This window comes from Chryseobacterium sp. GW823-FHT05E08 (assembly GCF_058795655.1).
Window position 1 is genome coordinate 115,344 of sequence record NZ_JBXAHY010000005.1, and the last position, 57,671, is coordinate 173,014.

Sequence of the window (57,671 nt, forward strand, 5' to 3'; positions counted from 1 at the left end):
TTGCAGGTTCTGTCGATGTAAGATTGTATGGATAAGAAACGATGTAATCGATTTGAGACCGGATAGACAGATCGTGAGCTAATTTTGTATTTTGAGGGCTATCTTTTCTGTCGTAATAACAAACAAAAGGCAGCAAATCTTCATTCGCGTCTCCTCCGTGAATGTCTAAAAATATAGTGGAATTTGAAATAATTTCTTTCGTAATAATATTCGCGATCTGATCGGTTGGAGTTCCATTTGGCGAGCCTGGAAAAGCATTATTTAAATTTTTATTGTCTAACGGATTAATAAAAAGCGTTCTTTTCTGAAAAGCCTCAACATTGGCAATTGGAATAATGATTAAAGTTCCTTTTACTTGTTCAGGTTTGATCTCATTTATTAATTCCTGAACGGCAATAATCGGTGGATATTCGTAACCGTGAATCCCGGCAACAATACTGAAAACAGGGCCTTTTTCTTTTCCTTTAATGATGGTTACAGGTAAATAGGTTTCTTTTGAGTCATTTTTAATTGTAAATACGGTATCTTTTCTAAACTCTTCATTTCGCCCTATTATCTGCTTGACTTTCTGCGCATTGATTAACGTATTCATTAAAATCAATAATAATAAAACTACTTTCCTCATTTTTTTCATAGAATTAAAGATAATTAAATAAATTATAAATATCTGAAGTTCTTCGTACAATTTTATTTGTTAAAAAATATTAGTCATCAACATCATTAGAAAAAACTGTTTCTAAAATAAAAAATCCTTAAAAGCAATAAAGCTTCAAGGATTATAAGTTAAGAATATATATTAACGGATATTATTACTTCTTTTCAATGTATTCTTCGTTATATAATTTGTTTGGTTTTATATACACTACATTATTTTGAAAGTCTAAGAAAACATTAAATCTTTTCAGGATTTCATTACCTAAAATATTCATTCTAGAACCACCAACCAGTCGGCTTTCTGGCAGAACCTGAGCCGGAATATTTTTAAGAGTATATTTTCCGAGCTGCAGCGATTCAAGATTAGAAGTTGTGACAGCTATTTCATTGCCTTCTGCGCCTTTTACTATTACTTTCTTTATTTCTTTAAGTTCTTGAATCGGGAAATTCTGTTCTTTGAGCATCGGGCCGTCCAACATTGCAGTTCTTTGATATCCAGTGTCAAAAAGATACCAGTCTGTGTTTTTTGTTTTTCCCTGCTGTATTGTCGTTTCAACAAGAAAAACGTTATTAAAATATTTTAAGTTCAGTTTTGAATAACCTTTGTCTTTCAACACATATTCCGGTAATTTTGAGTGTATTACCATAATATTTTGGTCATAATTAATCTCTGTAATTGTCCCATCAAAAAAACTCCATCCGAAAATTCCATCTGAGCCGTGGCCAACCAATTCGGTTGCATAAATTTTGAATCCCTGATAGTCTTTCTTTCCAAGAGATAGAATATTAACACCCGTTTTAAGTGATTGTTTTATTTTATCTTTCAGGGTTTCATTTGTCAGCAATAATTCACTTGAGCCTGTATCAAAATTAAGAATCAGAGAGTCTTTTTTGTTTAAAGCGGCCTTTGTAGACATCGTATTATGTTCATTAATGTTGATTTTTATAGTGTCATGAAAAGCAGGAACATTTTTACTAAAATCTTTCAGTGGAAGACTTTCAATTCTGGTTAAACAAGAATCTTTACCCTTCAGAAGAATGATAAAATCTTTCTTTTCTCCTTTTTTGACTTTTATTTTTATGGAATCAATGTCTGTTTTTATTTTAACTATCTTAAAATCTGTAGTGATTTTTGAAACAACATATACATCCGGCTTGAGAGAAGGATCGATATTCCAGTCGGTCTTTAATCCATTATCTTCTTCAACAAACAAGGCCTTGGATGAATTTGCTTTTAAAATGGGTAATTTTTTTTGCGCCTCTATCTTTGCTAATGAAGATATTGAAAGAATTGTGGCAAAAATATATTTAATGTGATTTTGTGTCATGATTAACTGATAAATTTTCCTAAATATGTGATAACAATATCCAATGAACTGCTGCCCAAAGTGGATCCATCGTGAAAACAATTATCGGTAGGTGCAATATAATAATGATAAGGTTTCTGTTCTATTTTCAGCATCGGATAATCCGGAAAAAGATCCATAAAATAGGCCGTAATATTCTTATTATTTACTTCATTTTCTTTGATATCAATTTTCTTCTTAATCATATGATAAGCCTGAAGAATAGAGAGGTTAGTGATCAACAAATAACGAGATTCTTTCCCCAAATTAATTGCAATACGATTCCCCTGTTTATGTGAAGTATGTAACGTCATATTTCGTGAACTGTCTTTATGAATTCCGATAAATTCTATATCATTTACCGTGTAGTTCTCAGGAAGTTTTCTTTTGTCGTGTGAGACAATTTCACTGTTTGGATAATTGGTTGTAAGGCTTAAAAAATTATATGGCGCGAGCGATTTATCAATAAGAAAATCATTGAGTTTTGAATTTAATTCTGATACCAAATGATTATTATCTCTGAATTTTCGCATCACCTCTTCCTCAGAATAGGTAGAATGCAAATCAAGTTGAAGGATAATATTTTTTATTTCCTGTGGAATTTCTCCTATAAAAACAGAATTATAATCCTCTTTATTTATATGTTTTCCTTCAATTATTTTAATTTCAGAAGCTTCTAATTTTCGCCAGTCTCTTTTAGGCAAATAAGCATCTGGTTCATATTTTTGTACAAACTTAATGTCTCTGTAATTGATCTCATTAGGACTCAGATTTGAATGATGCGTTATTCCTGAATTGATTTCCAGAATACCATCGAGATTATCTGAGTATACTTTAATTCCTGATTTTAATTGCATAGTGATTTAATATATATCAAACATTCCTACATAGACCATCGTAACGTCAAAATTCTTATTTCCCAATGTTGTTCCGTCATGGATAAAATTATCCGTGGGAGCTATATAATATTGATAAGGCTTAATTTCAATTTTTAAAACCGGATAATCCGGATACAGGATAAAGAATTTTTCAACAATATTATCTATGTTGATTTTTTCTTTGTTATCTTTTTTCTGAACATAATTGTACACCTGTCTCAAGGTCAGATTAACAAAGTAAAGATATCTGGATTCCATACTTATATTGATGGATATCCTGTTGTCTGATTTGTGTGCCGTGTGAGGTGTAAAAGATGTACTTTTATCAATATGTAGCCCTGTATAAAGAATTTTTTCAGCACTTTGAAAATGAAATGTCGTGCTCAGCATATCCGGCAAACATCGTGTAATCCTGTGAAACTTGTATTTTTTATTTTGTGATTTTTGATTTAAAAACTGATTGAGCTCTTCATTGATTTGATGTGTCAGAATTTCATTTTCTTTAAACTTTGGCTGAACATCAAATAATGTTTCGCATTCTTCCAGTTTTAAGTTTTCAAATAACGATTTCAGTGTTTCCGGAATAACTCCTATTGATAGTGTATCGAATATTTTCGCATCAGATTCATCATTAATGAAGATCTTTTTATATTCTTCATCGTTAATATCGCGCCAGTCGCCATTGGGTAAATAGGCATCTTTATAATATTCTATATCGGTCTTTAATTCACTAACCGGAATAACTCCTGTATTTATTTTGATCTGCTTCTGTATACCCTTAACATGTTGATGAAAGATCTTGATTCCTTGTTTTATACTCATGCCAAACTGTATGCTAATAGTTTATCCTTAATATTTTCATCTATTAGAACTTCTGAATTCCGGTCAAGCTCATCAACGATTTCTTCATAAGAAACTTTGGAAAATTCCATTTCATCACATACCTCATCGGGCAAACTGCTGATAAGATCATTTTGAAGATGGGTAACCAATTTTATCATATCGTGACAGAAAATAGTTGGATTATCAAAACCATTTTCATTAGCATATCGGTTTCCTAAAAATCCACCACCACAGATGTCATAAACAGGACAATTCAGACATTTTTCGCACACCATATCATGAGAATTGATATAAATATCAAAGAGAAGATCAGCAAATACATCACTTATTTCATGGGTGTGAATATTAATATCATTTCTTGTAATCCCCTCATAACAAGCTCTTATGGAGTCTGCTACTTCAAGATTTCCATTGGTTTCCAAAACAGCAACGCCGTTTTGTTTTTTACCAACCATTTGATCTCCGCCGTCTTCACCTGCAATAAGTTCTATTAGTGTCCTAAAAAACCTGATGACAGGACGTTTATCACTATCATTTTTCCAAATGGTAAATAATTCAATAAACCAATTTGCGTAAGGAGTGTAATTTAGCGTATTAACTTTTTCCCTGATCATTCCGTCGGGTAATCTGTCGAAGTGTCCATCCGGCAAGAGAACGTTATAGCTGTAGACGTTATGGCTTTTCATTTCCTCATAAAACTCTTTTGGTTTTATGTTTAGATTTACTACAGAAAGCAAGCCGTGCAGGCCATTATCAAGACCTTTGTGAATTGCATCCTTAACCTCATCGTATGAACCTTTTCCATTGTGGAATATACGATACTCATCATGATACTTCTTGGGGCCGTCTATACTGATACCAATCCGAACATTCAGTTCATTTAACAGATCGTACCATTCATCATCAAGACCAACACCATTTGTCTGCACCACAAAATCAAAATGTACATCTTTTATTGTATCTGTAAATATTTTTACACTTTGCTTATAAGAATCTTTTGGCCATAGCAGAGGTTCTCCTCCATGAAAAATAATTTGTACAAATTTTACATTATTTTCAATACAGTATCTGGATAATTTTTCAGCAAAAACAGTTATGGTGTCAATTGACATGAATTTAGGTTGTTTAAGATAGGTCTTATCTCCTAAATTATACATGTAGCAATAAGAACAATTAAGGTTGCATCTACTGGCAACCTTCAGAACAAAAGAGCTTATCATATCTATATCATTAAAATTAAAGTTCTCCGTTATTTGCTAACGAAGAACTATAAATTTTTAAAACAATTATTGTTAGATCTTTAAGAATTGTCCAACTTTATTATAAGCAGCCGAAGCACCTGATATAGCTACTACATCGCAATTACTAGGATTTATACCAGTATCTGGATTTAAAACCCCCGGATTGATATTTCCTGAAGTCAAACCTCCAAAAATTGCTTTGTAAAGATCTACATTTTCATTTTCAGAAGATTGGATTGCTTTTTTCAGAATACTTTTTTGTTCAAGATTGCTTGTAATTTTTAATTTGTTTTTCATAAAACTGTTATTTGGTTATTAATTTTCTTAACTCACCAAATATAGATAAATATTTTATTATCTAAAACACAATTTTAAATTATTTATTAACTTTTTTGATAGAAATTGCGAATCCACCACTTCTTACCATTTTAAAAGTGATTTTTGATTTATTTGTGATCTCTTTCTTGTAGATATTATAACTTTGAGGATTGTCGATATAATCAGCATCTTTTCCATCTTCATAGATTGTTGCTTCATACTTCTGGCCTTTATCTAAAAAAGAAAAATCTACCGTATATTCACGCTTGTTTTCATCGGTAATACCTCCAATAAACCAATTATCTGTTCCTTTAGCTTTTCTAGCCGTGATCACATAATCTCCCGGTTCTGCCGATAAGATTTTTGTATCATCCCAATCTGCTGCTACATCCTTAATAAACTGGAAAGCATCCATATGCTTTTTGTAGTTTTCAGGTAAATCTGCTGCCATTTGAAGAGGCATGTACATTGTAACATATAAAGCTAACTGTTTTGCCAATGTAGTTTTCACAAAACGTTTATCTCCAGGAAAATAATAATCTAATTTTGTCTGGAAAATTCCCGGCGTATAGTCCATAGAACCTCCCATCCATCTTGTGAATGGCAAAATCGTCTGGTGATCAGGATTATTTCCTCCAAATGCTTCATATTCTGTTCCACGAGCGGCTTCTGCGGAAATATAGTTCGGATATGTACGGCTTTCTCCCGTCGGACGAACCGATTCGTGAGAATTTACCATGATTTTATACTCATTAGCCTTCTCAGCAATTCTGTAGAAATGGTTGATCGTCCATTGAGAATAATGATGCTCTCCTCTTGGAATGATGTCTCCAACATAACCAGTTTTAACCGCATCATAACCGTATTTGTTCATCAGTTGGAAAGCTTTATCTGCCCATCTTTCGTAGTTCGTTGCAGAACCGGAAGTTTCGTGGTGCATGATTAGCTTAATTCCTTTTGAATGAGCATATTCATTCAACATTTTAATATCAAAATCCGGGTAAGGTGTGGTAAAATCGAAAACAAATTCTTTTGAGTGACCGAACCAGTCTTCCCAACCGATATTCCAGCCTTCAATTAATAGACCTTGGAAGCCGTTTTCAGCCGCGAAATCGATATATTCTTTAACTTTTGTATTGTTGGCAGCGTGTTTTCCGGTTGGCGTTAATTTTGAAAAATCGGTTTGTCCGATATGAACATTTGATTCTGGTTGCGCGTATGCCCACTGAGATTTCCCGATAATCATTTCCCACCAAACGCCCATATATTTTGTTGGATGAATGTAAGAGGTGTCGGTATATTTTGTAGGCTCATTAAGATTAAAAATCATTTTCGAAGCCATCACTTCTTCTGCTTTTGGTGAAACAATAATCGTTCTCCAAGGCGTAACAGAAGGTGTCTGAATATATCCTTTCGCCCCTTGTCTGTCTGCTGTCAAATGAGTTTTAAATTTGAAATTCTGAGCATCAACTTCTAAATGTGAAGCCGGATAATCCAAAACTGCAGCTTCCGCAACATTGATATATAAAGGATCTTTACCTTCTTTTTTCAGCATTAATGGAGACTGAACGGCATTTTTAACTAAAGACTGAGAAGCATTGGCATCAAAAGCCTTGTCCCATCTTGCAGGGATTTCAGAAATCTTTGTTTCCTGATATTGATATTCTTGAGAATCGTAATCTGCAACCATCCACCAAGCTTTCATATCTGTTGGGAAATCGATTTCAGAATCTTCCTCACGAATTGTGAAATAGTTTAAGTTTTTCTGCTGTGGAAACTCATATCTGAATCCCAACCCGTCATTAAACAATCTGAATTTTACAACAATACTTCTGTCTGCCGACGCCTGATTAAGCGTAACTGCCAATTCGTTGTAATTATTAATATAACTTTTCTTTTCACCAAGAACAGGCTGCCAAGTTTCATTTTTAGAATCTCTTTTTTCGTCTGTTTTTGTAAAACCATTGTTAAGATCAAATTTTGCATCTTCAGGTTTTGCAATCTCCGAGGCAAATTTTATCGAAGTATCTTTAAATAACCTCAACCCTAATTTGGAATCTTCAACAACTGTTGCCCCATTGTATTTTAGGTTATAATAAGGTACTCCTCCTTTTAACTGGAAACTCATTTCAAACTTTCCGTCCGGTGATTTTAAAGATTGTGCATTGGCAACTCCAAACATCATTGAGAGCAAGAATGCTCCGATTGTCATTTTCTTCATAATAACTAATTATAAGTTTTAAAAATAAAGAAAGTGCTGCTAAAAAGCAACACTTTCTTAACTAAATTTGGTCTGTTTTATAATTTTGTAACAGTTAATTTATAATTTGCTGAATTATGTAAATCTAATTCAATTTTATAGTTTCCTGCAACATCTACTTTGTAGTTTGGATCATCTGTAACTGTTCCTTCAGAATTTAAATAAGTAACAACACTTGCTCCAGAAGTCAGAGTTTGATCTCCAGCTGCCGGTTGGAATTTTATAACCCAATCGTCATTAGCTCTAAATTTAAATAACCCTGTATTATTCAAAGCAATTGAATTGATGATATAAGTTTTCGTAGCTGGATTATAGACAAAATTTGTATCTGAACTCCATCCGGTAGGTGTAGCATCACCAATGATCCCGAAGTTAGCAACTACATCAGAATACGTATTTGCATTCCAATCAACTTTTATGTAATGTGCTCCAACTGCAGTTGCAGGTATATCTGAACCGTCAACAGCTAATTTACCCATCATTGTACCATCATCACCTTTATTTCCTGGCCAGTCTTCATTAATAGTGAATTTATGTTTCCCAGCATCACCAATACTTGAAATGTAAATAAACCCTCTATATTTTCCATCTTTTTCAGGAGAAAATAGATTCGGAGAATTATTTGGAGTCCAGTCTGCATATCCTGCAGCTCCTGCATATCCTCCAGGAACATTGATTTTAGGATATACTAAATCAGGATTTGGGGTGTAAGGAGTTATTGTAAGATTTATAGCATTCGAATAAAAAAATGCTGATCCAGCTTTTGTTTTTAATCTTGCTTCAATTTGATTTGCCGTATCTGGTGTTGCTCCTAAATTAAACATGACAGCATTTAACTGAGCATGAGTAATAGCGGTTGTTGTCAAATCATTTCCCGCATCAAAACCGATACTATTCTTAAAATTTGTTCCTTTAATTCCGAATTCTATCTGCTGTGACGGAACTATAGCTAAATTAAAAGTTGGTTTTGTCCAAGTAAAATTCATTATCGGATTACCTGCCATTAATTCATTCAAAACAGCAATGGTTTTGTCTGAAGAAACTTTACCTTGGCTTGTTTCGTTAAGAATTGCTTGATCTTCATCTTTTTCACACGAAATAATCCAAAGACCTATAAAAGCTATCGTTAATATTTTAAATAAATGTTTCATTTTTAATAGTGTTTTTTATAATAATTAATACCCAGGGTTCTGAACTAAATTAGGGTTTGCGACAAGGTCTTTTGCAGGAATCGGATAAAGATTTCTATAATTTTCAACAGCTTTTCCATCTTTTATATTTCCTTTCCATGGCCAAACGTAATCTCCTGTTGTAAATTTACCGTATCTGATAAGGTCTGTTCTCCTCGTCAATTCCCAAGATAACTCTCTTGCTCTTTCATCCAAAATAAAATCCAAATTGATAGAAGTTACATTACCAGTTGTATTACTGTAGGCTCTTTGTCTTAAATCATTTACATAAGTCACAGCAGTAGCTACATTTCCATTACCCCCTCTAAGAGTAGCTTCAGCATACATCAAATAGATATCAGCTAAACGATATAATGGAATGTCTGCTTCAACCCAGTTATTATTTGCGCCAGGTGTTCCATCACTTTTAACATTTTTAAATTTAATAAAAGCATACCCATCGTTAAATGATCCTAAATCATTAATTTCAAGGTTTTGGCCGCTCATGTAGAAATTACCTCTTTTATCACTTCCATTTGTTGGAAACTTCCCAACGAAAGCTTTAGTTGTTCTAATACCACTCCATCCTCCATTAATTCCAAAATCTGTAGCAGGCATAGTTCCTCCTACCGAAGCATGAACTAAATAAGTAGTCCCTCCATTGGTCTGTGTATTAATTCCATCAAAATTAACGGTAAAAATAGCTTCAGGATTGTTAAGATTATTATCAGCTAAGAATAGAGACTGATAATTGGACTTTAATGAATATCCTGCTCCAATAATTTTATTACAGTAGGTAATACAATCATTATTTCTTTGAGTTCCTGTATAAACACCTGCATTTAAGTACAGTCTTGCTAATAATGACCATGCCGCAGCTTTATCAGCTCTACCATAAGCATTAGCTTTTGGATTTTTCAAATCATTTGCACTGGCAATTAATTCTTGTTCCACATAATTAAAAAGAGCTGCTCTTTCTATTCTTTGAGGAGGGCTAACCGATCCAGGAAGATAAGCCTCATCTACAAATGGTACATTTCCAAATAAATCCAGCGCATGATAGTATGATTGCGCTCTTAAAAATCTGGCTTCTGCACGCATGTATTTTGCTTCTGTTAAATTATCTCCTGTGATATTATTGGAAGCTAATTTTTCATCCGTTACATTTCTAAGGAACTCATTACAGAAAGCTATTTCCGTATAAATTCTGTAATATAATGCAGCAATAAATTCATTGGAAGAATCCCAAGTCATCTTATGTATCGTATGTAAATTCCCATCATTCCAACCAATTACGGCTTCGTCAGTAGAGATTACTTGCATAGTATACATTAATCGTGTATACTGTGAGAAACCACCATTAATACCATTGATATCACTATCAGGATACGTAGCTCCATCTCCACTCACCTGCCCCCCCATTGCTAAACCTCCATACAATTTAGCCAGTGCATTAGGATAATTTGCAAAATCTTTAAAAACACTTGCAGATGTAACATCCGTAATTGGCTCTCTCTCAAGATCGTTAATACATGAAGTTACAGATAACAGACCAACAACAGCTGCCGTTAATATTATATTTCTTGTTATTTTATTTGTTTTCATCTTACTTACTAATTAAAATTGAAAATTAAGACCTAATGAATATACTCTAGGCATTTGATAGTAACCGTTATCTATCCCTCCAAAAACTTCGGGATCTATTCCAGAATATTTACTTATCACAAAAACATTTTGTGCCATTCCATAAACTCTTAAATTACTTCCCTTAGAAAAGACATCTCCAAAATTATATCCAATATTAACATTGTCTAATCTTAAGAAAGATGCATTTTCAACATGCAGATCTGAAAAATATTGTGGAACTTCAAACTGATAAACAGGTGCCGTAGAATAAACATTCTGTAAATACTCATTTGTAGAAGCAGATTGTAACGAACTGTTTGAAGATGCATTATTATAAACATAGTTACCTAATATTGCTCTAGCGCTCAAGCCTATATCCCAAGCCTTATAAGAAACTTTTGTTGAAAATCCTAAAATTGCATCTGGTGTTGTAGATTTATAATAATATTTATCAGATGTATCTATTTTCCCATCCCCATTTCTGTCAACATATACACCATCTACTGGTTTTCCATTATTGTCATACACCTGTTGATAAACCCAAAAAGCATTTGGTGCATAACCAACAGCGTGTGCTTGGATTGTATTTCCAGAACCTCCTTCAATTCCCCCTACAGGAATATTAAAGTTTGCATCGGCTCTTTCTAATAGTTTAGTTATTTCAGGTTTGTAATGAGTTGCATTAAAGCTTACTTCCCATGTTGTATTTTGATTTTTTACAGGAACTACAGTAATACTACCTTCAATTCCCCTACTTACCATATTTCCAACATTTAATAAGTTTTGATTACTTAAATCCCCTGCTGCAACATTAGAAAGAACCAATAAATCTTTTGTATCTTTTCTAAACCAATCTAATGATCCGTAAATTCTATTCTTCATGAATCCATAATCTAGCCCAATATTTTTAGTAGTTGTAGTTTCCCATGTAAGGTTAGGATTGTAAATATTTGGACGGTACATAAAATAATATTGATTCCCAAATTGATATCCTGCTCCAGGTCCACTTGGGTTATAAGCTGCATAAGCCGGATAATTGAACGGCTTGTTTCCATCCAACGCTGGCAATTCTTGCTGCCCTGTCCTACCCCAACCTGCTCTTAACTTTAATGTATTAATTGCAGAAATATTCTTAATAAAACTCTCCTCGTTTAACTTCCATGCAACTGAAACTCCTGGAAAATATCCCCAAAGATTATCTCTGGTTCCATTAAAAAATCTTGAAGAACCATCTCTCCTTAATGATCCTGAAATCACATATTTATCTGCAACAGTGAAAATAGCTCTACCAAAGAATGATATTAAAGTATTTTGTGTTTCAAAACTGTTTGCAACAGTTATAAAAGGCTCAACCCCTTTGTAAGTTGTAGAACCAGGAATTGATGTTACAAAATCTTGATAGGAATATCCAGCAGTAACATCTACAGCTGTGTTGATTGCCGAAATATTTTTAACATAGTTGAAATAAGTTTCTAATAACTTACTTTTTTTCTCCATGCTATAAATGTTCGAGCTTCCTTTGTCATTAAATCCAGATTTATACATTGCATCAACTTTCTTCTGCCCCTCACTTTTAGTATAATCATAACCAGCATTCACATTAAAATGTAAATCTGGAAGGAAATGAAATTTATAGTCTAACTGAACATTTCCTAAACCTCTTAAAACAGATGAAACATCATGATTAGCCATCAAAGTAGCTAACGGATTTGCATTTGCATTTACATTTAAGCCCCCATTCAATAGCCATTCATAATATCCACCATAATTAGAATTACCCGAATAAATTGGCTGTGTAGGATCAAAATAAGTTGCAGATTTAATAACTCCTCCATCTACAAATCTATTATCAGTGAAAGTACCTTTTGCACTTACATTAACAGATAAATGGTTATCAAAAAACTTTGGATTTAAATTTAAACCTACCGAAGTTCTTCTAAATGAGTTTGTTCTTACAATACCATTTTGCTCGTTATAACCTACAGACAAACGATAAGGTAAACCTTTAATTCCTCCAGAGAATGCAACATTATTGTCTGTTCCCCAAGCGGCTTGATAAATTTGATCTTGCCAATTGGTATTAGCACTTCCCAATTTTGCTTTATATGCAGCTGATGCATATGTATTAACAAAATTCCTAAATTCATCAGCATTTAAAACATCCACATTACCCATTTTTGAGGAAACAGAAGCTACTGTAGAAAAATTAACTTTAAATCTTCCTGTACTTCCTTTTTTCGTCGTAATTAAAATTACTCCATTTGTAGCACGATTACCATAAATAGCCGTTGCTGATGCATCTTTTAAAATATCAAATGTTTCAATATCATTAGGGTTAATTAATGATAGAGGATCAGATACACCATTTACCCCAACAAAATCTTGCGGGACACCGTCAATAACAATTAATGGAGAGTTATTACCATTCAATGATGCAGTTCCTCTGATTCTTATTGTTGTACCAGATCCAGGAGCTCCACTATTATTGGTAACCTGCACGCCAGGTGTTTTCCCTTGAATCAATTGTCCTGCTGAAGTTGCACCCCCATTAAAATCTTTGGCAGAAACAGAAGTAATAGAACCTGTTAAATCAGATTTCTTCTGCTTCCCATATCCAATCAAAACAACCTCCTCTATTTTTTTCTCCTTAGTAATAGAGTCTTTTGTTTGTGCGTGTATCATTGTGCTTGCCAAGAGAAAAGCAGGCGCAATTTTTAATACCGTTGTAAAATTTTTCACAATATTGTTTTTTTATATAGTTTGTTTTTTATAATAATTTTTGACATATAGTCAGGCTTGCAATTTATAAAAAAAATAGAATTATCATAAATTTAATGAAAATTAAGATAAAATTATGTAAATTGCTTGAGTGTTTTAAACCAATTAACTGTTTTTCATTCATTTACGATAAATTATGCAAAACATAATAACCTGCCACAGTTAACAATAAGTTAAACATCGGTTTAACTAAATGTAATATTTCAAACTTCATAAACAATTTTAAAGCTTTTTAAACGGAGACTAGCAAGAGTTTTTGGGAGATAATCCGTATCTTTGCAGATAAAATTTTACTATAAATGTCAAACAGAAAGATGATTACGGCAGCTTTGCCTTATGCAAACGGACCGGTTCATATAGGACATTTGGCAGGTGTTTATATTCCTGCGGATGTTTACGCAAGATTTCAGAGAAGATCAGGAAAAGATGTAGCGTTTATCTGTGGTTCAGATGAGCACGGAATTCCTATTACCATCAGAGCAAAAAAAGAAGGAGTTACTCCACAAGATATTGTAGACAAATACCATGAGATCATCAAAAAATCGTTCTCAGATCTTGGGATTTCTTTTGATGAATATTCTAGAACAACATCTAAAAATCATCATGACACGAGTCAGGATTTCTTTAAAGTTCTTTACGAAAAAGGGAAATTTACAGAAGAAGTTTCTGAGCAGTATTTTGATGAACAAGCTAATGAATTTTTAGCTGACAGATACATCGTTGGAACTTGTCCGAATTGTGGAAACGAAAACGCGTACGGAGATCAGTGTGAGAGATGTGGTACTACCCTTTCTCCATCAGAACTGATTAATCCAAAATCAATGTTAAGTGGAAATGTTCCGATTCTTAAAGAAACTAAAAACTGGTATCTTCCATTAAACGACTATGAAGATTTCCTTAATGAATGGATCATTGAAGGCCATAAAGACGACTGGAAGCCTAATGTTTACGGACAGGTTAAATCTTGGTTAAACGATGGGTTAAAACCTCGTGCTATGACTAGAGATCTGAACTGGGGAGTTCCTGTTCCACTTCCAAACGCAGACGGAAAAGTATTGTATGTTTGGTTTGATGCGCCGGTTGGATATATTTCTTTCACGAAAGAATGGGCTGCAAAAAACGGAAAAGATTGGAAAGATTACTGGCAAAACGAAAACAGTGATTTGGTTCACTTTATCGGAAAAGATAATATTGTGTTCCACTGTATTATTTTCCCTGCGATGATGAAGGCTCACGGAGATTATATCATGCCTACCAATGTTCCAGCTTTTGAATTTTTAAATCTTGAAAATGATAAGATTTCAACGTCAAGAAACTGGGCAGTTTGGGCACACGAATATGTTCAGGATTTCCCTGGACAGCAAGATGTATTGAGATACGCTCTGCTTTCTTCTGCTCCTGAAACGAAGGATAACAATTTTACCTGGAAAGATTTTCAAACTAAAAATAACTCAGAATTAGTAAACAAATTCGGAAACTTCATTAATAGAGTAATTTCTTTCACAAATAAAAACTTTGAAGGAAAAGTACCTAATGGTATTTTAGATGATGAAAGTAAAAATGCTATAAATACAGCTGTAAATGATGTTCAAAATTATTTGGAGAAGTATGAGTTTAGAAATGCGTTAAATGCATTTATGGCTTTAGTAGATTATGGTAATTTATATCTTCAAAATGCAGAACCATGGAAAACAATAAAAGATGATATTAATATTGCAGGTCAAGCAATGTTTGTTGGAGCACAAATTGCAGCAGTAACAGCTCAATTATGTGAACCTTTTATGCCATTCACTGCTGATAAATTATTTGGATATTTTAATATTGAAAAGAAAAATTGGAGCGATATACAAAACTCTGAAATTCATATTGAAATTGGTCATGAAATTGAAGAAGCACCTCTTTTATTTAATAAAATTGAAGACAATGTAATCGAAGCTCAGATTCAAAAATTAGAAGACACAAAACAAAATAATAAAAAAACAAACCCTAACGCAAATCCTATGAAAGAGGAAATAACTTTTGATGATTTCACGAAAATCGATTTAAGAACAGCTACTATTATTGAAGCTGAAAAAGTTGAGAAAGCTGATAAATTATTAAAATTAACTGTTGACACTGGTGTTGACGTAAGAACAGTTGTTTCCGGAATTGCAGAAAGTTTCACTCCAGAAGAAGTTATTGGAAAGCAGGTTATGATTTTATTAAATCTTGCTCCAAGAAAAATCAGAGGAATTGAATCTCAGGGAATGTTGTTATTAACGACAAAACCAGACGGAAAATTATCTTTTGTAACTCCAGATGATTCTCATGTAGAAAATGGTATTGAGATTGGATAATCTTCAATATTTAAATAAAGAAAGACGCATAGATTTATGCGTCTTTTTTGTTTTTATTGGTCATTGCGAGGAGCAAAGCGACGAAGCAATCTCTTAAAAATCTTAACTACTTAAATAAATCTTAATATTTCAAATTTTTAACTATAAAGATTCTGTTAAGACTTTAAGAAAAGTTAAGTTTAAACATCGTTTTTAAGTTGAGATTGCTTCGTCGCTTTGCTCCTCGCAATGAAAAAAAAACTGTTTATTTCTTAGTTAATTTTGCTAAATAAGAATCTTCATCCTGCATTACTTTTTCAATGTTGAAACCATTATTTTCAGCGGCATTTTTTAGGGTGAAAAAATCAAGGTATAACCATTTTATCGGATTTTCAGATTCACCTTTATAGTGAACAATATAATCTAACTCACCATAATATCCTCCCGCAGGAATATAAACGCCACCATCATAATCTTTGTCGAACATGTACAGAATATCGGTGCTATCGATAAGGATTTGACCATTTTCATTTAATAAAGAATGAAGTTTTTTAAGATAACTATCAATTTTCTCAAGAGTTTCAAAGATTCCTGTTCCGTTCATTAATAATAAGATCGTATCAAAAGTTTGATCTGAAAAATCAAGAATATTTTCACATACTGCATTTTTGATTCCTCTCAGTTTACAAACCTCAATAGATTTTGGAGAAATATCTAAAGCCAAGACATCAAGATTTCTTTCATTTTGAAGATATAAAGAATGTGAGCCCGCTCCTGCTCCAATGTCCAGAACTTTTCCTTGAGATAATTCCAATGCTTTTTGCTCGATTTCATTCATTTCCTCAAAATCTCTGAAAAGATATTCTACCGGAAGTTCATCCAGCTCGGAAATTGAAGTTTCAGTCTGCAGATCTTCGGGATTTTCATTGTGAAAATAGTCCCAGATCGCTTTACCCATTAAATCTTTCATGTCTTATTTTAATGAAGCAAAGATAAGGGTTTTGGAAAAGAAAGTTGAATTAGATAATAATAAAATAAAGCAAAAAGTTCTAAAACAAATCTAATTTAATTGGCATAAATACTATTCCTATTTCTATCACCATCATTACTATTTTCTATTTTCCCAACCCTAATCTTGCAAAAATATTTCCATAACTTGTAGTGTTTTAAACAGCATCATATCTTATGACAAATAAAGATTTTAATTATCAAAAAGGATATACTTTCAGTAAACATATTCCGGAAGATATATCGCCTTTTGATCGGGTATTTGATGTTTTCAAAGATTTGCTGACGCATACTTCGGGTGATATTGAGGAAGCTTTTGACTGGCTCGATATGCTTGATAAAGAATATAACATTTTCAACGATGAATATACTCTTGAAGATTTTGAAGCAGACTTAAAAAAACGCGGATACATCAAAGAGGAAGAAGATTCTAAAGACGGTAATTCAGGATCAGGAAAAGGCAAAAATATACTGACCGCCAAACTTGAAGCCGCTTTGCGTGAGTATGCATTGGATCAAATTTTCGGAAAACTCAAAAAAAGCGGTGTAGGAAACCATCGCACTTCAAAAACAGGAGTCGGTGATGAACGGGACGGTGAAAACCGTAATTTCCAATATGGAGACGATCTTTCTTTGGTGAACATGACTGAAAGCTTAAAAAATGCCCAAATCAATAACGGAATTTCAGACTTACGACTGACAGAAGACGATCTTATTGTAGAGGAAACCAAACACAAAGCGCAAATGAGTACTGTGTTGATGATCGACATCAGCCACTCCATGATTTTATATGGTGAAGATCGTATCACGCCTGCCAAAAAAGTAGCTATGGCTTTGGTGGAATTAATCAAACGAAAATACCCAAAAGATTCCATTGATATTATTGTTTTTGGAAATGAAGCGTGGCCGATCAAAATCAAAGACCTACCTTATTTACAAGTCGGACCTTATCATACCAACACCGTTGCCGGGTTGGAATTGGCAATGGATATTCTTCGCAGAAAAAGAAATACCAATAAACAGATTTTCATGATCACCGACGGGAAACCAAGCTGTATTCAGCTTCCTACCGGAGAATTTTACATGAATAGTGTCGGTTTAGATGAAAAAATTGTCAACCAATGTCTCAACAAAGCAGCAGAAGCAAGAAAGCTTAAAATTCCGATCACCACATTTATGATTGCACAAGATCCTTATCTTCGTCAGTTTGTAAATGCATTTACTGCTCAAAATCAAGGAAAAGCCTTTTTAACAGGCCTTTCCGGTTTGGGAGAAATGATTTTTGAAGATTACGAAAAAAATAGAATAAAGAGAATTTAAATAAAGGCTGGATGTTGGAAGCTTGGAGATAGAAGTTGATACAGCACACCGAACCACGAAGTGGTTCAACAATAATAGCCTCGGGTACAACCCGGGGAAGAAAAAATCAAAAACAAATATTAAAAATCATCCTCAAAACATCAACTATCAACTATCAACTATCAACTATCAACTATCAAAATTAACCCCTTCTCCATCCAACCCTCAGAAATAATAAAATTTAAAATGAAAAACGATATTACATTCAAAGAATTAAAAAATTCAGGATACGTAGATAAAACGATTAACGAAGAAATTCAGGCTAATTTAATTGCAAAAATTAAAGCTAAAGAACCTGTATTTGAAGGACTTTGGGGTTATGAAGATTCTGTAGTTCCGCAATTGAAAAAAGCTATTTTGGCTGGACATCACATTAATTTATTAGGTTTACGTGGACAGGCAAAAACCAGAATTGCAAGAAGCATGGTAAGTCTTCTTGATGAATATATGCCAATCGTGAAAGGTTCTGAAATCAATGACAGTCCATTTCATCCGATTTCAAAATATTCAAGAGATCTTATTGCTGAACTTGGTGATGAAACTCCGATTTCGTGGGTGCACCGCTCCAACCGTTTCTTTGAAAAACTGGCTACACCAGATGTGAATGTTGCAGATTTAATTGGTGACATCGATCCCATCAAAGCAGCAACTTTGAAATTACCTTATTCCGATGAACGTGTTTTACATTACGGAATGATTCCCCGCGCCAACCGCTCTATATTTGTTTTGAATGAATTACCCGATTTACAGGCTAGAATTCAGGTTTCTTTGCTTAATATTTTACAGGAAGGTGATATTCAAATCCGTGGATTTCAATTGAGAATGCCTCTTGATATTCAGTTTGTCTTTACGGCAAATCCTGAAGATTATACCAATCGTGGAAGCATTGTTACTCCATTGAAAGACAGAATTGGGTCACAAATTTTCACCCATTATCCTAAAACAATTGCTCTTGCCCGACAAATTACGGAACAGGAAGCTGCTATTTCAACTCAAGATAAATCACAGATACAGATTCCTAGTTTAGCGAAAGATCTTTTGGAACAGGTTGCTTTTGTAGCGCGTGACAGCGAATATGTTGATGCGAAAAGTGGCGTAAGTGCAAGACTTACCATCAGTGCAATGGAAAACTTAGTCGCTGCAGCAAAATTAAGATTAATTGAATCAGATGCTGAAAAAACTACGGTTCGTTTGCTTGATTTCATGTCGATTATTCCATCAATTACAGGAAAAATTGAGCTTGTATATGAAGGCGAACAAGAAGGTGCAGATTATGTCGCTAAAATACTGATTGACAAAGCAGTCATGATACAATTTGAAAACATTTTCCCACGTATTTCTAAGCTAGAAAAAGACGGAATTAAAAATCCATACACAGATTTAATTAAATGGTTTAATAAAAACCATCTTGAACTTAATTATTCTGATACAAACGAAGAATTCTACGGCAAACTCAACAGTATCAAGCCTTTAGTGGAAGTTGTTGAAGAAAATACTTCAGAACTAAGCATTGAAGATCAAAACTTCTGTAAAGAATTAGTTTTATGGGCTTTAACCATCAGTAAAAAATTAGATAAAGCTGAAAATCAAAATACTTTTACGTTTGATTCTACAGGAATTGGTCAGTTTTTGCGTAATTAAAAATAAGTTTAACCTAATTGGAAATTAACCACAAAAGACACAAAAGTTTTTAGTGCAAAATTAAAGTTTAATTATTTTTGAAAACAAAAGGTTACAAAAGAATAAAAAATCAAAGATTTTTAAAACTTATGTGTTCTTGTTTACAGTTTATATAATTAACTTAAATAAATAATGTGCTAATCTTTTGTTTCTTTTGTGGTTAAATAAAAAGTTTAAACATTTCAGAAAAAAATAAAGAACCTCAGATATAATTTTCTGAGGTTATTTTAATATTGATTTAAAACATTCTAAATTTCTATTCAACAGCATTTTTTTCCTTCTGTCTGTCAGCCTGAGATTCGTTTTCCGCAACTCCGGCTTTCCAGTAAGAATAGGCGTATAATTCCTGTTGTGTCCAATTTTTTTCTTTTCTTAAATAAGAACGAATTTCTTTTACAATTGAAAATTCTGTTGCCACATATCCGAACTTTGAAGTTTCGGGAATTTCAACAGTTTTTACTACTTGAGCTAAATCACTTTTTCCATGAGGTTCAGAATTATAAACCCAGATAAATGTAATATCAGCATTAGTTTTCAGAACCTGTTCATCTTCTTTTCCGTGAACTTCAATAATGCAGACTCCTTTTGCAGTTTCAGGAAGAGTTTCCAAAATTGCACCCAAAACGGGAATTGCCGTGCCATCTCCGACCAACAAATACCAATCAGCCTGTGGACATAATTCTTTACTTCCCAAACGCATCATCACACCCAATTTAGAGCCCACTTCTGCTTCTCTCGCCCATCTGGAGGCCGGGCCACCATCGCCATGATCTACAAAGTCGATGAGAATTTCATTTTTTTCTAAATCAATTCCGCGGTGGGTATAAGTTCTGATACTTGGAGCCAATTCTTTTGACGGGTGAATCCATTGATGATTTTCATCTAACGTTGGAAAATGGATTTCATTCAATCCTTTTGGAGGAACCGCAATTTTATTATTATCACCAATTGTGGCATCTTTAAACAAATGAACATCAGGAGAATATAGATAAACCCTGATGTAATGTTTTGTAATATATTCTTTTCTAGTAACTTCGGCAATAATCTGCCCTGTCTGAATCTTCGTCATATGATTTATTTACTTTTACAAATTTAATTTTTATTTTGTCTAAATAAAAATAATTTAACAATAAATATAAAAAGTAAAGCTCCATTTTTATGATTAAAAACAGAGCTTTACAAGTGAAAAACAAGGTATCTTTATATTGCAGATCCGGCTGCATCTTTTATATCTTCCGCAAGTTGTTTATTTTCTCTTAATCTTCTTTTTGCTATTAATGATTTTCCTTTTAAAGCTTTAATAAATCGAACATATTGGAAACGCTCTTTTCCGAAATGATGGGTAAGAACATAAATTAAAATACCAAAACCAGCCAAAACAATGTAACCGAAAATCTTTTTATTGGAAGCAATTATCGCGTTCAGTTGAATCGTTTTCATATTGGCCGCGACATTTTGTGAAGTCACCGTCAAACCATCCATATACACTGCTAAATCTCCCAAACTTACGACCTGAAACTGATATTGAAACCACGAAAATATCGCAGAAAAAAAAGCAACTGTAAGAAAAGTTCTCCAAACTAAAGCCATTCCGATTGCGGCCAGCATTTCATTTAATTCTAATTTATCCAATGTGTAATACCAAACCGAGATGAATAACGCTGTCATTCCGAAACCTTTTAAAAACATGGGCAGATACCAGCTTTCATAATTGAATTCCAACACCATCGAAAAATACATCACAATTGAATATCCCAGCATCGCGGAAAATCCTGAAAAGACATACATTTTTAAAGGTTTGTCTTTTTTAAACCAAAATACAGCGATAATTCCAGCCAAAATGATTCCTGGAATCATCAGGATATTTAATTTTGCATTGGTTAATTGGTCATACCCCAAAACTCCGACTGCAAAAATATTCTGAAGCGAAGTCGTTCCCAAAAACATTCCCAGACACAAAAGCATGAATAATCCGTGCATCACATTGTTTTTTGAAAATGTTTTAAAAGATAAATAAGGTCTTTTCAAATGCGTCTGTCTTGTCACCAAAAGTGTAAAACTTACAAAAGCAGCGATACTTGCATTAATAATTTTCGTTGAATTAAGCCAGTCCTGTTGTTTTCCGAATGCCAAAACATATGCCGAAAACATAAACGTTGATGTAAACAGAATAATGCTCAACCAATCGATATAATGTAAAGGAACTTTTAAAGCAAAATATTGATTATGCATAAAAATCCACTGCAACAGCGCCAATACAAAACATAAAATAGAGATAATGATAAAAAACTGCTGCCAGTTATATAAAATAGAAACCTCAACTGCATAATATGCCGCAATTTGATTCATCACAAGAATAAATGAATAGAAAACACCATAAAACATTCCTCGGTTTCCTATCATTGCCATTACCGGTAAAAATATTTCTATCGCAACGATCATTTTAAAAAAACCTAAAATCAATGAGCTTCCGATAATAACTGCTGGTTCTGAGGTTGTTGCATTAATGTAATTCAATATTCCTAAAAGAACCAAAACCAATGTAATTTTATCACGGATTTTGAATCTCATTTTTAATCTTAAAACAATCGGCATCGCCGCTCCCATCCCGATCGTTGTTGCGTAATTTGCGAACATATAATATTCCGAAAGTGCACCCGTTCCGCCTACCATAAAACTGATATTTCCGGTGTAAACTCCACCAAGCGGCATCACAACTGTCATTAATAAAATAATCAATAAAAGTTGTACAGGTTTTGGCACCCAATCGTGGTATAATCCTTTGTTGTACATGATTTTTTTTAATATTTTTGTAGAGGATGGAAGTTTGAAGATGGAAGCCGGAAGTTTTCCACGCTGCATCAACTTCCTTCTTCCCACATCCAGCTTCCTACCAAAAAACTATTTATTAATTTGAATATTCATATTCATTCCTGCGCTCAGCTTTTCTACATTTTCTTTGTTGTTCGAAGCTGTAAACTCAATTCTTACAGGAATTCTTTGCTGAACTTTGATGAAATTACCCGTAGAATTATCTGTCGGTACATTTGAATATCTTGATCCTGTTGCTGCTGAAATTGCGGTCACCACACCTTCAAATTTCTGTCCGCCCAAGGCATCTGCCGTCATCATCATTTTTTCACCGATCTTAATGTTCGGCATTTGGCTTTCCAGGAAGTTGGCGGTTACCCATTTTTGTCCGTTTAAAACGATCGTTGCAACTTGCTGTCCCGGTTGTATTAATTGACCTTCGGAAATCATCCTTCTTCCCATTATACCGTCGTAAGGAGCTGTAATTACGGTATAAGAAAGATTAATTTTGGCCATATCCAAAGCTGATTTTGTTCTTTTAATTTCAGCATCAATAATTCCAAATTTGCTTTTTACTTCCGTTGTTGAGAGATTGGCAGATTGTTTTTGATTAATGAATGTTTCGTAAGCTGCTTTTTGAGCATCATATTCCGTTTTTATCTGATCATATTGCTGTCTTGTCACCGCTTCCGAAGCCAATAAATTTTTATATCTGTTTAAATTTTGTTCAGCATTCCAAAGCCTTGCTTTTGCCCCTGCAATATTAGATTCCATCACATTCACGTTATTAGAAACTGTGTTTACAGAAGAACCCGTTGCAACGCGCTGAGCCAATGCATTTTGATAGGCAGCTTCCGCCTGTCCGATTTGCGTTAAAATTTCACGATCATCCAAAATAACTAAAGTATCTCCTTTTTTAACTTTTTGATGCTCAATGAATTTAATATCTTTAATATAAGCTGAAACCCGCGTATTGATAGGATTAATAAATTCCTCAACCTGAGCTGCTTCCGTATATGTTTTATCTCCAATATGAAAATATTGAGCAATCAGCCAATACAATCCAAAACCCACAATTGCAAATACAACAATATTTGAAATGATGGCTTTTATTTTATTTTTCTTTCTTTCTTTTTTATTGGCAGTACCTCCCGTATTTGTCGGAGCTTGCTGTGTATTTTGAGTATTTTCTTCCTTGTTTTCCATTGTTTTGAGTTTTAAAAAATTAAAGCGTTCCTGTAGATTTCAAAAGATTGTAATATTGATACAATACATTGATCTCAGCATTCGCAAAATCCAGTTCAGATTGTAGTTTTTGGTTTTGAGCATCGATCATTTCGGCCTGTACAGCCAATTGATTCAGATATTTAGCTTCCGTAATTTTGTAGTTTTCTTCAGCTAATAACTTAGCATCATTCAGAATATCCGCTTGTTGGATTGATTCCTGATATTTTACATACGCAGCATTCACTCCCATATCTATATTTTGCTGAACCAAAGTCATGGCATCATTAGCCTGATTTTTTTGCAGTTCTCCAAGCTTCACTCTTTCTTTCGTTTTATACAGATTATCAATATTATAGCTCAAAGAAATACCTGTTTGCCAACCTCCGGAATACATATCCAGAACAGGGTTTCTCGTGGTAATTGGTCTTTGTAAAGTATAACCTCCGAAACCTGCTATTGTAGGCATTTTATCTGTTTTAATGATTTCAATATTTTTATCTGCAACATCAATATTGGTCTTCGCAGATTTCATTTGTGGATTGCTGTTATGTGCTAAATCAAAATAATAATCCATCCCGATTCCAGATTCTTTGTTAGTTAAACTTTCAATCGGAATAATCTCAGTATCAGAAGGTAAACCTAAAGCGATACTTAAATTATAATTAAGTATTTTCTTGTTATTTGCTAACGTTAAAATTCCCTGATCTAAGTTTTTGATGGCCAATTCTCCTCGAATTACTTCGTTTCGGGTAACCATTCCCTGTTGATAGAACTTTTGAATATTTTTCAAACGTTCCAGAGCCAGCTTTTTGTTATTTTGAAAAACCGATTCCTGATTTAAAATTTTATAGACATCTAAATAATTAGAGATTACTAAAAATTTCACATCCTGTTTGTTTTTCTCCAAATCCAATTCTGATAATTGCTCACGAAGTCCGGCCATTTCAATAGACTTATTGACCAATCCACCTTTAAAAATCAGTTGAGTCGCCTGAACCGCGTAAGAACTTCCATAATGCGGCATCGGAATGTTTGTAGAGTTTGAAAAATCCTTGTCGATTGCCAAAACGTTCCCCAAATAAAACTGACTTGTAGAAGCCGTAATTGTAGGTAGTTTCTGCAGTTTTGTAACATTCGTATTTTGTTTCGCAATGTCGATATTCTGTGCCGAAACCTTTAATTGCTGATGATTTTGTAGTGCCAGTTCGGCGACTTCATTCGCTGTCAGCTGTTTAATTTCTTGTGAAAAAAACAGCGCAGGAAATAGTGCTATCACGAGTAATAGAGCTGTTTTTATATTCTTAACCATTTTACCTTGTTTTACGAGTACAAAGTTACGGCAGTGATGAAGTCAAACAAATGTTTGAGAATTGGAAAAAGATGTTCAAATGTAGGATTTTAACTTTCGAATTGATTTCGATATTGGCTCGGACTTACCTCCAAATGCTTCTTAAAAAAGTGAGAAAACGAGTATTGATCACTAAATCCCAAGATAGACGAAATCTCTGAAACAGGCTTATTTGAAGAGTTTAGAAGAACTTTTGCTTCATTGATTACAATTAAAGCAATGATGTGGCTCGCCGACTTCCCCGTAATAGTCTTCACCACCGAGGAAAGATGTCTGGTTGTAATTGATTGACGTTCGGCGTAAAACTCTACCGTTCGCTGTGTAAGATGGTGCTCGGAAAGCTCAGTCAGGAAATTAAAAACAATCTCTTCCTGTCTCGACATCTGGCTCATCGAATTATTATCTTCTTTAGAAATAATCCCCGCCATTTGATAGCAAAACACTGAGAATAAATGTTCTACCATTTCTTTTTTGTACGTCATTTCGGTAGGAGAATCAAGAATGTATTTCAGAAAGTTGACACTTTTCCAGACAACATCCATTTCATCCTGCAGAAAAGGAACGCCAATATTCATCTGTTGTCTAAAGTAACGATAGGTAATTAATCTATTGAATTTCAATGATAAAGCTGAAATAAAATCTCTTTTATAAGAAACCATTCTCGATTGAAAATCATCGCTTACAGAAACCATTTCATACACAGTTTGCGGATCTGTAACCATAAACATATTGGCGGAAAGTTCCAAGTCACTGAAGTGCTGACGAAGCTTTATTGTCCCCGTTTTAATGAAGATAAAAGCAGGGTTATCAGGTCGAAAAGGCTTATCGGCAGAGATCCTTTCGAAAATATTATGTTGCGTAAAAATCTCTACTCCAAACTTTTCTAAGACAGACATAACACAAATGTAAGCAATATGCTCTGCGATTACAAAATTTTATTAATTTAGTATTTTCCAAATTCCTATTATGAGAAAGATTGATTTACTATTTGCAGAATATGCCGAAAGCCATAGAAACTCAACCAATAAGCTGATTCATTGGATATGTGTTCCTTTGATTTTCTGGACGATTTTGGGGTTTATTTCTATTATTCCGTCAATGTCAATTTGCTTTAGATATATCGGCTGTATCAGTTATGTAAGTCTTTTTGCCATGCTTTTAGTAACCATATTTTACATGAGACTTTCTTTTTTTATTGGCCTGATTATGCTTTTTGTAATGACTTTAATGGAGAGTTTCGCTTATGGAATCAATATCCGTTTTAAAGAAAATTCATGGATTGTTTATCTTGCCGTTTTCATCGTCACTTGGATTTTACAGTTTGTAGGCCATAAAATTGAGGGTAAAAAACCGTCTTTCCTAAAAGATCTACAGTTTCTTTTAATTGGACCAATCTGGCTTCTAAGTTTTGTACTTAAAAAACTGGGAATCAAGTATTAGGCATCTTTGTTTTTAGGTCGGAAGCTGGATGCCGGAAGATAGAAGTTTTTTCACACTGCAAAACTTCACTCTTCCATCTTCGACCCTTTTTAATCTTCCAAAGCATAAACTGCAAAACTAGAGAGCCAATGATCACCACCATAATTCCCTTGGAAAAGGAGTGGAAGTCCGTTGTTTAAAAATACAGTTGCCGTTTTTTGGAATTCCTTTTTTAATGGATGATTATTGGGAAGAGATTTTGCAATTCCTTTCATACACCATGCTTTTGTAAAAGATAAACCAACCAAATGAACGGTTTGATAATCAGACAAATCGCTTACAACAGGAATTTTTTCGATATTCTCTAAACTTCGTTTTTCGTAGAAATTATTTAACCATTTTACAAATTCTTGTTGAGGGAGAACTCTTCTCATTAAATCTGCAATTTCCAAACTTGGCGAGAAGAAATCTGAACCGTCCGGCTCCAAATAAGCAGGTGTTTTGGTATTATTTAAGTAAAAATATTTCGCTCTTTCTATTAATTGACTTTCAAAAATCTTATCACCCGTTGCTCTAGCCCAATCGAGTGCAAAAACCATTGCAAAAGCCGTATTCGGGTGAACCCCGGTTCTGTTTGGATACGTTTGTTTAGGCAAATAAGCCTTCCATGAACTTAAAATTTTATCCGTTAAAGGTTTTAAATTCTCATGCCAGATTTTAGCTTTAGGATTATCCCAAGTCGCTAATTCTTCATCAAGCTTAAGCACCCAAGCCCAACCATAAGTTCTTTCAAATGTTGTTGTTAACTGATATTTGGTGAAATAATCAGCTTCTTTTTGAAGATTTTCTTTTTGAAATGAGTTTTCAAGAATCTTTTCAATACCTTTTGCATTAGCCAAATTAGGCTTTGTTTTCAGCAATCTAACCAACATCCAATGTCCATGGACAGAGCTGTGCCAATCAAAACAGCCATAAAAACTGGGATGAAGGTCTTTTGGAGTAAGAGGAACCTCCTTCTCATTATTAATGATATGTGCTGTTTTATTCGGATATTCCTGATTGATGCAATGAATGGGCTTATCCGCCAATTTCATCGCCATTTCATCAGTAAGTTTTGGAACTTCCTGAGCGTACATCAAAAATGGAGAAAATACTAATGCTAAAAGACTCTTTTTCATTCAATAAAAATATAAAATAATTTGATTTTTTAATGATTTAAACAAATAAAAACCTTCACAACTAAAACATTTCCATTAATTAACATCAATTACTGAAAATTTCTCATAAAATTGCAATTTCAAGCATAGTTTTTGATAAGAATTCATCAAAATTTATATATGAGAAAATTATTTATCTTTTTATTTTGCCTTACTCTTATCCATTGTAATAAACAGGAACCCATTCAAGTAAAAGCTGATTTAGCAGAAGTCCTTGAGGAAAAACCTTCTGATAAATATCTTCCGCCTCCTCCTCCGCCACCAAAAGAAGAAATCCCTAAAAATTACGCACCAACCGCTACTTCAATATCGAATACAACAGAAAATAAATCTCAAAAAGACACAGATATTATTTCAAAGAAAGTAATCAAAAATGGCAATTTGATCATTCAGGTTGGAGATATTAAAAAAGCTCAGAACCAGACCACTGAAATTTTAAATAAAACCCAAGCTTACATTCAAAAAGAAGAATTCCGAAATACAGATACTGATGAAAATTTAAATTTGGTTATTCGTGTTCCACACAAGAATTTTGATGCACTGATTAATTCATTCTCCGATGAAATGGGTTCTGTTTTGTCTAAAAATATTTCATCCGATGATGTTACAGAAGAATATACAGATGTTTCTATTAAGCTAGCGAATAAGAAAATCTACCTTGAAAAGTATAGAGATATGCTTAAAAGTGCTGCAACGACAAAGGATATTCTTGAAATTCAGGAAAATATCCGCGAATTGGAAGATGAAATTGATGTTTCGGAAGGCAGACTTCGTTTCATTGATGATCGAGTGAATTACAGCACTTTGAATTTAAGTTTATATAAAGAAAAAGTGAGAAGTTCAGCTACTTCTAAAATTGGTTTTGGAAGCCGTTTTGGTGACTCAATTACGGAAGGCTGGAATAGTTTTGTGAGTTTCGTATTGGGAATTATTTCATTTTGGCCATTCTTTTTATTAATTCCATTAATTATTTTCCTTTGGAGAAAATGGAGAACGAAAAGAAAAAAATAAATAAAAATCCGGATATTGATTAATATTCGGATTTTGTATTTTTAGTTTAAAAACTTAAGCATTAAAGTGATTTTTCACCGTTTCTAAAACCTGTTCATCAGACATCTGTTGTGCAGTATCCAATGTAATATCCAGATTTTTGAACTGAGCTGTATCATGTAGATAATGTTTCAATTCTTCCTGAATCTGTCCCGGGCCTGTAATATAAACCTCCTGAGAATTGGTTAATAAATGCTCTACTTCTTTAAAGAATTTCACTTTATTCGTTCTTTCAGCGTTGTTTCCTGCGTTTTCACTTGAATTTCCGTGTTGTATTTCTGCTTTCACCGGACTGCAAAGAAAAAACTTAAATGCATTTTGAGCATCATGATTTTTTACAACTACAGCTTTCTCGCTGTCGATCCAAAGTCCTGCTAATTTTTTTTCAGACATAATTTAATTTTTTGATGTTATGCTGGTTAATACACAAGAATGATGCAAAGCTTACGTTAACGCATGTTAAAGTTATTTACCTAAAACGAAAACAGCCGGAATTTTATGAAGTTCAGGTTTTTGTTTCTGCCATTCTTTTATCGTTTTTGTTTTGATAAATTCATGTTCAGGATCATTGATATTGGCAGCGATACAAAGCTTTGTATTGGGAGAAAGAAATTTAGTCAGATCTTCAAAAAGGGCATTATTTCTATAAGGAGTTTCCATAAAGATTTGTGAATATCCAGTTCGCTGAACTAGGCCTTCCAACTGTAAAATTTGCTTTTTCTTTTCCCCTTTTTCAATCGGTAAATATCCATTAAAACTAAATTCCTGTCCATTAAAACCACTTGAAATTAAAGCCAAAATAATTGACGAAGGTCCTGAAATTGGGATAACACGAATGTTTTTTTCGTGACACCATTTCACAATCAGGTTTCCGGGATCGGCAATACATGGAAGACCGGCTTCGGAAAGAAGACCGAAATCTTGTCCTTTCAACATTAATTCCTGAGCTTCTTTGATATCTTTATTTTCGGTGTATTTATCTAATAAAAACAGTTTTAAATCTGATTGTTTTTTCTCTGGAGCAAAGAATTTAACCACCTTTCTTGCGGTCTTTTCATTCTCTACAAAGAAATAGTCCGTCTGCATGATATAGTCTTTCAAAACAGGCGAAAAGTGAGTAATAGAAGTATTTTCAGATAAATAAGCCGGTAGTAAAAAAAGCATTTTTATTAGAATTATAAGTTATTAATTATACGTTTGTTGCTAGTTGTTTGTTTTTAGTTGATTGAGAATTGCATCGCAACCCTTATCAAGCAATTGGAAAACATTTTCAAAATCATTCATATCGCCCCAATATGGATCGGGAACTTCTGAATTTTTAAGATTTCCTGTATCTTCTAAAAATAATGAAATTTTTTGACGCTGTTCATCATTTTTAGTTTTTGAAATTACATCTTCATATACCCGATGATCCATGCAATAGATCTTATCAAAAGTTTCAAAATCTGAGCTTACAATTGGTCTTGATTGCTGTTTTGAAATATCAACTCCATGGTTCTCAGCAGTTTTTACAGCTCTTTTATCAGGATGTTCACCTTCATGCATTGAAATTGTACCTGCCGAATCTACAAAGAAATTTTCAGGAAGCTTTGTTTTCATAATTCCTTCTGCCAAAGGACTTCTGCAAATATTTCCCAGACAGACCATCAGTATTTTCATGCTATTGAATTTAAAGATTGAAAAATTTAATGCTTACAATATTTTCTTCTGACAAAACTAAATAAAAAATGAAGAATAAAAATTATTCTTCATTTCCTTTATTTTAATTAAAAATATTAATGTTTGATTCTTTCAGCAAGATCCTTAACGTATTTTTTAACTTCCTTGTCGATCTTGGAAACATCTTTAATCGTGTCGCAGGCATACATTACGGTAGAGTGGTCTTTTCCGCCCATTTCTTCACCAATTTTAGTGAATGTAGCATTGGTAAGTTCTTTCGCAAAATACATCGCCAATTGTCTTGGAAGTGCGATCTCTCTTTTTCTTGTTTTAGATAAAAGCTGCTCTCTTTTGATTCCGAAATAATCACATACAACATCCTGAATATAAGGAATATTGATGATTTTTTTCTGGTTGGCAGCAATCTTATTGATTGTATCTTTTAATAACTCAAGACTTAATTCAGATTTGTAAATCGTAGAATAAGCAATTACAGAATTAATAACTCCGATAAGCTCTCTTACGTTGGTTTTAGCTTCAGCAGCAAGGAAATCCAACATATCTTCTGTAAGAACGATCCCGTCTCTGCTTAATTTATCAACGATAATTTTCTTACGCGTCTGTAAATCCGGAGATTTTATTTCTGCAGAAAGTCCCCATTTGAAACGGGAAACAATTCTGTCCTGAATATCCATAATATCAACAGGAGCCTTATCAGAAGTAAGGATAATCTGTTTTCCATTTTGATGCAAATAGTCAAAAATGTGGAAGAAACTATCCTGAGTAGCAGATTTTCCGGAAAGGAACTGAATATCATCAATAATCAGAACATCCACCATCTGGTAAAAGTTTGCAAATTCCGTCTGTTTGTGTGCTTTTGCAGCTGAAATAAACTGTTGAATGAATTTTTCAGAAGACAAATAAAGAACCACTTTATCAGGAAACTGACTTTTAACTTCCAAACCAACCGCTTGCCCTAAGTGCGTTTTTCCAACTCCATAACCTCCATATAAAAATAATGGGTTGAAAGCCGTTGCACCAGGTCTTTTTGCGATAGATCTTGCTACCGTTGCAGCAAATTTGTTGCTTTCTCCTTCAACATAATTATCGAAAGAAAAATCAGATTTTAAATTAGAATCAATGTTTATTTTCTTGATTCCAGGAACTACGAAAGGGTTTACAATATTCGAAGAAAAACCCTGAGGCATTGTTTCCTGCATTTTCGGAGTAGGAACGCTTTTCCCTTTCATGTTCATTGTAACGGGCTTTTCTAAACCATTTGGTTTATTTTCCATTACAGAGTACCACAATTTCACTCCTTTACCTATATTTTTTTTCAGGGCAGCAGAAAGTAAGGATAGGTAATTATCCTCAATATATTCCTTGTAAAAATCACTCGGAACCATCAGCGTAAGGTTGTTATCAACCAATGAAATTGGCTGAACCTTATCAAATAATAGATCGAAAGATTTCTCAAGTTTTTTTAGATCAGAACTATCTTCAGCTGCGTTAAGATTGTCACGCATAAACTGAAGGCACCTCTGCCATATCATCATTAAATTGTCATCCATTTTTATGCCCCGATTAATTTCTTGGTTAGTACTTTTTAGAAGGAAGACAAAGGTCGAATTTTTTATCTGATAAAAAAATTTTGGAGGTATTGATTATTTAAAAATATATTTGTATGTATAATTAAGCATTAAAAATGATACACACAACACACACAATACGAGTACGTTACGGAGAAACAGACCCAATGAAATACGTCTATTATGGTAACTACGCAGAATACTTTGAAATTGGCAGAGTTGAACTTTTTCGAAGCATAGGAATGTCATATGATGAGATTGAAAGTCAGGGAATTTGGCTCCCCGTTTCGGAGTATAAAATTAAGTATTTGAAGCCCGCTTTGTATGACCAAGAATTAGAAATTCATACCTTCATAAAAAAAATTCCGGGGGTGAAAATTGAATTTTTTTACGAAATTTACAATGCGGAGCATATTAAAATCACCGAGGCATCTACCACTTTATTTTTTTTAGATGCAAAATTGAATAAAATTATTAAGTGTCCCGATGCTCTTATGAAACTTATTGAAGAAAACTGGAAACCGTAGAATTTAGGGTTTAGGGTTTAGGGTTTAGGGTTTAGGGTTTAGGGTTTAGGGTTTAGGGTTTAGGGTTTAGTAAAAATCCTGAGTTTAAATTTTTATTGCCATATTTGAACTTTGATTCAAGAAAATAGAGAATTTAATTTATAAAATATGATGAAGATTGCATTTTTGGGTCCTCACGCAAGTTTTACACAGCTCGCAACTGCCCAATTATTTCCAAATGAAGAACTTTTACCACAGGCTAATATTTTAGACTGTTTCAATGCAGTGGAGAAAGGTGAAGTAGATAAAGCGGTGGTTCCGTTAGAAAATTCAATAGAGGGGACTGTTTCGATGACGTTGGATTATTTATATAAGACCTCTTTGATAAAAATTGAAGCCGAAGCTGTAATGCCGATTGCTCACCACTTAATGATTCACCCTGACAATAATGCTAATGAAATCGAGAAAATTTATTCTCATCCACAAGCGTTGGCTCAGAGTTTTCATTTTTTAGATACGGAGTATAAAGAAGTACAAAGACAGGACTTCTCTTCCACCGCAGCCGCTGCAAAATATATTTCTGAACATCCTGAACTTAAAAGAGCGGCAGTTGCCAATCAGTTTGCTGCCAATTTGTATGGATTGAAAATTATCAATCGTAATATTCAGGATTTTGAACAAAATCATACCCGCTTTATTATTATATCAAAACGTAATGATATATATAATAATGATAAACTTGAAGTAATTGGTGAAAAATCCGGACTACTAATTACCTTGCCGGAAGACCATGCAGGAGGTCTGCATCAGGTATTATCTGTTTTTGCTTGGAGAAAAATGAATTTAAGCAAAATAGAATCAAGAACGTTAAAAACAGGTCTTGGAAATTATTTCTTCTACATTAATGTTGCCGGAAAATGGGATGCCGTTTTACATGAAAATGCATTGGAAGAATTAAAATCAATTAACGCAAACGTAGATTTTCTTGGAAATTATAAAGAATTTCTTCTAGAGAGTTAAAGTCACAAATTTTCTCAATTATAAGCAATACTGTCATATTTCATGACAGTATTATTTTTTTTCAATTAAAATAATTAACCATTTGGTGATTTATTGATTGAATTTTTTCAACCCAAAAGCTTTATTCGATTTTTCAAATTCACATAAATAACCAGATTATCTGTATTTTTTTAATAAATATTAAACAAATGATTAAAAATATTTTATTAATTTTTAATTAATGTTAAAAAAAACTTAATCACGAAGGCATGATTTTTGCTTTAAAAAAAATTGAAAACTAACTGATTTGACCATAACTAATTAAATTTTTTAACATGAAAACTAAAATTTGTAGTGCAATTTTATCCTTAATTGCTATTAGCGCATTTTCGCAAGTCGGAATCGGGACTCCAACTCCTTTAGCCATGCTAGATGTAAACGGAACCATGAAAATCAGGACAACACCTGTTGCTCCAGCACTTCCAGGATATCAGATCTTGGCAGTAAACCAAAATACTGGTGGCGACTTTCAGGTTGCTCAGGTAAACCCTCAACTTATTGTTGATGCGGCTGTAAATGCTATTAACTTAAATAGCTCTAATACAAGCGTTTATTCTGCTAAGAAAACGGCAGGTATTAATTTGTTAAGCTTATCCCTTTTTCCAACCGGATTTAGAGCTGTAAATTTTGTACAGGCAGAAAGAACTTTAGGAACTGCATCGTTATTTTCCGATACGGATAATACGTATACGGTTCCTACAAATGGAGTCTATGCAATTGGATACTCTTTTCGATACGGAACAGGGCTTCAGGCTGCTATCCTAGCAGACTCTCCAGGAGTTGGAATTTTGAGAACACGTGCAGGAGTTGCAACTCTTATTGACAGCAGAACCTTCAGTGGAGCGAATCTTCTTGTATTAAGCTTAACGATTTCAGAAACAAGTATAAATTCTCTTTACACGTTACAATCTGGCGACAAAATTTCTTTTGGTCTTACAGGATCATCATTGCTTAATGTTGGGCTATTAGGCTCTAGCACAGGTTCTTTTTATATCTATAAAGTATCGAACTAGAAAACTACTTTTACTTTAATCACTCTATATAATTAATCCATCGCATGTTTTATGTGGTGGATTAATTCTTTGTAACCTCCCCGAATTTTCTATATTTGATAAATAAAACGACAAATGGAAAACTTCCTGCTCATCATATTAATCATCGCCTTTATTTTTGCCTATTATACTTTTAGTAAAAAGATAAGCCATCTTGAAGATGAAATTTCTGAGTTAAGAAAAAACGCAAATAAAAGTGTACAATTAACTGAAATCAAGGAAGAAAGAACAACTTCTGAAGTAAAATTTACTTTAGATAAAGATATTCAGGAAGTTCAGCCGATAGAACAACAGATTTCCATTTCCGAAGAAATTCCTCCACAAAAAGATTGGGTGGCTCCGATTTTTGATTTTCTAAAACAAAACATATTGACAATCATTGGAATTTTCACTCTGGTTCTCGGAATCGGATATTTTGTAAAGTATGCGATTGATAAAAACTGGATCGGAGAAACTTCAAGAGCAGGAATTGGTTTCCTAATCGGTGGTGGAATTATGCTGACTGCCCATTTTTTAAGGAAAAATTACGCTGTATTTTCATCAATTATTACAGGCGGCGGAATTGCAATTTTATATTTCACAACCACTATTGCTTTTAGGGAATATCATTTGTTTACACAGAATTTCGCCTTTATCATAACTTGTATTATTACATTGATTTCCATACTTCTATCGTATTATTATAAGAGTGAAACGTTAATTATTTTCTCGTTATTCGGTGGATTTTTAGCACCTTTAATGATCAGCACCGGACAAAGCAACTACCCTTTTCTCTTCACTTACATCATGGTTTTAAATATTGGAATGCTCATCATCGCATTTCTAAAACATTGGAAAAGTGTGGGTTGGATCGCCTTTATTTTCACTAATATTTATCTTTTTTATTGGACTGTAGAAAACCCCGAAATTTTAAGCATCTATTTTTACATTATTGCTTATATAATTTTCTACGCATTTGCTTTGCAGAGTTATATCAAGAAAAATGTACTTTCAACTTATGATATTTTAATGCTTGTATTGATTAATTTCTCAAGTATTATTGGTATCGTGTATATTTTCAATGAATTAGATTATGAACCTGTCATTATATTTCCAATTATTTTTGCTTTAATTAACAGCTTATTATTACTCAAAGAATACAATAAAAAAGTCTTCGGAGTTAGTTATTCTGTTTTTACAGGAATTACGGTAAGTCTTGTTACCATTGCGTTTGCGTTGCAGTTTAAGACACATTTAATCACAACAGTTTGGGCGATTGAGGCAACACTCCTTTTATTTATCTGGAAGAAAACCAATCTTACTATTTTTAAGCTTTGTTTTTATGTTTTGTTCCCTTTGGTTATTGTAACTCAAATGGTTACTTGGGCTGAATATTATACTGCGAAAAATCTTAATATTGTCTTCAATCCTGTATTTTTAACAAGTTCTGTAACTGTAATTACCACTCTGGCTAACTTGATTTTACTGAAAAAACTTCCTGAAACCCAAAAACAGGACAACAGTTTTTTTGAATATACCTTTAAAATTTTAAGCTTTGGAGTGATTTATGTTGCTCTATTATTGGAAATTATTTATCATATTTCAGAAAAACCTTGGTCGTTTATTTTCAGTATTGGACTGTTATTCAGTGTGTATTATCTTTTTATTATTTTATTGTTCCGTAGAAAATTAGATATTAATAAAGATTTTGAAACCGGATTAATCTATATCTTTTTGTTTCTATTAATGTTGAATGTTTCATTTTCGGCATCAGGAATTGTGACGTCTATTTTAGTGAAGAAAATCGATATTAATTTTTATGCCGTACACCTACTCTACTGGATTCCATTCATTTATACACTTTGGAAAATATTACCTGAATCAGATTTCTTCAAAAAAGAAATTTCGTATTGGTTTGCATCTATCACATTTGTTACCGTAATCAGTTGTGAATTGTACCATTTATATATTCTGGCTAACACAACTGACATTTTGACAGTCTGGAAGCTTGAAAAACACTTCAGTATTTTATATTTACCAATAATTTGGGCAATTCTTTCAAGTATTTTTATTTATTTGGGGTTAAAGAAAAACATTTCAGAACTCAACAAAGTTGGCTTTGCTCTTCTTGGTTTGATGATTTTAAAATTATACGCTTACGATGTCTGGCAAATGGATAATGTTTCAAGAATTATTGCATTTATTATTTTGGGTATCATTTTATTACTGAGTTCATTTATGTTTCAGCGATTAAAAAATATCATTAAAAATCTCGTTGATAAAAAAGATGAAAATATTGAAAATGACAATTCAGGATTGCAATAAAAAGCCTTATTGATGGTTAATTTTTAATTTAAACTAAAAATTCATTCACATTTTATAAAAATTACTTATATTTATCAAGTTTTTAACAGTTACATATTCCATAAACTATGAAAAAATTACTCTACTCTTTATTAATATTTGCTTCAGCAAGTTTATTTGCTCAGAAAAATACATCTACAAAATTCGCAATTGCCAATGACGTTGTAGGATCTGTAGATATGTTCGCCACTAAAGGCAATATGCTTCAAGGTAAAGGCATTCCAAGAACAAAGGCTGCACTACCTCAAAACCTTAAAAAATATGCTGATCTTGCAGATAACGGACTTGTAGAATATAAGTTTATCAAAGGTTACGAAGGTTTAGACAGGCTTACAATAGCTCAAGTCAATGAAATGGATAGTCTTCCAAAAGATACACCGGTTTTCATCGATGGTTATGAGTTCAAAAATCCTGAAACTAAGGTTTACGCGGAAATCCTGAACAACAAACAGATCAAAGAAGAGAACGGTAAAAAATTCTTAACTTTTACAACTAAAGCGAAATAATTTTATTATTCAAAATATAAAAGGATACTCAGTGAGTATCCTTTTTTAGTATTTAATATTTATCATTCCATTTTTTCTTGAGCTCATCGTAGATCTTCTTTTCGGTCGCATTATTTCCGGGCTCATATAATTTTAAACTTTTGATTTCCTGTGGCAGAAAATCCTGATCAACAAAATTACCCTCATAAGAATGGGCGTATTTATATTCTTTGCCATAATCCATATCTTTCATCAGCTTTGTCGGCGCATTTCTAAGATGTAGAGGAACAGGCAGATTTCCGGTTTGCTTTACCAATGCCAAAGCATCATTAATAGCCATATAAGCCGAATTACTTTTCGGAGAAACGGCCAGATAAATTGCTGTTTCACTCAAAATAATTCTCGCTTCCGGGTTTCCAATCACGTTGATGGCCTGAAAACAATTATTAGCGATCATTAAAGCTGTAGGATTCGCCAAACCAATATCTTCAGCAGCCAAAATCAACATTCTTCTGGCAATAAATTTAATATCCTCACCTCCCGCGATCATTCTTGCGAGCCAATAAACAGCTCCATTCGGATCACTTCCGCGCATCGATTTAATGAATGCCGAAATAATATCATAATGCTGCTCCCCATTTTTATCATAAAGCGCCATCGTTTCCTGCAGAACTTCAAGAACATCAGAATTAATAATTTCGTTGGTATCAGAGTTTTTATATTGATTTAAAACAAGTTCCACAGAATTGATCAATTTTCTGGCATCACCTCCCGAATATTGAATCAGAGCTTCTTTTTCTAAAATTTTAAAATAGGTATTTTCTTCTTTATTAAATCTGTCTGAAGAAATATCAACAAGTTCTTCGAGTTTTTCATAGCTCAATGCTTTCAAAACATAAACCTGACTTCTCGAAAGCAAAGCCGAAACCACCTCAAAACTTGGATTTTCTGTAGTTGCACCAATTAAAACTATCCAACCTTTTTCAACTGCGTGCAGAAGTGAATCCTGCTGAGATTTATTAAAACGGTGAATTTCATCAATAAATAAGATCGGTGATTTTCCTGAAAACAAATTCTGATTTTTGGCTTCTTCAATAATATCCCGAACATCTTTTACTCCTGAAGAAACCGCAGAAAGTTTATAAAATGTTCTTCCGGATTTTTCAGAAATAATTTCAGCCAAAGTCGTTTTTCCGGTTCCGGGAGGTCCCCAGAAAATAAGAGAATTCAAAGCATTATTCTCTATCATTTTTCTTATCGTTCCTTTTTCTCCCGTAAGATGCTCCTGCCCGAGAACTTCATCTAAGGTTTTGGGTCTTAATTTTTCAGCTAATGGAATATTTTGATTCAAGATTTTTTGATTTGATTTAAAGTGAAAATTTTAATACAAAGATGACAAAGCACCCATAAATATTTCAATTTTGAATGTGTAAATATACAAAATCGACAAACGCCGGAATTTATCCGATGAAACAACTATTTACGCCCCGAAACTTATAACAAATTTAAACTAATTTTAATTTTTTTACCCTATTTTTGCATTGCTTTGAAACTCACATTCAATAAAATCATCACTTTTCCTTTGGTAGTTTTAATAAAATTTTACCAATGGTTTATCTCGCCTTTACTTCCAAAAAACTGCCGTTACGAGCCTACATGTTCACATTACATGGTGAAATCGTTGCAGGTTCACGGTATTTTTAAAGGTTTTTGGTTAGGTTTGAAAAGAATTTCAAAATGTCATCCTTGGGGAGGAAGCGGATATGATCCCGTTCCACCAAAAAAATAAAATCAACGAACAAACTATTAAAAAAATAGAAATGAGTAATATTTTTTTCAGAATTTACCTTGTATTATTTGCCTTTATTACGCAAAGTCTTTTTGCACAGGATTATCAGGGCAGTTTATCAGACGGAACTTTAAAGGTAAATTCAACTGAACTTCCTGTAAAAATTTATGCAACAACTGAAGCTCAGGATCTGAGCGGATTTGCCGATAAAAAAATAGACAACAATGTTTTGGTTATTCTGAATGAATCCAACTTTGAGCCTAATTATTACAATTACAGTGTGCAAACTCTGGCAAGATTTAAAGAAAATCAGTATCAGTTTTTTGATAAGAACTTTAAATTAATTCAAACTGGAGCTACGCAGGACAATATCACTACATTTAAATATGCTGTAAAATCTAGCAAGCCAATTGCAGCTTCTGATAAGGTAGAACTGGAAACTCCATTTAAAATTTGGGACCCTTCAAAGGGAATTCAATTAGGCCCAATCACCCTACATTTCTATAGCTTAATGTTTATTTTCGCTTTTGGATTAGGTTATGTTTTAATGGCTAAAATTTTTAAGATCGATAATGTAAACATAAAATATCTTGAACCTCTTTTCACTTGGACGTTGATCGGAACTATTTTGGGTGCAAGATTGGGACACGTTATTTTCTATCAGCCGGAATTATTCAAAGAAGACTTTTGGAGTGTATTTTTACCGATCAGCACTAAAAACGGATTAAAATTCACGGGATTTTCAGGATTGGCAAGTCACGGAGCGACGATCGCTTTGATCTTTACAACACTTTATTATTCATTTAAAATCATCAAGAAAAATCCGTTCTGGGTATATGACAGAATAGGAATCGTAGTTGCTTTAGGAGGTGCTTTTGTAAGAATGGGTAACTTTTTCAATTCTGAAATTATAGGAAAACCAGTTGACCCTAGTTCACCATTCGCTATATTTTTCCCTCAGCAAAGCAGTGAGTACGGCGTAACAATTCCACGTTATCCTACACAGTTATTTGAAGCGATCGGATATGTTTGTTTATTCGTTTTATTATGGATCTTATATACAAGAACCAACAAAAAATACCAACAGGGATGGTTATTCGGACTGTTTTTCATCATTCTTTGGGCAATCAGATTCTTTGTAGAATTCTTGAAAGAACCTCAGGGCGACGAATTCATTCAATTTGGAGGATTAAATACCGGACAAATCCTTTCAATTCCTTTTATGATCGCAGGATTTGTGATTATGATTTATTCCAAGAAATTTAAGATCACTGAAGCAGAAAACGGGAAACCGGAATAAGCTTACTTTATCATATTTAAAAAGGCAAATTTGCATCACGCGAATTTGCCTTTTTTATTTATATTATAGTTTTATCGAAGTATTTTTATTGAGTTCTTCGAAAACATTTCCGAATTCATTAATAACATCCGTTGGAAGCATAGATTCTTTAGAATATTTTTCAGCAGCAAATTCAGCGGCTTTTCCATGAAACCACACACCGAAAATAGCGGCATTTTCTTCCGAATATCCCTGAGCAAGAAATGAAGTTATGATTCCTGTTAGAATATCTCCGCTTCCTCCTTTTGCCAAACCGGAATTTCCTGTAATATTATAAAAAACATTTCCTTCCGGAGTAATTATTTGTGTGTGATGATCTTTCAGGACAATATAAATTTGAAGTTCATTGGCTTTTTTTCGGGCTAATTCTACTCTTTCGAAAGAATTTTTTGTCGCACCAAATAATCTTTCAAACTCTTTTGGATGCGGAGTTATGATCGATTTTTTTGGAATTAATTTTAAGTTTTTCTCATCTTTTGAAATAATATTTAAAGCATCAGCATCCAATAGTAATGGTTTTGGATATTGTTTTAAAAATTTTAATAGAGATTTTTCTGTTTCCGAATCTGTTCCTAATCCCGGGCCTATTCCACAAACTGAGGTTTCATCAATATCAAACTGATCGATATAATTTTCACCACCCTGTATAAACATGGCTTCCGGGCAAGAAGTTTGAAGAATTTCATATCCACATTTTGGAGCTAATGTAAAAGTTAATCCAGCTCCTGTTTTCAAGGCAGATTTTGTAGCCAAAACAGCCGCACCGACTTTACCATAACTTCCTGCAGCAATCGTCACTTTTCCATAAGTACCTTTATGAGAAAACTCATTTCTGGGTTTGAAGATACTTTCTACAATTTTATCATCAATAACAAAATCCGGTGTTGCTGTATTTGAAATATATTCTTCACTTAAATTTATATCTAAAATAACGACTTTCCCTGTATATTTTCCTGTTTCGGGATGCAGGAAACTTTTTTTCCAAAACTGAAAGCTTAATGTATAATCTGCTTTAAAAATAGTAGAATTTTCATCAGAAATAACGTCTGTAAATAATCCTGACGGAACATCAATTGAAATTCTAACATTATTTTTAGAGTTTAAATCATTAACAAGTTGTTTATAATCACCTTCCAATTCCCTTGATAATCCGGTTCCGAAAAGAGCATCAATAATTACCGTTCTGCTGTCAAAACGATAGCTTTCAACATCCTTAAAACTCTTAATAAGTACGCCTGAAACTTCTTTTAATTCTTTAAAATTCACATTCGCGTCATTGGAATATTTTGCTTTGGGATCTACAAAAACATCAACATCAAAACCTTTTAAATACAACATTTTAGCGATGGCAAAACCATCTCCTCCGTTATTTCCACTGCCGCAAAATATGGTGAAATTTCTATGATTTTTACAGTTTTCATAGATCCAGTCTACACAACTTTGTGCTGCCCTTTCCATTAATTGAATTGACGAAACAGGTTCATCAGAAATTGTAAACTCGTCACATTTACGGATCTGCTCTGCTGTGAAAATTTTCATAATTATTATTGTTTTTATTATACATACTACTGTTAACAGCAATTTACAAAGAATTTTTTCGATTTTTTTAAAATTAAACAACAAATAAAACGAATGTGAAATTAAATCGCATAAAAAATTAATTCACTTATATTTTTAAATAAAAACTTGAAATCATAAAAATTTTTATAACATAAATTCCTATTTTTGTTTATAACAATACTTAAAAATATAAATTATGGGATTTATTAAAGAATTTAAATCATTTGCTTTTAAAGGAAATGTACTTGATCTGGCAGTCGGTGTTATCATTGGTGGAGCCTTTGGAAAAATCGTTTCGTCTTTGGTAGAAGATGTTATTACTCCTTTATTATTAAATCCTGCTCTTAAAGCTGCGGGGGCAGAAAACATCTCAAAACTATCTTGGAACGGCGTTACTTACGGTAATTTTCTTTCTGCTGTAATCAGTTTCTTATGTATCGCAATGGTACTTTTCTGGATCATTAAAGGTGCTAACAGAATTATTAAAAAAGACGAGGTTGCTCCAGCCGGACCTACTGAAGACCAAAAATTATTAATGGAAATCAGAGATTTGCTTAAAAGTAAAAACAACATATAAAACCCAGACCACTTCAAAATTGAAGTGGTTTTTATTTATTCTTAAAAAACTGATCCCTAACAAATCAAAATTTTATTATATTTGCCCGTAACACAATGTAAAAAAATTATGGGATTTTTAAAAGAATTTAAAGAATTTGCCTTTAAGGGTAATGTTATTGATCTGGCAGTCGGGGTAATAATCGGTGGTGCCTTTGGGAAAATTGTATCGTCATTAGTTGCGGACGTCATTACACCTTTATTATTAACTCCTGCTCTTAAAGCTGCGGGCGCGGACGACATTACAAAATTATCATGGAACGGAGTTACCTACGGAAACTTCTTATCATCAGTTATCAGCTTTTTATGTGTCGCAATGGTACTTTTCTGGATTATTAAAGGTGCTAATAGAATAACTAAAAAAGAAGAACCGGCTCCCGCTGGACCAACTGACGACCAAAAATTATTAACCGAAATCAGAGATTTGCTTAAAAGTAAAAACAATCTATAAAACAAAAACACCTCAATCTGAGGTGCTTTTTATTCTTTATAATAATCAGATTACTGAATCTGTAAAATACTTGAAATCTGTTCTGCCAAAGACAAACCAATTCTGTCCTGAGCTTCCAAAGTAGATGCACCTGTGTGAGGCGTCAAAGAAATTTTAGAATGATTAAGGATTTCTTTAGAAGGTGTCGGTTCGTTGATGAAAACATCAAGACCTGCAAACCTTACTTTTCCTGAATCTAAAGCTTCAATTAAAGCAGACTCGTCGATCACACCACCTCTTGAGCAGTTTACGATAGCAACACCGTCTTTCATGATGTCAAACTCATTTTTACCGATCATATAACCGTCTTTCTGAGCCGGAACGTGAAGCGTAATGAAATCTGAATGCTTTAAAACTTCCTGCAAAGGTTCTGTTTCAATATCTACATTAATGAACTGATTGTTGTAGAATTTCACTTTAATGCTTGCTCTTCCAACATTGCTGTCGGCTGCAACCACTCTCATTCCAAGTCCTAGAGCGATTCTTGCAACCTCCTGTCCGATTCTTCCCATCCCAACAATTCCGATGGTTTTTCCTCTTAATTCGATACCTGCAGCATACGCTTTTTTAAGACCTCCAAATTCTGTATCTCCTACTAAAGGCATTTTTCTGTTTGAATCCTGCAAAAATCTTGCTCCTGAAAATAAGTGAGCAAAAACCAATTCAGCAACCGATTCTGAAGAAGCAGAAGGCGTATTGATCACATGAATTCCTTTTTCTCTTGCATAATCTACATCAATATTATCCATTCCAACTCCACCTCTACCGATGATTCCAAGTGACGGACAATTATCAATAATATCTTTTCTTACCTGTGTTGCACTACGCACCAATAAAGTACGGATTTTGTGCTCGTTGATATAATCTACCAAAAACTCCTGCGGAACTTTTGCAGTGATCACTTCAAAACCTTTCTCAGTCAATGCATCAATCCCAGACTGATCCAACCCATCGTTTGCTAAAACTTTCATAAATATTCTTTATCTATTTAAAAACTAAAAGATTTAAAAATTAAAAGATCAAGCAGTATTATCCACTTTAATCGTTTAATCTTTAAATCCTCGAATTATAATTTTAATCTTTAAAAACTTCAATCGTAACTTGCTTTTCTACAAGATCCGTGAATTTTCCTTTATATCTTGTCGCTCTTACCAAATGGTTGTCTATCCAGTGATAGTTTCCTCCTCTTGGTTTTCCGCATAAAACACTGTGATATTTAAATCCGTGCTTATCCAACCAATCAATGGTAATTTGCTTTAGATTTTCTGTTCTTGAAGTGAAAAAACAGATCTGGTGACCTTCGTCGTACCATTTATTCACTGTTTCTAAAGCGTCTGGATAAGGCTCACAAGTAACCATTCTCTCCGGCTCTTCATTTGGTACATCGTCAGTAATAGTTCCGTCGATGTCTATTAAATAGTTTTTTACCCCGTCCTTAAGAATCGGACTTAAATGCTCTTTGTATTCTAATTCCATCATGAAAATTTGAATTGCAAAGTTACGATTTTTACATCTAACGGATGTACTAAACTTAGTTTAAATTAATATTACACTCTTTAAATTATTATTTCCCGAATAAAATAAAGACTTACCCTATCGTTTTTACAATTGAGATTAAAAATATTCTGTTTTGCAATGAATTAAATATTAATGATGATTTGGTTATTATTTATAAGCTTTCCATATCAAAATTTAAGGCTGATTTGGTATCTTTATTGATCATATTACAAAAAATAAATTATGAAATTTAATATTTTAACCCTCGGAGTATTATCATTATTCCTTTTTTCATGTAATAAAAACAGCAAAACCGAAGAAACGATTACAAAAAATTCAGACAGTACTCTTGTAACTCCGCCAGCAAAGGACTCTACACCAGCTGAAGAAATTAAAGAAGCCGATAAAACTGCAAACTATATTTTAATAGCAGAATCTAAGGAAACTCCGGGAACTATTAATGAAACTACAATTCAAAAATTATCTGAGCCTTTAAAAGCCATCGCTGCATTATACAGCGGACTCGGAGGATCAAATTGTCAAGGCGAAAACTGTGAATTAACTACAGCTTTAGGCTTAGGAAAACAAGGTTCGCAGGCACAAAAAGATTTAGTAAAAAAATGGTTTGGAAAAGACAAGGCTGCCGAACAATTAATCGCTCAGGATTTTTTCCAGCCACCTAATTCAGCTTCCAATTTTTCGGATTTTCAATATCTTAATTTTGAGCAAAACGCAGATACAGTTACCGTAAATTACAGCTTAATGACATATAGTCACGGAGCAACAACTTATATTAAAGGTCCGGACAAATATCTCATCAAAGGAAATACCATAGAAACGATTAACAGAAATATCTGGAAAGACGTTAAATAATAGCATATCAAAACATAAAGTCATTTTTCAATCTCGTAAAATGGCTTTTTTGTTTTATATTTATATCAACTAATTACAAACTATGAAAAAAAATATTGCTTTAATTTTCGCCCTGATTGGTTGGTTTGCTTTAATTGCCCAATACTATTTGCACATAGAAAACAGGATAAGTTCTTTATTGGAAGCTAACTTTAGATTTTTCACTTATTTTACAATATTGGTTAATTTAATTGTTACTATCTATTTTACAAGTGTAGCTTTCAAGAAACAAGGAGTTGAAGATAAAAACATAGGATATTTAACGGCAATTACAGTGTATATTACAATTGTTGGAGTCACCTATCAGATCATTCTGAGAGGAACATGGCAGCCGACCGGTTTACAAAGAATTGTTGACGAATTACTTCACAGCGTAATGCCTGTTCTCACGATAATTTTCTGGTATTTATTTGAAAATAAAGCTAAAGTAAAATACAGTCAGATCTTAAAATGGGCTATATTTCCGATTGTTTATCTTATTGTCATTCTAGTCAGAGGAAATTTTTCGGGATTTTATCCTTATCCTTTTGTGGATGTAACTGCTTTGGGAATGACAAAAGTTTTAATTAATTCCTTATTTATTACCATTCTCTTTTTCATTATATCATTTTTATACATCAGGATCGGGAAAGCATTGAAAAAATAATTGTTGCCACGCAGATTAATATGATGTTTCACCAAAAATTTCCAAAATACATTTATTAAACTTACATTTGTAGGAATGGAAGAATTCGTAGTTTTGGTAAATCCGGCGGATGAAGTTTTAGGCTTAATGGAAAAGCAGCAGGCTCACATTAACGGCTTATTACACCGCGCATTTTCCGTTTTTTTATTCAATAACAAAGGTGAGATGCTTTTACAGAAAAGAGCGTCAGAAAAATACCACTCTCCCAATCAATGGACCAATGCCGTTTGTTCGCATCCAAGAAGCGGCGAAACTTATCTTGACGGAGCAAAACGCAGAGTTAAAGAGGAACTGGGAATCGAAAGTGAACTTTCAGAAAAATTCAATTTTATTTATAAAGCAGATGTTGGCAGTGGACTTTGGGAACACGAGCTTGACCACGTTTTTGTAGGAAACTACGAATCTGATTTCAATTTAAATAAAAACGAAGTAGAAGAAGTAAGATATATTTCCATGGAAAATCTCGATAAAGAAATCGCTGAACATCCTGAAAATTTCACAGAATGGTTTAAGATCATTCTCGAAGAATATAAACACCATTTTTAAAATGATTAAAAAATCAATATTAATAATAACATTACTGTTGGGATTTTTTTCGTTTGCCCAAAAGCAGAAGGTTTATGAGAATTCAAATTACTCAATTAATCTTCCCGATGGCTGGAAAGCAATGAATGAAGGCGATATCGTCAACATCTTTCCTACCAATGAAATTGGCGCGATCACAATTTCAGAATATCATGATCTGAACCTTCCAAAAGCAGAAACAAAAAAATTCATCCTTGCTCTTTACAAATCGAGTGACGATGAGAGTAAAATAAAAAGTAAGAACGGTAAAAAAGGATATACAGAATATTTTTACGAATATCTGGATGAAAAAGGAAAAATATTCTGGATCACAAAAGTTTTTCAAAAAGATAAAGATCTATACCTTGTTTCCATCAACTGTGGTCAGCAATACTGGAACGGAAATTACATGACCCTTTTTAATGAAACTTTTAACAGCTTTAAAATAAAGAAATAGAAATAAATATGAAGAAAACAGCCTTGTACGACAAACACGCTTCTCTGGGAGCGAAAATAGTACCTTTCGCAGGTTTTGAAATGCCTGTACAATATTCCGGAGTTACAGAAGAGCATTTTGCGGTAAGAGAAAAAGCAGGATTATTCGACGTATCTCACATGGGACAATTTTTCGTTGAAGGTCCCGGAGCTAAAGATCTTCTGCAATTGGTTACAACTAACAATGTAGACGCTTTAGAAAACGGAAAAGCTCAATATTCTTGTCTTCCAAACGAAAACGGAGGAATTGTAGACGACCTTATTGTTTACAAAATGGAAGATGAAAAGTATTTCGTGGTTGTAAATGCTTCAAACATTGAAAAAGACTGGAATCACATCGTAAAATACAACAATTTTGACGCTGTTTTGACGAATGCTTCTGATGACATGTCGTTATTGGCAATTCAAGGGCCGAAAGCGACTGAAATTCTTCAAAAACTGACAGATACAAACCTTTCTGAGATTCCTTACTATAACTTTACTGTTGGGTCTGTAGCAGGTGTGAATGGCGTAATTATTTCTAACACAGGTTATACAGGAAGCGGTGGTTTTGAGATTTACTTCCAAAATGAAAACGCTGAAAAATTGTGGGACGAAATCATTAAAGCTGGAGAATCTGAAGGAATTATTCCTTGTGGATTGGCTGCCAGAGACACTTTAAGACTTGAAAAAGGATTCTGTCTTTACGGAATGGACATTGATGATACAACTTCTCCGATTGAAGCTGGATTAGGATGGATCACAAAATTCGATAAAGATTTTGTGTCTAAAGATATTTTCGCAAAACAGAAAGAAGAAGGTGTTACGAGAAAATTAGTTGGTTTTGAACTTCAGGATAAAGGTGTTCCAAGACACGACTACCCTGTTGTAGATGCTGAAGGAAACGTGATCGGGAAAGTAACTTCCGGAACTCAGTCTCCAATGAAAAAAGTAGGTTTAGGATTGGCTTATGTTGATAAGCCTCATTTCAAAATTGGTTCTGAGATCTTTATTCAGGTAAGAAATAAAAATATCCCTGCAAAAGTGGTGAAAGCTCCTTTTGTATAATTAAAAGATATATTTAATAATAAAAACCGCAGAGCTTTCTGCGGTTTTTTTGTTTTTATGTTGCAATTATCCTTCAAGTTTGTCATTCCGGAGGAATCTCAACAGTGCTGTTCTAAACTAAGTGTAGATTCCTCCGGAATGACAAAATGTATGGTAAAAATTGTGGTTGAGATTGCTTTGTCGCTTCGCTCCTCGCAATGACAAATAATTTTACACCGTCCCAAGTTGGGAAAGTTCAAACCAATTTAATTTCTTATCGTCCCAGTCCCGGAAAGTTTAAAACTAAACAATTTATCTTCGTCCGAAGTCCGGAAAGTCTAAACCTATTTAGGTTTGCTCCGTCGGAAATTCTGACAGCTCAAACCTGTTTTGATTCTCTTTGTCGGAAGCTCCGACAGCGTAAAATTATATTTTGGATAAAAATTAACCTTTTTTACAAGAAAATTGCTGTCAGCCTAAAAGACTGACATTATTTTGGGGCGTGCTGAAAACAATAATCGTTTCCTATTTTAGTATAATGTTGGCATCTCGTTCCCTTTTTTGTGGTTCCGAGACATTGATTTCCTTTATTGGTTCCGTTTACTTTTTTAGGTTTAGAGGCAATTCCATACACAGATGGTCTTGGCGGATTACACTTTTTGCAAGGTTCCAAACCCATTTTCACCGCCTGAGCCACATCAAGCTGTGAAGAAAAATTATTAACCACTTTACAGGTAGACAGATGATATTTTGCCCCTGAAGGTGTTTTATAAACCGTTTGCCCACTCAGGCTCAACGAAATAAAAATCAATATGGAAACCAAATACTTCATTGAAATTCTTATCTAATCAGAACAGCAAATGATTATTTAATGATATTAGTTTGAGTGAAAATAATCTCTCAATTCTCCAATATTTTTTTTATCATTTCCGATAAAGATCTCTTTATCAGTAAGGAATACAGGACGTCTAAGGAACGTATAATGATCAAGCAAAAGCTCCTTAAAATCTTCCTCTCCCAATGTTTTCAGATCCAACTCTCTCAATTTGATCTGAGTAGATTTTTTACTGAATAATTCTTCGTATGATCCTGCAATTTTATGCATCGCTTCTAATTCCTCAATCGTTATAGGCTCTTTTTTGATCTCACGAAGTTCCCAATCTTTAAGACTAAACTGTGCTAATATTTTTCTACAAGTGTCACATGTATTAAGATAAAATACTTTTTTCATTTATTTTTTTAAGTTATTTTTTGTTAAATGAAACTCTTACGAAAGTTCCAACCTCCAAAAGTATGATTTAATCCGCCATTTTAAGAATTATTAAATACCTTTATTCAAATTTTATAAGAATGGATAACAAGCCTATCACTTTTCAGTTTATTTCTGAGCCTTCAGATGTTAATTATGGAGGAAATGTTCACGGAGGAAGTGTAATGAAGTGGATCGACCAAGCAGGATATGCATGTGCAACGACATGGAGCGGAAATTATTCCGTAACCGTGTATGTTGGCGGAATACGTTTCTATGAACCCATCAAAATCGGGGAAATTGTAAAGGTGGAAGCACAAGTCATTTACACTGGTTCTTCGAGTATGCATATTTCGATTAATGTTTTCTCAAGAAACCTGAAACAACCTACTTTTGATAAGAAAACCCACTGTATCATTGTTTTTGTCGCAGTTGATGAGAACGGAAAAAAACTTCCTGTCCCAAAATGGGTTCCTGAAACCGAACACGAAAAACAGCAGGAACAATATGCAAAACGCCTGATGGATCTCAGAACGCAGATTGAAGATGAAATGAAACCTTTTTTATAGTTTCCTGAAAAATGCTTAGAAAAGATTTTATACAGCTTTCTTCATTGGGACTTTTAGGAATGTATTCCTGTGGAATTTCTCATTTAAAAATTAATAAAAAACCTTTGGCAATACAACTTTACACCGTACGAGATGCTATTTCGGACAATTTGGAAAAGGCATTGGAAAAACTTGCAGCTTTAGGATTTCGAGATCTTGAAATTTATGGATATAACGGAACTTTTTTTGGAAAAAACAGAACTGAGTTTCAATCTATTCTAAAAAATACAGGATTAAAAGTCATCAGTTCTCATCATACAACCGGAATTATTCACCAAGAGAAAGGAACTTTATTAAACAATTGGGAGAAATCGGTTGAAGATTTAAACTTCATCGGATCTAAATATATGGTCTGTTCTTACCTTTTTGATGAAGAAAGAACGATTGAAAACTATAAAAAACTGCCTGAATTATTTGAAAAATGCGGAGAAACCACCAAAAAATCAGGAATTCAGTTTGCGTATCATAATCATGATTTCGAGTTTGAAAAATTTAATGAAAATCAAAATGTGTATGATTTTATTTTAAGTCAAACTTCACCCGATCTTGTGAAAATGGAGTTAGATCTTTACTGGATCTCAAAAGCCGGACTCGATCCTTTATTGTATTTTGAAAAATACCCTAATCGTTTTCCGTTGTGGCACGTAAAAGATATGAAAAAGGATACAAAAGATTTTGCCGAAATAGGAAACGGAGTTATTGATTTTAAAAGAATTTTTGAAGCAAGAGAAAAAGCAGGTTTACAACATTGGTTTGTTGAACAGGATTCGAGTGATAAGGATATTTTTGAAAGCATCAGAATGAGCCGAGATTATATTCAAAATAATAATTTTTTCTTTAAGCCTGTTTAAACTGATTAAAGATTTAACCACAAGAGATACAAAAGCCATTATTGGACAATTTAAAATTTAGCTCTTTTGAAAACAAAAGCCATCAAAAGAATAAAAATCAAAGATTTCTTTAAAACTTATGTGTTCTTCTTATTTGCCGTTCATTATAAACTTAAATAAATAATATGTTTAATCTTTTGTACCTTTTGTGGTTAAAATAAAAAGTTTAAACAGTTACAGCGTAAAGATTGTAAAGATTTCTTAATATCATAAAATACAAAAGCCTTTCGGAATATTCCAGAAGGCTTTTGCGTATTAAATGTGGAAATGTTTATTTCTAGGTTGAAATAATTCTAAAAATTGCTTAGCAAGTAATTACTTGTGGGCAACCTATATATTGTGAACAATATTTAGGTCCAGTCACTGCTCCTGTGCAGCTGCATCCGCAAAGCGATAAATCCGGAGTTCCGATTTTACCGATTCCTCCCATGATGCTTTTAAGATCATCTTTTCTTAATTTCTTAGCGTTTTTTAAAATGTTGTTTGACATGTGATTTGGTTTTGAGAGTTAACAATATAGTTTTAATCATTTCAAAGTTAAACAAAAATATATTATTTGCAACATAATTTATTTTTTATCTAATAATCCGTTGATATCAATCGAATTACTATTTAAATAACGATAAAAAGAGAAAAATATTATTTAAACACCTTATTCTGTAAAATCCAAATCCTTATCATGCGTCTCCGAAATCGTCAATGCAGAATACAGCGCCAAAGCAAAAACAATGACACCAACAATCGCAGCACTTACGATCACTGAAAAATTATTTTTAAAAAGATCAAAAGCCAAAATCATTACCGGAACCAATCCTCTTACCATATTGGGAACTGTAGTTGTTGCCGTATTTCTGATATTTGTCCCGAACTGTTCTGCCGCCAACGTCACAAACATCGCCCAATATCCTGTTCCTAAACCAAGCCAGACACAGAAAAGATAGTATTTTGTTTCGGTATCCGTATTTCCAAAAAGCATGATCCCCACTCCTATTAATGTAAAAATAAGCATGTAGAAAATCGCCATTTTACGGGATTTTAAAGCGTGAGAAATAAATCCGCTCGCTAAATCTCCTACAGAAATTCCGACGTAAGCCCACATAATTGCTTTTCCGGGGTTGAGATCTTTAATCCCAAATTCAGGGGCAAATTGGTTTGCTAATACGGCCAGAATCCCGATGCAATACCAAGTTGGTAACCCAACAGCAATACATTTTATATATCTAACGAAACGATCTTTATTGGTGAAGAATGAGAGAAAATTTCCTTTGGAGACAGATTTAGTTTCAATATTTTTATAAATACCCGATTCTGAAACACTTATTCTTAAAAATAAAAGCATAATTCCCAGAACTCCGCCGATGATGTAAGAAATATTCCAACCTCCGGCTAATTCTACAGTTAATTGAGCGACAACGGCTCCCATTAATCCAAAACCTGCTACAACTGAGGTTCCGATTGCCCGTAAATTCTTTGGCAGACTTTCAGAAACCAGTGTAATTCCTGCTCCAAGTTCTCCGGCAAGACCAATTCCTGCAATGAATCTTAATCCAGCATAAGAGTACACTAAATGCTCTTTTGGAAAATGGGGTAAAAATCCACAGGCAATATTGGCTAAAGAATACACTAAAATTGATCCGAACAATACTGAAAGTCTACCTTTTTTATCTCCGAAAACACCCCAGAAAATCCCTCCAATTAACAATCCGATCATCTGACAATTAAGAATGAAAGTCCCATCTACATCAGGATTCAGTCCTAAAGCTCTTAAGCTTGGAATTCTTACGATTCCAAATAAAAGCAGATCATAAATATCTACGAAATACCCCAAGGCAGCAATGATCACGGGAATAGAAAAAATGTACTTCAGCTTTGAAGACAATGAGAGTTCTTGCATTTTTAAATTTTGATAAAAATAAAAAAACTTTGGACTTAGCTGTTTTTATTTTTCGATTAATTTAAATTTAATTGCTAAAAAGATAAAATAATCAACAATTATAACCGTATTAATACTTATTTTACTACATATCTGACAATACAATTAATACTATCTGGCTATTTTTAAAAACCTTTATACAATTCTTTTATATGTGAAAAAAAATATTTAAAATTGCATCAGAAATAGATAATAATCTATCATTTAAAATATAAAGCATTAGCTTTTCTTGTCTCGGTAAACTGGTAATTTAAATGTGTACAAGAATATGCAATGCTCACGCTTTGGCGTGGGCTATTGTTTATTTGTACACAGGTATACCAGTACCTCCGAGACAGTAAACATAGTTCCACGCTTTTTTGTTTTTTTAAACGATCAGCTAGGGAATAGAATAATTTAAACATTCTGTATTTTGTAGTACGTAATGCAAAAGAAAGATGGATAAATACGCTTGCAAGCAGACACCAACGGGAATCTAACGTGTATAAACTTGAGATTCAAAGTAAAAATTAAAAATTTTAGACAAATGAAAAAATTAAAAAAATTATCTAGAAATGATCTTCAAAATGTAAAAGGGGGACAAGTATGGTATGCAGAAACCTCTTGTGGTGTTACCGCTACAACTACTCAAAATTGGACAGCTGCACAAGCAAATCAATGGCGTGATCAAATTGAAGCCAACTACTGTAAGCCGGCTACACATAGTGGTCCTAGTAATAACTTAGCGTAATTTAAATTAATGCACTTATAGTGAAATGATTTCCACTATAGGTGCTATTTATAATTAAAAACATCTCTTATGCATAAAAATAAGCTACTTCAACTATTTATATTATTTTACAGTATTTTATCGTCCGCTCAATCATATAAACAGGATACTTTGCGTGGTGAATTTACTTATCAATTAAAAGCTAAATTTGATATACGAACTGATCATAGACATGAAGAACTATTTTCATTGCAAATAGGAGATAATCGTGCATTTTTTGCGAGTACTATATCACTGAAAGGCGATTCGATAATGTCAAATTCAGGAACAATGACAAATAATCCTGATGGAAGCATAACTCTTGGGTTTAAAAAAGGAGTAGTAATTCCAAAAACAAACTTATCCTTTACCATCATACAATCAAATGAAAATATACAGTATTTTAGATCTGCTGGAATGTCATTACTTACCTATAAAGAGCCAATAATAAAGAATTGGAAGCTTGTAGATGAAACTAAGGTAGTCAATACCATTAATTGTAAAAAAGCAGAAATTACTTTTAAAGGAAGAAATTGGATAGCATGGTATTCTCCCGAAATTCCTTTGCCTTATGGTCCTTATAAATTTAGTGGATTACCTGGATTAATAATTAAAATAACTGACGATAAAGGAGATTATGATTTTGAACTTGTAAAATCTGTACCTGATTCTAAATTGAAAGGAAAATTAATCAACATTCAGGAAAGGAGATATACTGGAGCAATAGAAACAACACAGCCCAAACTTAAGCAAGCATTAAGAAATGCTGATGCTAATGCTACTGCCGTACTTGCAAGCTATGGAACCACGATCATAAAAGGACAGGAAATGGTGAGACAAAGAGAAAAAGAAAGAGAAGAAAACCTAAAATATGAAAACCCGATAGAATTAAGTAATTAAAACTTCAAATGAATATTAAGAAAATCTAGATTCCACTATAAATATAATTTTATAATGAAAATATCTATTATATCTTACCATAGAAAACTACTTCAACTATTTATTTTATTTTATAGTATTTTATCTTATTCTCAATCATACAAACAGGATGCTTTACTTGGTGAGTTTACTTATTTGCTTAATGCTAAACTCAATACATCAACTCCTAATTATATTCATGAAGAACTTTTCTCACTGCAGGTAGTTGATAAGCAAGCATTTTTTGTGAGTAACCAATCCCTTAAAAGAGATTCTGTCTTAAAGAACTCAACAAAAACAATCACTGAAGGAAATACTACTATTCTTAGTCTTAAAGGAGTATCTGTACCACAAACAAGATTTCCATATATGATTATACAAGCAAATGAAAAGATTCAATATTTTCGTTGGGTTTTTATGTCACCATTTACTTATAAAGAACCCATTATAAGCAATTGGAAGCTTATTGATGAAGCAAAAGTAATAAATACCATTAATTGTAAAAAAGCGGAAGTTAATTTTAAAGGAAGAAACTGGATTGCGTGGTATTCAACTGAAATTCCATTCCCGTATGGTCCGTATAAATTCAGTGGATTACCCGGATTAATAGTAAAAATAACAGATGATAAAGGAGATTATGATTTTGAATTGATAAAATCCATCTCTAATTCTAAGCTGAAAGGTAAATTAGTTAGTGTAAATATAGACAAGTACAAAGATGCTGTCGAAACTACTCAACCTAAATTTGAAAAAGCATTAAAAAATGCCAATGAAAATGCAATTGGTATGCTTCAAAATTCTGGAACCATCATTACAGAAGGACAAGAAATTGTACGACAAAGAATAAAAGAACGACAAGAAAATCTAAAATATGAAAACCCGATAGAATTAAGTAATTAAAAAAAAATAAAAAACCTTTCAATTTCTTGAAAGGTTTTTATAAAATATCTTTGATCGATTATTATCTTGCAATATTCACAGCTCTCGTTTCTCTGATTACTGTTACTTTTACTTGTCCAGGATACGTCAATTCGTTCTGGATTTTTTCAGAAATGTCGTAAGATAACTGAGAAGCGATTTCGTCATTTACTCTTCCGCTTTCTACCATTACTCTCAACTCTCTACCTGCTTGGATTGCATAAGCGCTTGAAACACCTTCAAAACTTAATGCTGCAGCTTCAAGGTCTTTTAATCTTTGGATGTAAGATTCCAATACCTGTCTTCTTGCTCCCGGTCTTGCTCCAGAAATAGCATCGGCAACCTGAATGATCGGAGATAACAATGAAGTCATTTCTACCTCGTCGTGGTGAGCTCCAATTGCATTGATAACTTCTGCATTTTCACCGTATTTTTCAGCCCACTGCATCCCCAATAAAGCGTGAGGAAGTTCAGACTCCTGCTCAGGAACTTTACCGATATCGTGTAATAGACCAGCTCTTTTCGCTAATTTTACATTTAATCCTAATTCAGCAGCCATAGTTGCAGCGATGTTCGCCACCTCTCTTGAGTGCTGTAATAAGTTTTGTCCGTAAGAAGAACGGTATTTCATTCTACCAACGATCTTGATTAATTCTGGGTGTAGACCATGGATTCCTAAATCAATGATGGTTCTTTTACCAACTTCAATGATCTCCTCCTCGATTTGTTTTCTTGTTTTTTCAACAACTTCTTCGATTCTTGCAGGGTGAATTCTACCGTCTGTTACCAATCTGTGAAGTGATAATCTTGCGATTTCTCTTCTTACAGGATCGAAACATGAAAGAAGAATAGCTTCCGGCGTATCATCAACGATGATCTCAACACCAGTTACCGCTTCTAAAGCACGGATATTTCTACCTTCTCTACCGATAATTCTACCTTTTACTTCATCAGATTCAATATTAAATACTGATACCGAATTTTCGATCGCCTGTTCTGTACCAATTCTCTGAATGGTCTGGATAACGATTTTTCTAGCCTCACCTTTAGCATTCAACTGAGCTTCTTCCATGATGCTCTGAACGTGAGCCTGAGCTCTTGTCTTTGCTTCAGCTTTCATTGATTCTACCAATTCTGCTTTAGCTTCTTCTGCTGTGTAGTTAGATATTTTCTCAAGAATTTCAACTTTTTTAGACGTTACTATATCTAATTCCTGTTGTTTTTTATCTAAAATTTCAGTTTTCTTGGCATAATCAGCAATCTGTCTGTCCAAATCTTTTTCAAGCTTTCCTGCTTTGCTAAGCTCGTCATTAAGCTTATTTTCTTTGTCTTTGATTCTTTTCTCACCTTCCTGCATTTTTCTCTCTCTTGATTGAATATCTGCGTCGTGCTGAGACTTTAATTCAAGAAATTTCTCTTTAGCTTGAAGGTTCTTTTCTTTTTTTATGGATTCAGCTTGTACATTAGCTTTTTCTATAAGGTTTTCGGCATTTTTCTGTGCATCATCTATAATAAATTTGCCCTTAGTATTCAATGAGCTTTTAGAGAAAAGTATCCCTATCACTGCACCAATTACTAAGCAAATAACGCCGACTATAATGGCTGTTGTCATATATATTGAGTTTTAATTGTCTATGTTAATATTAAAATAAAAAAAGCCTACAATAATTCAATGATATAGAGTAAACTCCTAATCAACACGATTTGAACTGATCTCCACTGTCTGTAATCCGGATAACCGGCGCGCCATTCGATGGATGTTTGTTCGGTAATTTTTTAGCGTTGAGTTTACCTTTAATGTGTTAGAATTATTGTAGGCAGGTTTTCTGGAAAAAAAAATCTATTTTCCAATTTCATTCAACGATTGATTAATGCTTACTAATCTTTCGTTGGTTGAATTTATATTTTTTTCGTAGTTCATAGACGTCACTTCAGCATTTGTTCCCAGTTTTAGGGCACACATCGCCAAAGCATCTTGTTTGTCTCTCACATCGAAATTTTGTTCAAAATCTTTAATCATATTTTCAATTTGCTTCCCCACTTTGCGTAAAGTTTCTTCTTCTGCTGCGGGCACATTCAGCGGATACACTCTTCCTGCGATATTGATGGTTATTCTTCTTACCTCCATTATAATCCACTGTTTTGAAGCTGAGCAATACAGAAATCTACCTCTTTTACCAATCTGTTGATGTGAT

Annotated in this window: 56 protein-coding genes (2 of these 56 cut by a window edge); 24 read left to right on the forward strand and 32 right to left on the reverse strand. The window is 33.3% G+C overall.

Going from position 1 to position 57,671, the window contains the following annotated elements:
- From AC1Q7L_RS17225 to AC1Q7L_RS17270, 10 genes are all read right to left on the reverse strand, one after another.
- Positions 1-625, reverse strand: partial view of a succinylglutamate desuccinylase/aspartoacylase family protein gene (locus AC1Q7L_RS17225; protein WP_492307181.1) — the 5' portion only. Its footprint begins 413 nt before the window's first position; 625 of the gene's 1,038 nt are visible here — the first part of the coding sequence; the start codon lies at positions 623-625; its stop codon lies beyond the left edge, outside the window.
- A gap of 184 nt (positions 626-809) precedes the next feature.
- Complete coding sequence (locus AC1Q7L_RS17230; protein WP_492307180.1) at positions 810-1,982, reverse strand: aspartyl protease family protein; 1,173 nt, start codon at positions 1,980-1,982, stop codon at positions 810-812.
- A gap of 2 nt (positions 1,983-1,984) precedes the next feature.
- Complete coding sequence (locus AC1Q7L_RS17235; protein WP_492307179.1) at positions 1,985-2,857, reverse strand: hypothetical protein; 873 nt, start codon at positions 2,855-2,857, stop codon at positions 1,985-1,987.
- A 6-nt stretch (positions 2,858-2,863) separates the two neighbouring features.
- A complete protein-coding gene (locus tag AC1Q7L_RS17240) occupies positions 2,864-3,700 on the reverse strand; it encodes a hypothetical protein (protein ID WP_492307178.1) in 837 nt (278 codons plus the stop codon).
- Positions 3,697-4,941 (reverse strand): radical SAM protein, encoded by a 1,245-nt coding sequence (locus tag AC1Q7L_RS17245; protein WP_492307177.1) that lies wholly within the window; start codon positions 4,939-4,941, stop codon positions 3,697-3,699. The genes AC1Q7L_RS17240 and AC1Q7L_RS17245 overlap by 4 nt, the downstream gene beginning before the upstream one ends.
- 72 nt (positions 4,942-5,013) lie before the next feature.
- The gene (locus tag AC1Q7L_RS17250; protein WP_492307176.1) at positions 5,014-5,259 is read right to left on the reverse strand and encodes a hypothetical protein; all 246 of its coding nucleotides are present in this window, start codon (positions 5,257-5,259) and stop codon (positions 5,014-5,016) included.
- Between the two features lie 79 nt (positions 5,260-5,338).
- A complete protein-coding gene (locus AC1Q7L_RS17255; protein WP_492307175.1) occupies positions 5,339-7,501 on the reverse strand; it encodes a glycoside hydrolase family 97 protein in 2,163 nt (720 codons plus the stop codon).
- Between the two features lie 77 nt (positions 7,502-7,578).
- Positions 7,579-8,691 (reverse strand): SusE domain-containing protein, encoded by a 1,113-nt coding sequence (locus AC1Q7L_RS17260; RefSeq protein WP_492307174.1) that lies wholly within the window; start codon positions 8,689-8,691, stop codon positions 7,579-7,581.
- A gap of 24 nt (positions 8,692-8,715) precedes the next feature.
- Positions 8,716-10,314: a RagB/SusD family nutrient uptake outer membrane protein gene (locus tag AC1Q7L_RS17265; RefSeq protein WP_492307173.1), complete on the reverse strand. Its 1,599-nt coding sequence runs from the start codon at positions 10,312-10,314 to the stop codon at positions 8,716-8,718.
- Between the two features lie 12 nt (positions 10,315-10,326).
- A complete protein-coding gene (locus AC1Q7L_RS17270; protein WP_492307172.1) occupies positions 10,327-13,074 on the reverse strand; it encodes a SusC/RagA family TonB-linked outer membrane protein in 2,748 nt (915 codons plus the stop codon).
- A 338-nt stretch (positions 13,075-13,412) separates the two neighbouring features.
- Here AC1Q7L_RS17270 and metG point away from each other — a divergent pair, with 338 nt between their 5' ends.
- The gene (gene metG / locus AC1Q7L_RS17275; RefSeq protein ID WP_492307171.1) at positions 13,413-15,449 is read left to right on the forward strand and encodes a methionine--tRNA ligase; all 2,037 of its coding nucleotides are present in this window, start codon (positions 13,413-13,415) and stop codon (positions 15,447-15,449) included.
- Positions 15,450-15,693: 244 nt separating this feature from the next.
- Here the strand turns inward: metG and AC1Q7L_RS17280 are convergent, their stop codons facing one another.
- Positions 15,694-16,398 (reverse strand): class I SAM-dependent methyltransferase, encoded by a 705-nt coding sequence (locus AC1Q7L_RS17280; protein ID WP_492307170.1) that lies wholly within the window; start codon positions 16,396-16,398, stop codon positions 15,694-15,696.
- Between the two features lie 215 nt (positions 16,399-16,613).
- Here AC1Q7L_RS17280 and AC1Q7L_RS17285 point away from each other — a divergent pair, with 215 nt between their 5' ends.
- Together AC1Q7L_RS17285 and AC1Q7L_RS17290 are read left to right on the forward strand one after the other, a co-directional pair.
- A complete protein-coding gene (locus tag AC1Q7L_RS17285; RefSeq protein WP_492307169.1) occupies positions 16,614-17,756 on the forward strand; it encodes a vWA domain-containing protein in 1,143 nt (380 codons plus the stop codon).
- 225 nt (positions 17,757-17,981) lie between these two features.
- Positions 17,982-19,436: a sigma 54-interacting transcriptional regulator gene (locus tag AC1Q7L_RS17290; RefSeq protein ID WP_492307168.1), complete on the forward strand. Its 1,455-nt coding sequence runs from the start codon at positions 17,982-17,984 to the stop codon at positions 19,434-19,436.
- Between the two features lie 295 nt (positions 19,437-19,731).
- On the opposite strand, the gene AC1Q7L_RS17295 is transcribed toward AC1Q7L_RS17290, so the two are convergent.
- The 5 genes from AC1Q7L_RS17295 to AC1Q7L_RS17315 form a co-directional block, all read right to left on the reverse strand.
- A complete protein-coding gene (locus AC1Q7L_RS17295; protein WP_492307167.1) occupies positions 19,732-20,544 on the reverse strand; it encodes a siderophore-interacting protein in 813 nt (270 codons plus the stop codon).
- 131 nt (positions 20,545-20,675) lie between these two features.
- Complete coding sequence (locus AC1Q7L_RS17300) at positions 20,676-22,337, reverse strand: MFS transporter (RefSeq protein ID WP_492307166.1); 1,662 nt, start codon at positions 22,335-22,337, stop codon at positions 20,676-20,678.
- A 39-nt stretch (positions 22,338-22,376) separates the two neighbouring features.
- The gene (locus AC1Q7L_RS17305) at positions 22,377-23,492 is read right to left on the reverse strand and encodes an HlyD family secretion protein (RefSeq protein ID WP_492307165.1); all 1,116 of its coding nucleotides are present in this window, start codon (positions 23,490-23,492) and stop codon (positions 22,377-22,379) included.
- Positions 23,493-23,511: 19 nt separating this feature from the next.
- Complete coding sequence (locus AC1Q7L_RS17310) at positions 23,512-24,822, reverse strand: TolC family protein (protein WP_492307164.1); 1,311 nt, start codon at positions 24,820-24,822, stop codon at positions 23,512-23,514.
- Between the two features lie 89 nt (positions 24,823-24,911).
- Positions 24,912-25,757 carry a helix-turn-helix domain-containing protein gene (locus AC1Q7L_RS17315; protein WP_492307163.1) on the reverse strand — a complete coding sequence of 282 codons (846 nt, stop codon included), beginning with the start codon at positions 25,755-25,757 and terminating at the stop codon, positions 24,912-24,914.
- 70 nt (positions 25,758-25,827) lie between these two features.
- On the opposite strand from AC1Q7L_RS17315, the gene AC1Q7L_RS17320 reads away from it, so the two are divergent.
- A complete protein-coding gene (locus AC1Q7L_RS17320) occupies positions 25,828-26,301 on the forward strand; it encodes an Mpo1 family 2-hydroxy fatty acid dioxygenase (protein WP_492307162.1) in 474 nt (157 codons plus the stop codon).
- A gap of 89 nt (positions 26,302-26,390) precedes the next feature.
- On the opposite strand, the gene AC1Q7L_RS17325 is transcribed toward AC1Q7L_RS17320, so the two are convergent.
- A complete protein-coding gene (locus AC1Q7L_RS17325; RefSeq protein WP_492307161.1) occupies positions 26,391-27,458 on the reverse strand; it encodes a DUF2891 domain-containing protein in 1,068 nt (355 codons plus the stop codon).
- Positions 27,459-27,617: 159 nt separating this feature from the next.
- Between AC1Q7L_RS17325 and AC1Q7L_RS17330 the strand changes: the two genes are divergently transcribed.
- Positions 27,618-28,508, forward strand: a complete 891-nt coding sequence (locus AC1Q7L_RS17330; protein WP_492307160.1) for a DUF4349 domain-containing protein — start codon at positions 27,618-27,620, stop codon at positions 28,506-28,508.
- Between the two features lie 54 nt (positions 28,509-28,562).
- On the opposite strand, the gene AC1Q7L_RS17335 is transcribed toward AC1Q7L_RS17330, so the two are convergent.
- The 4 genes from AC1Q7L_RS17335 to dnaA form a co-directional block, all read right to left on the reverse strand.
- A complete protein-coding gene (locus AC1Q7L_RS17335) occupies positions 28,563-28,940 on the reverse strand; it encodes a hypothetical protein (RefSeq protein ID WP_410693447.1) in 378 nt (125 codons plus the stop codon).
- 72 nt (positions 28,941-29,012) lie between these two features.
- Positions 29,013-29,711, reverse strand: a complete 699-nt coding sequence (locus AC1Q7L_RS17340; RefSeq protein WP_410693448.1) for an SAM-dependent methyltransferase — start codon at positions 29,709-29,711, stop codon at positions 29,013-29,015.
- A 39-nt stretch (positions 29,712-29,750) separates the two neighbouring features.
- Complete coding sequence (locus tag AC1Q7L_RS17345; protein ID WP_492307159.1) at positions 29,751-30,206, reverse strand: low molecular weight protein-tyrosine-phosphatase; 456 nt, start codon at positions 30,204-30,206, stop codon at positions 29,751-29,753.
- Positions 30,207-30,322: 116 nt separating this feature from the next.
- Entirely contained in the window at positions 30,323-31,777 is a 1,455-nt protein-coding gene (gene dnaA / locus AC1Q7L_RS17350) for a chromosomal replication initiator protein DnaA (protein WP_072411595.1), read from the reverse strand.
- 134 nt (positions 31,778-31,911) lie between these two features.
- Between dnaA and AC1Q7L_RS17355 the strand changes: the two genes are divergently transcribed.
- The 5 genes from AC1Q7L_RS17355 (at position 31,912) to AC1Q7L_RS17375 (ending at position 37,261) form a co-directional block, all read left to right on the forward strand.
- A complete protein-coding gene (locus AC1Q7L_RS17355; RefSeq protein WP_410693450.1) occupies positions 31,912-32,322 on the forward strand; it encodes an acyl-CoA thioesterase in 411 nt (136 codons plus the stop codon).
- A gap of 150 nt (positions 32,323-32,472) precedes the next feature.
- Positions 32,473-33,321 carry a prephenate dehydratase gene (gene pheA / locus AC1Q7L_RS17360; protein ID WP_492307158.1) on the forward strand — a complete coding sequence of 283 codons (849 nt, stop codon included), beginning with the start codon at positions 32,473-32,475 and terminating at the stop codon, positions 33,319-33,321.
- Between the two features lie 314 nt (positions 33,322-33,635).
- Positions 33,636-34,373, forward strand: a complete 738-nt coding sequence (locus AC1Q7L_RS17365; protein WP_492307157.1) for a hypothetical protein — start codon at positions 33,636-33,638, stop codon at positions 34,371-34,373.
- A gap of 114 nt (positions 34,374-34,487) precedes the next feature.
- On the forward strand, positions 34,488-36,716 hold the full coding sequence (locus tag AC1Q7L_RS17370) for a DUF2339 domain-containing protein (protein ID WP_492307156.1): 2,229 nt from the start codon (positions 34,488-34,490) through the stop codon (positions 36,714-36,716).
- Between the two features lie 107 nt (positions 36,717-36,823).
- Positions 36,824-37,261 (forward strand): hypothetical protein, encoded by a 438-nt coding sequence (locus AC1Q7L_RS17375; protein ID WP_492307155.1) that lies wholly within the window; start codon positions 36,824-36,826, stop codon positions 37,259-37,261.
- A 52-nt stretch (positions 37,262-37,313) separates the two neighbouring features.
- On the opposite strand, the gene AC1Q7L_RS17380 is transcribed toward AC1Q7L_RS17375, so the two are convergent.
- Positions 37,314-38,591, reverse strand: a complete 1,278-nt coding sequence (locus tag AC1Q7L_RS17380; protein ID WP_492307154.1) for a replication-associated recombination protein A — start codon at positions 38,589-38,591, stop codon at positions 37,314-37,316.
- Between the two features lie 195 nt (positions 38,592-38,786).
- Between AC1Q7L_RS17380 and yidD the strand changes: the two genes are divergently transcribed.
- Both yidD and lgt read left to right on the forward strand, forming a co-directional pair.
- Positions 38,787-39,029, forward strand: coding sequence for a membrane protein insertion efficiency factor YidD (gene yidD, locus AC1Q7L_RS17385; RefSeq protein WP_066750451.1), 243 nt, complete (start codon positions 38,787-38,789; stop codon positions 39,027-39,029).
- A gap of 433 nt (positions 39,030-39,462) precedes the next feature.
- Positions 39,463-40,329 (forward strand): prolipoprotein diacylglyceryl transferase, encoded by an 867-nt coding sequence (lgt, locus tag AC1Q7L_RS17390; RefSeq protein WP_066759410.1) that lies wholly within the window; start codon positions 39,463-39,465, stop codon positions 40,327-40,329.
- Positions 40,330-40,392: 63 nt separating this feature from the next.
- On the opposite strand, the gene AC1Q7L_RS17395 is transcribed toward lgt, so the two are convergent.
- Positions 40,393-41,907, reverse strand: coding sequence for an NAD(P)H-hydrate dehydratase (locus AC1Q7L_RS17395; RefSeq protein ID WP_492307153.1), 1,515 nt, complete (start codon positions 41,905-41,907; stop codon positions 40,393-40,395).
- 217 nt (positions 41,908-42,124) lie between these two features.
- On the opposite strand from AC1Q7L_RS17395, the gene mscL (AC1Q7L_RS17400) reads away from it, so the two are divergent.
- Together mscL (AC1Q7L_RS17400) and mscL (AC1Q7L_RS17405) are read left to right on the forward strand one after the other, a co-directional pair.
- A complete protein-coding gene (gene mscL / locus AC1Q7L_RS17400) occupies positions 42,125-42,505 on the forward strand; it encodes a large conductance mechanosensitive channel protein MscL (protein ID WP_410693456.1) in 381 nt (126 codons plus the stop codon).
- Positions 42,506-42,613: 108 nt separating this feature from the next.
- Positions 42,614-42,994, forward strand: a complete 381-nt coding sequence (mscL, locus tag AC1Q7L_RS17405) for a large conductance mechanosensitive channel protein MscL (protein ID WP_492307152.1) — start codon at positions 42,614-42,616, stop codon at positions 42,992-42,994.
- A 50-nt stretch (positions 42,995-43,044) separates the two neighbouring features.
- On the opposite strand, the gene AC1Q7L_RS17410 is transcribed toward mscL (AC1Q7L_RS17405), so the two are convergent.
- Together AC1Q7L_RS17410 and AC1Q7L_RS17415 are read right to left on the reverse strand one after the other, a co-directional pair.
- Complete coding sequence (locus tag AC1Q7L_RS17410) at positions 43,045-44,004, reverse strand: D-2-hydroxyacid dehydrogenase (RefSeq protein WP_410693458.1); 960 nt, start codon at positions 44,002-44,004, stop codon at positions 43,045-43,047.
- A 103-nt stretch (positions 44,005-44,107) separates the two neighbouring features.
- Positions 44,108-44,509 (reverse strand): LNS2 domain-containing protein, encoded by a 402-nt coding sequence (locus AC1Q7L_RS17415; protein WP_066750468.1) that lies wholly within the window; start codon positions 44,507-44,509, stop codon positions 44,108-44,110.
- Positions 44,510-44,773: 264 nt separating this feature from the next.
- Between AC1Q7L_RS17415 and AC1Q7L_RS17420 the strand changes: the two genes are divergently transcribed.
- From AC1Q7L_RS17420 to gcvT, 5 genes are all read left to right on the forward strand, one after another.
- Complete coding sequence (locus tag AC1Q7L_RS17420; RefSeq protein WP_492307151.1) at positions 44,774-45,403, forward strand: hypothetical protein; 630 nt, start codon at positions 44,774-44,776, stop codon at positions 45,401-45,403.
- 82 nt (positions 45,404-45,485) lie between these two features.
- Positions 45,486-46,088: a Pr6Pr family membrane protein gene (locus AC1Q7L_RS17425; RefSeq protein WP_492307150.1), complete on the forward strand. Its 603-nt coding sequence runs from the start codon at positions 45,486-45,488 to the stop codon at positions 46,086-46,088.
- Positions 46,089-46,163: 75 nt separating this feature from the next.
- Complete coding sequence (idi, locus tag AC1Q7L_RS17430) at positions 46,164-46,673, forward strand: isopentenyl-diphosphate Delta-isomerase (RefSeq protein WP_492307149.1); 510 nt, start codon at positions 46,164-46,166, stop codon at positions 46,671-46,673.
- Between the two features lies 1 nt (position 46,674).
- The gene (locus AC1Q7L_RS17435; protein ID WP_492307148.1) at positions 46,675-47,148 is read left to right on the forward strand and encodes a hypothetical protein; all 474 of its coding nucleotides are present in this window, start codon (positions 46,675-46,677) and stop codon (positions 47,146-47,148) included.
- Positions 47,149-47,156: 8 nt separating this feature from the next.
- Positions 47,157-48,233: a glycine cleavage system aminomethyltransferase GcvT gene (gene gcvT / locus AC1Q7L_RS17440; RefSeq protein ID WP_492307147.1), complete on the forward strand. Its 1,077-nt coding sequence runs from the start codon at positions 47,157-47,159 to the stop codon at positions 48,231-48,233.
- A 469-nt stretch (positions 48,234-48,702) separates the two neighbouring features.
- Here gcvT and AC1Q7L_RS17445 read toward each other — a convergent pair whose 3' ends face one another.
- Complete coding sequence (locus AC1Q7L_RS17445; protein ID WP_492307146.1) at positions 48,703-49,044, reverse strand: hypothetical protein; 342 nt, start codon at positions 49,042-49,044, stop codon at positions 48,703-48,705.
- A 45-nt stretch (positions 49,045-49,089) separates the two neighbouring features.
- Positions 49,090-49,443, reverse strand: a complete 354-nt coding sequence (locus AC1Q7L_RS17450; RefSeq protein ID WP_066750506.1) for an arsenate reductase family protein — start codon at positions 49,441-49,443, stop codon at positions 49,090-49,092.
- Between the two features lie 119 nt (positions 49,444-49,562).
- Here AC1Q7L_RS17450 and AC1Q7L_RS17455 point away from each other — a divergent pair, with 119 nt between their 5' ends.
- Positions 49,563-50,030, forward strand: a complete 468-nt coding sequence (locus AC1Q7L_RS17455) for an acyl-CoA thioesterase (protein WP_123983873.1) — start codon at positions 49,563-49,565, stop codon at positions 50,028-50,030.
- Between the two features lie 11 nt (positions 50,031-50,041).
- Positions 50,042-50,920, forward strand: coding sequence for a sugar phosphate isomerase/epimerase family protein (locus AC1Q7L_RS17460; protein ID WP_492307145.1), 879 nt, complete (start codon positions 50,042-50,044; stop codon positions 50,918-50,920).
- A gap of 343 nt (positions 50,921-51,263) precedes the next feature.
- Here AC1Q7L_RS17460 and AC1Q7L_RS17465 read toward each other — a convergent pair whose 3' ends face one another.
- On the reverse strand, positions 51,264-51,449 hold the full coding sequence (locus tag AC1Q7L_RS17465) for a hypothetical protein (RefSeq protein WP_410693466.1): 186 nt from the start codon (positions 51,447-51,449) through the stop codon (positions 51,264-51,266).
- A 162-nt stretch (positions 51,450-51,611) separates the two neighbouring features.
- Positions 51,612-52,853, reverse strand: a complete 1,242-nt coding sequence (locus AC1Q7L_RS17470; protein ID WP_492307144.1) for an MFS transporter — start codon at positions 52,851-52,853, stop codon at positions 51,612-51,614.
- 565 nt (positions 52,854-53,418) lie between these two features.
- Here AC1Q7L_RS17470 and AC1Q7L_RS17475 point away from each other — a divergent pair.
- The 3 genes from AC1Q7L_RS17475 to AC1Q7L_RS17485 all read left to right on the forward strand — a co-directional run bounded on the left by AC1Q7L_RS17475 (position 53,419) and on the right by AC1Q7L_RS17485 (position 55,458).
- A complete protein-coding gene (locus AC1Q7L_RS17475; RefSeq protein ID WP_492307143.1) occupies positions 53,419-53,622 on the forward strand; it encodes a bacteriocin-like protein in 204 nt (67 codons plus the stop codon).
- Positions 53,623-53,691: 69 nt separating this feature from the next.
- Positions 53,692-54,540, forward strand: coding sequence for a GLPGLI family protein (locus AC1Q7L_RS17480; RefSeq protein WP_492307142.1), 849 nt, complete (start codon positions 53,692-53,694; stop codon positions 54,538-54,540).
- A 54-nt stretch (positions 54,541-54,594) separates the two neighbouring features.
- On the forward strand, positions 54,595-55,458 hold the full coding sequence (locus AC1Q7L_RS17485) for a GLPGLI family protein (protein WP_492307141.1): 864 nt from the start codon (positions 54,595-54,597) through the stop codon (positions 55,456-55,458).
- 61 nt (positions 55,459-55,519) lie between these two features.
- On the opposite strand, the gene rny is transcribed toward AC1Q7L_RS17485, so the two are convergent.
- From rny to AC1Q7L_RS17500, 3 genes are all read right to left on the reverse strand, one after another.
- A complete protein-coding gene (rny, locus tag AC1Q7L_RS17490) occupies positions 55,520-57,088 on the reverse strand; it encodes a ribonuclease Y (RefSeq protein ID WP_492307140.1) in 1,569 nt (522 codons plus the stop codon).
- 228 nt (positions 57,089-57,316) lie between these two features.
- A complete protein-coding gene (locus AC1Q7L_RS17495) occupies positions 57,317-57,604 on the reverse strand; it encodes a cell division protein ZapA (protein ID WP_066750519.1) in 288 nt (95 codons plus the stop codon).
- On the reverse strand, positions 57,604-57,671 hold the 3' end of the coding sequence (locus tag AC1Q7L_RS17500) for a hypothetical protein (RefSeq protein ID WP_072411550.1). It continues 235 nt past the right edge of the window; the window shows 68 of its 303 coding nt (coding positions 236-303); the start codon falls outside the window, past its right edge — the gene reads right to left on this strand; it ends in the stop codon at positions 57,604-57,606. The genes AC1Q7L_RS17495 and AC1Q7L_RS17500 overlap by 1 nt, the downstream gene beginning before the upstream one ends.

Coding starts and splice junctions, on each gene's coding strand:
- mscL (WP_492307152.1), top strand. CDS start 42,614: ATGGGATTTTTAAAAGAATTTAAAGAATTTGCCTTTAAGGGTAATGTT.
- AC1Q7L_RS17485 (WP_492307141.1), top strand. CDS start 54,595: ATGAAAATATCTATTATATCTTACCATAGAAAACTACTTCAACTATTT.
- AC1Q7L_RS17395 (WP_492307153.1), bottom strand. CDS start 41,907: ATGAAAATTTTCACAGCAGAGCAGATCCGTAAATGTGACGAGTTTACA.
- AC1Q7L_RS17325 (WP_492307161.1), bottom strand. CDS start 27,458: ATGAAAAAGAGTCTTTTAGCATTAGTATTTTCTCCATTTTTGATGTAC.
- AC1Q7L_RS17230 (WP_492307180.1), bottom strand. CDS start 1,982: ATGACACAAAATCACATTAAATATATTTTTGCCACAATTCTTTCAATA.
- AC1Q7L_RS17465 (WP_410693466.1), bottom strand. CDS start 51,449: ATGTCAAACAACATTTTAAAAAACGCTAAGAAATTAAGAAAAGATGAT.
- AC1Q7L_RS17420 (WP_492307151.1), top strand. CDS start 44,774: ATGAAATTTAATATTTTAACCCTCGGAGTATTATCATTATTCCTTTTT.
- AC1Q7L_RS17345 (WP_492307159.1), bottom strand. CDS start 30,206: ATGAAAATACTGATGGTCTGTCTGGGAAATATTTGCAGAAGTCCTTTG.
- AC1Q7L_RS17295 (WP_492307167.1), bottom strand. CDS start 20,544: ATGACGAAGATTCAGACAGGGCAGATTATTGCCGAAGTTACTAGAAAA.
- AC1Q7L_RS17245 (WP_492307177.1), bottom strand. CDS start 4,941: ATGATAAGCTCTTTTGTTCTGAAGGTTGCCAGTAGATGCAACCTTAAT.
- AC1Q7L_RS17285 (WP_492307169.1), top strand. CDS start 16,614: ATGACAAATAAAGATTTTAATTATCAAAAAGGATATACTTTCAGTAAA.
- AC1Q7L_RS17410 (WP_410693458.1), bottom strand. CDS start 44,004: ATGAAAGTTTTAGCAAACGATGGGTTGGATCAGTCTGGGATTGATGCA.
- AC1Q7L_RS17425 (WP_492307150.1), top strand. CDS start 45,486: ATGAAAAAAAATATTGCTTTAATTTTCGCCCTGATTGGTTGGTTTGCT.
- AC1Q7L_RS17235 (WP_492307179.1), bottom strand. CDS start 2,857: ATGCAATTAAAATCAGGAATTAAAGTATACTCAGATAATCTCGATGGT.
- dnaA (WP_072411595.1), bottom strand. CDS start 31,777: ATGGATGACAATTTAATGATGATATGGCAGAGGTGCCTTCAGTTTATG.
- AC1Q7L_RS17480 (WP_492307142.1), top strand. CDS start 53,692: ATGCATAAAAATAAGCTACTTCAACTATTTATATTATTTTACAGTATT.
- AC1Q7L_RS17335 (WP_410693447.1), bottom strand. CDS start 28,940: ATGTCTGAAAAAAAATTAGCAGGACTTTGGATCGACAGCGAGAAAGCT.
- AC1Q7L_RS17370 (WP_492307156.1), top strand. CDS start 34,488: ATGGAAAACTTCCTGCTCATCATATTAATCATCGCCTTTATTTTTGCC.
- AC1Q7L_RS17355 (WP_410693450.1), top strand. CDS start 31,912: ATGATACACACAACACACACAATACGAGTACGTTACGGAGAAACAGAC.
- AC1Q7L_RS17255 (WP_492307175.1), bottom strand. CDS start 7,501: ATGAAGAAAATGACAATCGGAGCATTCTTGCTCTCAATGATGTTTGGA.
- AC1Q7L_RS17330 (WP_492307160.1), top strand. CDS start 27,618: ATGAGAAAATTATTTATCTTTTTATTTTGCCTTACTCTTATCCATTGT.
- metG (WP_492307171.1), top strand. CDS start 13,413: ATGTCAAACAGAAAGATGATTACGGCAGCTTTGCCTTATGCAAACGGA.
- rny (WP_492307140.1), bottom strand. CDS start 57,088: ATGACAACAGCCATTATAGTCGGCGTTATTTGCTTAGTAATTGGTGCA.
- AC1Q7L_RS17495 (WP_066750519.1), bottom strand. CDS start 57,604: ATGGAGGTAAGAAGAATAACCATCAATATCGCAGGAAGAGTGTATCCG.
- AC1Q7L_RS17470 (WP_492307144.1), bottom strand. CDS start 52,853: ATGCAAGAACTCTCATTGTCTTCAAAGCTGAAGTACATTTTTTCTATT.
- AC1Q7L_RS17435 (WP_492307148.1), top strand. CDS start 46,675: ATGATTAAAAAATCAATATTAATAATAACATTACTGTTGGGATTTTTT.
- AC1Q7L_RS17290 (WP_492307168.1), top strand. CDS start 17,982: ATGAAAAACGATATTACATTCAAAGAATTAAAAAATTCAGGATACGTA.
- AC1Q7L_RS17450 (WP_066750506.1), bottom strand. CDS start 49,443: ATGAAAAAAGTATTTTATCTTAATACATGTGACACTTGTAGAAAAATA.
- idi (WP_492307149.1), top strand. CDS start 46,164: ATGGAAGAATTCGTAGTTTTGGTAAATCCGGCGGATGAAGTTTTAGGC.
- AC1Q7L_RS17365 (WP_492307157.1), top strand. CDS start 33,636: ATGAAAACTAAAATTTGTAGTGCAATTTTATCCTTAATTGCTATTAGC.
- AC1Q7L_RS17240 (WP_492307178.1), bottom strand. CDS start 3,700: ATGAGTATAAAACAAGGAATCAAGATCTTTCATCAACATGTTAAGGGT.
- AC1Q7L_RS17250 (WP_492307176.1), bottom strand. CDS start 5,259: ATGAAAAACAAATTAAAAATTACAAGCAATCTTGAACAAAAAAGTATT.
- AC1Q7L_RS17445 (WP_492307146.1), bottom strand. CDS start 49,044: ATGAAGTATTTGGTTTCCATATTGATTTTTATTTCGTTGAGCCTGAGT.
- AC1Q7L_RS17315 (WP_492307163.1), bottom strand. CDS start 25,757: ATGTCTGTCTTAGAAAAGTTTGGAGTAGAGATTTTTACGCAACATAAT.
- AC1Q7L_RS17415 (WP_066750468.1), bottom strand. CDS start 44,509: ATGGAATTAGAATACAAAGAGCATTTAAGTCCGATTCTTAAGGACGGG.
- AC1Q7L_RS17475 (WP_492307143.1), top strand. CDS start 53,419: ATGAAAAAATTAAAAAAATTATCTAGAAATGATCTTCAAAATGTAAAA.
- AC1Q7L_RS17300 (WP_492307166.1), bottom strand. CDS start 22,337: ATGCAGCGTGGAAAACTTCCGGCTTCCATCTTCAAACTTCCATCCTCT.
- gcvT (WP_492307147.1), top strand. CDS start 47,157: ATGAAGAAAACAGCCTTGTACGACAAACACGCTTCTCTGGGAGCGAAA.
- mscL (WP_410693456.1), top strand. CDS start 42,125: ATGGGATTTATTAAAGAATTTAAATCATTTGCTTTTAAAGGAAATGTA.
- AC1Q7L_RS17260 (WP_492307174.1), bottom strand. CDS start 8,691: ATGAAACATTTATTTAAAATATTAACGATAGCTTTTATAGGTCTTTGG.
- AC1Q7L_RS17305 (WP_492307165.1), bottom strand. CDS start 23,492: ATGGAAAACAAGGAAGAAAATACTCAAAATACACAGCAAGCTCCGACA.
- AC1Q7L_RS17375 (WP_492307155.1), top strand. CDS start 36,824: ATGAAAAAATTACTCTACTCTTTATTAATATTTGCTTCAGCAAGTTTA.
- AC1Q7L_RS17280 (WP_492307170.1), bottom strand. CDS start 16,398: ATGAAAGATTTAATGGGTAAAGCGATCTGGGACTATTTTCACAATGAA.
- AC1Q7L_RS17265 (WP_492307173.1), bottom strand. CDS start 10,314: ATGAAAACAAATAAAATAACAAGAAATATAATATTAACGGCAGCTGTT.
- AC1Q7L_RS17455 (WP_123983873.1), top strand. CDS start 49,563: ATGGATAACAAGCCTATCACTTTTCAGTTTATTTCTGAGCCTTCAGAT.
- pheA (WP_492307158.1), top strand. CDS start 32,473: ATGAAGATTGCATTTTTGGGTCCTCACGCAAGTTTTACACAGCTCGCA.
- AC1Q7L_RS17460 (WP_492307145.1), top strand. CDS start 50,042: ATGCTTAGAAAAGATTTTATACAGCTTTCTTCATTGGGACTTTTAGGA.
- AC1Q7L_RS17340 (WP_410693448.1), bottom strand. CDS start 29,711: ATGCTTTTTTTACTACCGGCTTATTTATCTGAAAATACTTCTATTACT.
- AC1Q7L_RS17310 (WP_492307164.1), bottom strand. CDS start 24,822: ATGGTTAAGAATATAAAAACAGCTCTATTACTCGTGATAGCACTATTT.
- AC1Q7L_RS17320 (WP_492307162.1), top strand. CDS start 25,828: ATGAGAAAGATTGATTTACTATTTGCAGAATATGCCGAAAGCCATAGA.